This is a genomic window from Lysinibacillus sp. NPDC096212 (assembly GCF_044763105.1).
Taxonomy (GTDB): Bacteria; Bacillota; Bacilli; order Bacillales_A; family Planococcaceae; genus Lysinibacillus.
The window spans coordinates 115,343-173,013 of the sequence record NZ_JBIWFQ010000007.1; the positions used below are offsets into that span (position 1 = coordinate 115,343).

The 57,671-nt window shown below is 39.1% G+C and carries 58 protein-coding genes and 2 other annotated features (2 of these 60 running past the window's edge); of the genes, 52 read left to right on the plus strand and 6 right to left on the minus strand.

The features are described 5' to 3' along the window. A protein-coding gene (locus ACIQ7T_RS09470; RefSeq protein ID WP_370077786.1) for a cupin domain-containing protein crosses the window boundary here: on the plus strand, positions 1-120 show its end. 375 nt of this gene lie to the left of the window's left edge; only the last 120 of its 495 coding nucleotides appear in the window; its start codon lies beyond the left edge, outside the window; its stop codon occupies positions 118-120. A gap of 112 nt (positions 121-232) precedes the next feature. On the opposite strand, the gene ACIQ7T_RS09475 is transcribed toward ACIQ7T_RS09470, so the two are convergent. Further along, the gene (locus tag ACIQ7T_RS09475) at positions 233-952 is read right to left on the minus strand and encodes a DUF6904 family protein (protein WP_370077785.1); all 720 of its coding nucleotides are present in this window, start codon (positions 950-952) and stop codon (positions 233-235) included. Positions 953-974: 22 nt separating this feature from the next. After that, positions 975-1,676, minus strand: a complete 702-nt coding sequence (rluF, locus tag ACIQ7T_RS09480; RefSeq protein WP_370077784.1) for a 23S rRNA pseudouridine(2604) synthase RluF — start codon at positions 1,674-1,676, stop codon at positions 975-977. Positions 1,677-2,022: 346 nt separating this feature from the next. Between rluF and adh the strand changes: the two genes are divergently transcribed. The 5 genes from adh (at position 2,023) to ACIQ7T_RS09505 (ending at position 7,546) form a co-directional block, all read left to right on the plus strand. Further along, positions 2,023-3,543, plus strand: coding sequence for an aldehyde dehydrogenase (gene adh / locus ACIQ7T_RS09485; protein WP_370077783.1), 1,521 nt, complete (start codon positions 2,023-2,025; stop codon positions 3,541-3,543). A 21-nt stretch (positions 3,544-3,564) separates the two neighbouring features. Beyond that, the gene (locus ACIQ7T_RS09490; protein ID WP_370077782.1) at positions 3,565-3,924 is read left to right on the plus strand and encodes a DUF779 domain-containing protein; all 360 of its coding nucleotides are present in this window, start codon (positions 3,565-3,567) and stop codon (positions 3,922-3,924) included. 642 nt (positions 3,925-4,566) lie between these two features. Next, positions 4,567-5,529, plus strand: a complete 963-nt coding sequence (locus ACIQ7T_RS09495; protein ID WP_370077781.1) for a DUF4003 family protein — start codon at positions 4,567-4,569, stop codon at positions 5,527-5,529. Positions 5,530-5,571: 42 nt separating this feature from the next. Then, a complete protein-coding gene (locus ACIQ7T_RS09500; protein ID WP_370077779.1) occupies positions 5,572-6,999 on the plus strand; it encodes an aldehyde dehydrogenase family protein in 1,428 nt (475 codons plus the stop codon). A 67-nt stretch (positions 7,000-7,066) separates the two neighbouring features. After that, entirely contained in the window at positions 7,067-7,546 is a 480-nt protein-coding gene (locus ACIQ7T_RS09505; RefSeq protein ID WP_053482846.1) for an acyl-CoA thioesterase, read from the plus strand. A 48-nt stretch (positions 7,547-7,594) separates the two neighbouring features. On the opposite strand, the gene ACIQ7T_RS09510 is transcribed toward ACIQ7T_RS09505, so the two are convergent. Further along, positions 7,595-8,905 (minus strand): protoglobin domain-containing protein, encoded by a 1,311-nt coding sequence (locus ACIQ7T_RS09510; RefSeq protein WP_370077777.1) that lies wholly within the window; start codon positions 8,903-8,905, stop codon positions 7,595-7,597. Between the two features lie 296 nt (positions 8,906-9,201). On the opposite strand from ACIQ7T_RS09510, the gene ACIQ7T_RS09515 reads away from it, so the two are divergent. Continuing rightward, on the plus strand, positions 9,202-9,411 hold the full coding sequence (locus tag ACIQ7T_RS09515; RefSeq protein WP_370077775.1) for a hypothetical protein: 210 nt from the start codon (positions 9,202-9,204) through the stop codon (positions 9,409-9,411). A gap of 129 nt (positions 9,412-9,540) precedes the next feature. Here ACIQ7T_RS09515 and corA read toward each other — a convergent pair whose 3' ends face one another. Together corA and ACIQ7T_RS09525 are read right to left on the minus strand one after the other, a co-directional pair. Beyond that, positions 9,541-10,500 (minus strand): magnesium/cobalt transporter CorA, encoded by a 960-nt coding sequence (gene corA / locus ACIQ7T_RS09520; RefSeq protein WP_370077773.1) that lies wholly within the window; start codon positions 10,498-10,500, stop codon positions 9,541-9,543. Positions 10,501-10,549: 49 nt separating this feature from the next. Beyond that, entirely contained in the window at positions 10,550-11,236 is a 687-nt protein-coding gene (locus tag ACIQ7T_RS09525) for a class I SAM-dependent methyltransferase (RefSeq protein ID WP_370077771.1), read from the minus strand. A gap of 121 nt (positions 11,237-11,357) precedes the next feature. Here ACIQ7T_RS09525 and ACIQ7T_RS09530 point away from each other — a divergent pair, with 121 nt between their 5' ends. The 8 genes from ACIQ7T_RS09530 to ispD all read left to right on the plus strand — a co-directional run bounded on the left by ACIQ7T_RS09530 (position 11,358) and on the right by ispD (position 20,207). Next, on the plus strand, positions 11,358-11,663 hold the full coding sequence (locus tag ACIQ7T_RS09530) for a magnetosome magnetite crystal formation protein family (protein WP_370077769.1): 306 nt from the start codon (positions 11,358-11,360) through the stop codon (positions 11,661-11,663). 203 nt (positions 11,664-11,866) lie between these two features. Beyond that, positions 11,867-12,337, plus strand: coding sequence for a CtsR family transcriptional regulator (locus ACIQ7T_RS09535; RefSeq protein WP_049662772.1), 471 nt, complete (start codon positions 11,867-11,869; stop codon positions 12,335-12,337). Between the two features lie 14 nt (positions 12,338-12,351). Next, entirely contained in the window at positions 12,352-12,900 is a 549-nt protein-coding gene (locus tag ACIQ7T_RS09540) for a UvrB/UvrC motif-containing protein (protein WP_370077767.1), read from the plus strand. Next, positions 12,897-14,006: a protein-arginine kinase McsB gene (gene mcsB / locus ACIQ7T_RS09545; RefSeq protein ID WP_370077765.1), complete on the plus strand. Its 1,110-nt coding sequence runs from the start codon at positions 12,897-12,899 to the stop codon at positions 14,004-14,006. The genes ACIQ7T_RS09540 and mcsB overlap by 4 nt, the downstream gene beginning before the upstream one ends. Further along, positions 13,996-16,440 carry an ATP-dependent Clp protease ATP-binding subunit gene (locus ACIQ7T_RS09550; RefSeq protein ID WP_370077763.1) on the plus strand — a complete coding sequence of 815 codons (2,445 nt, stop codon included), beginning with the start codon at positions 13,996-13,998 and terminating at the stop codon, positions 16,438-16,440. Before mcsB ends, ACIQ7T_RS09550 begins: the two co-directional genes overlap by 11 nt. A gap of 142 nt (positions 16,441-16,582) precedes the next feature. Then, positions 16,583-17,959 (plus strand): DNA repair protein RadA, encoded by a 1,377-nt coding sequence (radA, locus tag ACIQ7T_RS09555; protein ID WP_370077761.1) that lies wholly within the window; start codon positions 16,583-16,585, stop codon positions 17,957-17,959. A 454-nt stretch (positions 17,960-18,413) separates the two neighbouring features. Next, positions 18,414-19,499, plus strand: coding sequence for a PIN/TRAM domain-containing protein (locus ACIQ7T_RS09560; protein ID WP_370077759.1), 1,086 nt, complete (start codon positions 18,414-18,416; stop codon positions 19,497-19,499). Between the two features lie 12 nt (positions 19,500-19,511). Then, complete coding sequence (gene ispD, locus ACIQ7T_RS09565) at positions 19,512-20,207, plus strand: 2-C-methyl-D-erythritol 4-phosphate cytidylyltransferase (protein WP_370077969.1); 696 nt, start codon at positions 19,512-19,514, stop codon at positions 20,205-20,207. Between the two features lie 182 nt (positions 20,208-20,389). Here the strand turns inward: ispD and ACIQ7T_RS09570 are convergent, their stop codons facing one another. After that, a complete protein-coding gene (locus tag ACIQ7T_RS09570; RefSeq protein ID WP_402869977.1) occupies positions 20,390-22,048 on the minus strand; it encodes an SWIM zinc finger family protein in 1,659 nt (552 codons plus the stop codon). 281 nt (positions 22,049-22,329) lie between these two features. On the opposite strand from ACIQ7T_RS09570, the gene ispF reads away from it, so the two are divergent. The 37 genes from ispF to rplP all read left to right on the plus strand — a co-directional run. Continuing rightward, entirely contained in the window at positions 22,330-22,806 is a 477-nt protein-coding gene (gene ispF, locus ACIQ7T_RS09575) for a 2-C-methyl-D-erythritol 2,4-cyclodiphosphate synthase (RefSeq protein WP_370044013.1), read from the plus strand. Positions 22,807-22,897: 91 nt separating this feature from the next. Continuing rightward, positions 22,898-24,358 carry a glutamate--tRNA ligase gene (gene gltX / locus ACIQ7T_RS09580; protein WP_370077755.1) on the plus strand — a complete coding sequence of 487 codons (1,461 nt, stop codon included), beginning with the start codon at positions 22,898-22,900 and terminating at the stop codon, positions 24,356-24,358. A 50-nt stretch (positions 24,359-24,408) separates the two neighbouring features. Further along, positions 24,409-24,627: a binding site (T-box leader), on the plus strand. A gap of 186 nt (positions 24,628-24,813) precedes the next feature. Next, positions 24,814-25,464 carry a serine O-acetyltransferase EpsC gene (gene epsC, locus ACIQ7T_RS09585; protein ID WP_323648541.1) on the plus strand — a complete coding sequence of 217 codons (651 nt, stop codon included), beginning with the start codon at positions 24,814-24,816 and terminating at the stop codon, positions 25,462-25,464. Then, entirely contained in the window at positions 25,461-26,861 is a 1,401-nt protein-coding gene (cysS, locus tag ACIQ7T_RS09590; protein ID WP_370077753.1) for a cysteine--tRNA ligase, read from the plus strand. The genes epsC and cysS overlap by 4 nt, the downstream gene beginning before the upstream one ends. Positions 26,862-26,866: 5 nt before the next feature. Further along, positions 26,867-27,286, plus strand: coding sequence for a Mini-ribonuclease 3 (locus tag ACIQ7T_RS09595; RefSeq protein ID WP_053482829.1), 420 nt, complete (start codon positions 26,867-26,869; stop codon positions 27,284-27,286). Then, positions 27,286-28,038, plus strand: a complete 753-nt coding sequence (gene rlmB, locus ACIQ7T_RS09600; protein ID WP_370077750.1) for a 23S rRNA (guanosine(2251)-2'-O)-methyltransferase RlmB — start codon at positions 27,286-27,288, stop codon at positions 28,036-28,038. Before ACIQ7T_RS09595 ends, rlmB begins: the two co-directional genes overlap by 1 nt. Positions 28,039-28,040: 2 nt before the next feature. Further along, positions 28,041-28,553, plus strand: coding sequence for an NYN domain-containing protein (locus ACIQ7T_RS09605; RefSeq protein ID WP_370077967.1), 513 nt, complete (start codon positions 28,041-28,043; stop codon positions 28,551-28,553). 67 nt (positions 28,554-28,620) lie between these two features. Further along, positions 28,621-29,268: an RNA polymerase sporulation sigma factor SigH gene (sigH, locus tag ACIQ7T_RS09610; RefSeq protein ID WP_370077748.1), complete on the plus strand. Its 648-nt coding sequence runs from the start codon at positions 28,621-28,623 to the stop codon at positions 29,266-29,268. 76 nt (positions 29,269-29,344) lie between these two features. Next, positions 29,345-29,491, plus strand: coding sequence for a 50S ribosomal protein L33 (gene rpmG, locus ACIQ7T_RS09615; protein WP_132362667.1), 147 nt, complete (start codon positions 29,345-29,347; stop codon positions 29,489-29,491). 48 nt (positions 29,492-29,539) lie between these two features. Next, positions 29,540-29,725 (plus strand): preprotein translocase subunit SecE, encoded by a 186-nt coding sequence (gene secE / locus ACIQ7T_RS09620; RefSeq protein WP_053596042.1) that lies wholly within the window; start codon positions 29,540-29,542, stop codon positions 29,723-29,725. A gap of 388 nt (positions 29,726-30,113) precedes the next feature. After that, positions 30,114-30,647, plus strand: a complete 534-nt coding sequence (gene nusG / locus ACIQ7T_RS09625; protein ID WP_049662801.1) for a transcription termination/antitermination protein NusG — start codon at positions 30,114-30,116, stop codon at positions 30,645-30,647. Between the two features lie 225 nt (positions 30,648-30,872). Beyond that, positions 30,873-31,298 carry a 50S ribosomal protein L11 gene (rplK, locus tag ACIQ7T_RS09630; RefSeq protein ID WP_004233593.1) on the plus strand — a complete coding sequence of 142 codons (426 nt, stop codon included), beginning with the start codon at positions 30,873-30,875 and terminating at the stop codon, positions 31,296-31,298. Between the two features lie 119 nt (positions 31,299-31,417). Beyond that, positions 31,418-32,116 (plus strand): 50S ribosomal protein L1, encoded by a 699-nt coding sequence (gene rplA / locus ACIQ7T_RS09635; RefSeq protein ID WP_370077746.1) that lies wholly within the window; start codon positions 31,418-31,420, stop codon positions 32,114-32,116. Between the two features lie 61 nt (positions 32,117-32,177). Then, positions 32,178-32,324, plus strand: a sequence feature (ribosomal protein L10 leader region). Between the two features lie 32 nt (positions 32,325-32,356). Continuing rightward, entirely contained in the window at positions 32,357-32,857 is a 501-nt protein-coding gene (rplJ, locus tag ACIQ7T_RS09640; RefSeq protein WP_370077744.1) for a 50S ribosomal protein L10, read from the plus strand. A 68-nt stretch (positions 32,858-32,925) separates the two neighbouring features. Next, positions 32,926-33,285 (plus strand): 50S ribosomal protein L7/L12, encoded by a 360-nt coding sequence (gene rplL, locus ACIQ7T_RS09645; RefSeq protein WP_049662812.1) that lies wholly within the window; start codon positions 32,926-32,928, stop codon positions 33,283-33,285. A gap of 76 nt (positions 33,286-33,361) precedes the next feature. After that, on the plus strand, positions 33,362-33,964 hold the full coding sequence (locus ACIQ7T_RS09650) for a class I SAM-dependent methyltransferase (RefSeq protein ID WP_370077741.1): 603 nt from the start codon (positions 33,362-33,364) through the stop codon (positions 33,962-33,964). Between the two features lie 242 nt (positions 33,965-34,206). Then, positions 34,207-37,782 carry a DNA-directed RNA polymerase subunit beta gene (gene rpoB, locus ACIQ7T_RS09655; RefSeq protein WP_370077739.1) on the plus strand — a complete coding sequence of 1,192 codons (3,576 nt, stop codon included), beginning with the start codon at positions 34,207-34,209 and terminating at the stop codon, positions 37,780-37,782. 207 nt (positions 37,783-37,989) lie between these two features. After that, positions 37,990-41,676, plus strand: a complete 3,687-nt coding sequence (rpoC, locus tag ACIQ7T_RS09660) for a DNA-directed RNA polymerase subunit beta' (RefSeq protein WP_402869988.1) — start codon at positions 37,990-37,992, stop codon at positions 41,674-41,676. A 138-nt stretch (positions 41,677-41,814) separates the two neighbouring features. After that, positions 41,815-42,063, plus strand: a complete 249-nt coding sequence (locus ACIQ7T_RS09665) for a ribosomal L7Ae/L30e/S12e/Gadd45 family protein (protein ID WP_402869990.1) — start codon at positions 41,815-41,817, stop codon at positions 42,061-42,063. 98 nt (positions 42,064-42,161) lie between these two features. Next, positions 42,162-42,581 (plus strand): 30S ribosomal protein S12, encoded by a 420-nt coding sequence (gene rpsL / locus ACIQ7T_RS09670; RefSeq protein ID WP_010860613.1) that lies wholly within the window; start codon positions 42,162-42,164, stop codon positions 42,579-42,581. Positions 42,582-42,730: 149 nt separating this feature from the next. After that, positions 42,731-43,201: a 30S ribosomal protein S7 gene (gene rpsG, locus ACIQ7T_RS09675; protein ID WP_100542814.1), complete on the plus strand. Its 471-nt coding sequence runs from the start codon at positions 42,731-42,733 to the stop codon at positions 43,199-43,201. 42 nt (positions 43,202-43,243) lie between these two features. After that, positions 43,244-45,322, plus strand: coding sequence for an elongation factor G (fusA, locus tag ACIQ7T_RS09680; RefSeq protein ID WP_370077734.1), 2,079 nt, complete (start codon positions 43,244-43,246; stop codon positions 45,320-45,322). A 136-nt stretch (positions 45,323-45,458) separates the two neighbouring features. Continuing rightward, positions 45,459-46,646, plus strand: a complete 1,188-nt coding sequence (gene tuf, locus ACIQ7T_RS09685) for an elongation factor Tu (protein ID WP_370077732.1) — start codon at positions 45,459-45,461, stop codon at positions 46,644-46,646. A gap of 288 nt (positions 46,647-46,934) precedes the next feature. Next, positions 46,935-47,618, plus strand: a complete 684-nt coding sequence (locus ACIQ7T_RS09690) for a response regulator transcription factor (RefSeq protein ID WP_370077965.1) — start codon at positions 46,935-46,937, stop codon at positions 47,616-47,618. A gap of 6 nt (positions 47,619-47,624) precedes the next feature. Further along, the gene (locus ACIQ7T_RS09695; protein ID WP_370077730.1) at positions 47,625-48,641 is read left to right on the plus strand and encodes a sensor histidine kinase; all 1,017 of its coding nucleotides are present in this window, start codon (positions 47,625-47,627) and stop codon (positions 48,639-48,641) included. A gap of 96 nt (positions 48,642-48,737) precedes the next feature. After that, entirely contained in the window at positions 48,738-49,499 is a 762-nt protein-coding gene (locus ACIQ7T_RS09700; RefSeq protein ID WP_370077728.1) for an ABC transporter ATP-binding protein, read from the plus strand. After that, complete coding sequence (locus tag ACIQ7T_RS09705) at positions 49,489-51,447, plus strand: FtsX-like permease family protein (protein WP_402869995.1); 1,959 nt, start codon at positions 49,489-49,491, stop codon at positions 51,445-51,447. Before ACIQ7T_RS09700 ends, ACIQ7T_RS09705 begins: the two co-directional genes overlap by 11 nt. A 165-nt stretch (positions 51,448-51,612) precedes the next feature. After that, positions 51,613-52,929: a Na+/H+ antiporter family protein gene (locus ACIQ7T_RS09710; RefSeq protein WP_402869998.1), complete on the plus strand. Its 1,317-nt coding sequence runs from the start codon at positions 51,613-51,615 to the stop codon at positions 52,927-52,929. 479 nt (positions 52,930-53,408) lie between these two features. Further along, positions 53,409-53,717, plus strand: coding sequence for a 30S ribosomal protein S10 (rpsJ, locus tag ACIQ7T_RS09715; protein ID WP_004233624.1), 309 nt, complete (start codon positions 53,409-53,411; stop codon positions 53,715-53,717). A gap of 45 nt (positions 53,718-53,762) precedes the next feature. Beyond that, positions 53,763-54,392, plus strand: coding sequence for a 50S ribosomal protein L3 (gene rplC, locus ACIQ7T_RS09720; RefSeq protein ID WP_370077722.1), 630 nt, complete (start codon positions 53,763-53,765; stop codon positions 54,390-54,392). A gap of 26 nt (positions 54,393-54,418) precedes the next feature. Beyond that, positions 54,419-55,042, plus strand: coding sequence for a 50S ribosomal protein L4 (rplD, locus tag ACIQ7T_RS09725; protein WP_012296062.1), 624 nt, complete (start codon positions 54,419-54,421; stop codon positions 55,040-55,042). Beyond that, positions 55,042-55,326, plus strand: a complete 285-nt coding sequence (gene rplW, locus ACIQ7T_RS09730) for a 50S ribosomal protein L23 (protein WP_053482811.1) — start codon at positions 55,042-55,044, stop codon at positions 55,324-55,326. Before rplD ends, rplW begins: the two co-directional genes overlap by 1 nt. Positions 55,327-55,373: 47 nt before the next feature. Continuing rightward, on the plus strand, positions 55,374-56,204 hold the full coding sequence (gene rplB / locus ACIQ7T_RS09735) for a 50S ribosomal protein L2 (protein ID WP_009373990.1): 831 nt from the start codon (positions 55,374-55,376) through the stop codon (positions 56,202-56,204). A 60-nt stretch (positions 56,205-56,264) separates the two neighbouring features. Then, positions 56,265-56,543 carry a 30S ribosomal protein S19 gene (gene rpsS / locus ACIQ7T_RS09740; RefSeq protein WP_049662848.1) on the plus strand — a complete coding sequence of 93 codons (279 nt, stop codon included), beginning with the start codon at positions 56,265-56,267 and terminating at the stop codon, positions 56,541-56,543. 22 nt (positions 56,544-56,565) lie between these two features. After that, positions 56,566-56,910 (plus strand): 50S ribosomal protein L22, encoded by a 345-nt coding sequence (gene rplV / locus ACIQ7T_RS09745; protein WP_004233639.1) that lies wholly within the window; start codon positions 56,566-56,568, stop codon positions 56,908-56,910. A 3-nt stretch (positions 56,911-56,913) separates the two neighbouring features. Continuing rightward, positions 56,914-57,567 carry a 30S ribosomal protein S3 gene (gene rpsC, locus ACIQ7T_RS09750; RefSeq protein ID WP_049662850.1) on the plus strand — a complete coding sequence of 218 codons (654 nt, stop codon included), beginning with the start codon at positions 56,914-56,916 and terminating at the stop codon, positions 57,565-57,567. A gap of 1 nt (position 57,568) precedes the next feature. Next, positions 57,569-57,671 carry the start of a 50S ribosomal protein L16 gene (rplP, locus tag ACIQ7T_RS09755; RefSeq protein ID WP_010860599.1) on the plus strand. 332 nt of this gene lie beyond the right edge of the window, so the window shows 103 of its 435 coding nt (coding positions 1-103); the start codon lies at positions 57,569-57,571; its stop codon lies beyond the right edge, outside the window.

Sequence of the window (57,671 nt, forward strand, 5' to 3'; positions counted from 1 at the left end):
TGTATGGTTGCACCAGGCTTTGATTTTGAAGACTTCGAATTATTTACACAAGAAGAGCTTTTAGCCGACTATCCACAGCACGAGGAAGTTATCCGAAAAATGGCTTACACGAAAATTTAACTTATTTCAGCATGCTGAAATAAGTTAAAGCCTCGGGGTACTATTATGCCAAAGTATAATTGATTAGAATAAAAGTAGCCGTCTCAAAAGTAGTTGAGACGGCGCTTCCTATTTACCACAAAATAGTTTCAGGATATTTAGCTTTAATTTCGATTTCATGTAACGATTTTTTTGTAGTAATCGCCGCTTCCATGAGTTGTGATTTTAGCATTACATATTCATCGTCTTCTAACATTAATCGGAGAGCAAATGCTGCTAAATGAGCTTTACGTTCCTCCAAGCTTAATTGAATATACTCTAAGTTCAAAACATCGACGTACTGTGTTGCATAACGGAATGTTAATGGACTTTTAGTGTGCAGCATTCTTAAAAATACTAAGTATTCTTCTTCATTAAGCTCCTGCTCTAAACAATTAGCAACCGCTGCCTGGAATTTACGAATGGCGGCAACGTCAATACTCCAATCAGAAGAATCAATTAGCTCCTGATGTAGGCGAATGAAATCGTTTAAAGCGATAGCAGTAAAGATCAGCTCTGGCCAAAGAATCTCTGCTGCGAAATAAACATTTTTGTTTGGGAAAATTAGTTCATGCTGTGTCAAAACACTTTTATTGAGTCCGTTGCTAACAAACTCAAGCTGATGCTCCCCCTTGGCGGCTTGGCGTAGATTATAACAAACACTAAGAATGCGAAGGCGCGCTCCTTGATAATCATAATACTTGTTTTCATCACCAGTTATTTTGTAAATAGCATTAATAAGCTCATCTAAATCCCAAAAATCCCCGCTAACACGTGCTCCAGTTAACTGCACAGTACTTTGAATTGACAGCATAGTTCTATCCCCTTAAAGTGCTTTATTTTGGTGTGTATTTAAGTAGTCTGAATAGTTCTGTCCGTTCTTTATCTGTTAAATCACGCCACTGTCCAACTTTTAAATTGCCAAGTTTAATATTCATAATACGAATGCGTTGTAGGCGCTTAACGGAGTAGCCAAGTGCTGAACACATACGACGTATTTGACGATTTAAACCTTGCTCTAAAATGATTTTAAAGACTTTATCAGATATTTTTTCAACATAACAAGGTAGGGTTGTAGTATCTAAAATATCTACACCTGCTCCCATTTTTTTGATGAATTGCTCCGTAATAGGTTGATCGACTTGTACGATATATTCTTTTTCGTGATGGTTTTCGGCACGTAAAATTTTATTGACGATGTCACCATCATTTGTCAGTAATAATAGCCCTTCTGACTCTTTATCTAGTCGTCCAATATGGAAAATGCGAAGAGGGTGATTGACAAAATCAACGACATTTCCTTTTATATGACGTTCCGTTGTACTTGTAATTCCTACTGGTTTGTTTAAGGCAATATATACGAGCTGTTCTTCTTTCTTTACCTCTTTTCCATCAACACAAACCAGATCACCAGCTTCTACTTGACTACCGACTGTAGCAAGTTCACCATTAATTGTTACTTTACCTTCTTCTACCCATTTATCCGCACCGCGACGAGATACGATGCCTGTTTCACTCAAATATTTATTAATGCGCATACTGTTCTCCTATACATTTATATTATTTTTAAGTATACATTATAGTTGGTCACACCGTGAATCCTAGAAGCTTTTCTACCAAATATAACTCACTCCAGGAAAACGATTTTCGTGGGCAACCCCGTCGCTCATACTTCGTTCCTTATGCTTTCATACCAGCCTATTTTCTTATTCAATAAAAAGATTTTAATATTAATCTAAAAAAATTTGAAAAAGTTGAAATTATTTTTCGTTTCTGACAATATATTGTGTAAGAGGGTATCTATGAAAATATTGTTATTTCGATAAAAAATGACGATATTTGTAGATTATTTTCTCATTATTTTGTGTAAAGGGGAGAAGTAAAATGGTTTATGCATTTCCAAACACTGAAGGATCGGTAGTTCAATTCAAAGAGAAATATGATAATTACATTGGTGGAGAATGGACACCCCCAGTGAAAGGACAATACTTTGACAATGTTACACCTGTTACTGGACAAGTTTTTACACAAGTAGCTCGTTCTACTGCTGAGGATATTGAACTTGCACTTGATGCAGCACATGCCGCAAAAGATGCATGGGGGAAAACATCCGCAACAGAGCGTGCAAACATTTTACTTAAAATTGCGGACCGCATAGAACAAAACTTAGAAAAGCTAGCCGTTGCCGAAACATGGGATAACGGAAAAGCGGTACGTGAAACATTAAATGCAGATATCCCTCTTGCAATTGATCATTTCCGTTATTTTGCGGGAGCTTTACGTGCACAAGAAGGCGCAGTAAGCCAAATCGATAATGATACTGTCGCTTATCATTTCCATGAGCCAATTGGGGTAGTAGGTCAAATTATCCCTTGGAACTTCCCGTTATTAATGGCTGTTTGGAAGCTAGCACCTGCACTTGCAGCTGGAAACTGTGTAGTGTTAAAACCTGCAGAGCAAACACCAACTTCGATTATGGTGCTCGTTGAATTAATAGAAGATTTATTGCCATCAGGTGTACTAAATGTTGTCAATGGCTTTGGCTTAGAGGCAGGGAAGCCGCTGGCATCGAATCCACGCATCGGTAAAATTGCCTTTACTGGTGAGACAACGACAGGTCGCTTAATTATGCAATATGCTTCACAAAATCTTATTCCCGTTACATTAGAATTGGGCGGCAAATCGCCAAACATCTTCTTTGAGGATATTATGGACGAAGATGATGCCTTTTTAGATAAAGCAGTTGAAGGCTTTGTATTATTCGCATTAAACCAAGGTGAAGTATGTACATGTCCTTCTCGTGCATTAATACAAGAATCTATTTACGATAAATTTATGGAGCGTGTTCTACAGCGTGTTGAAGCGATTAAAGTTGGGAATCCACTTGATCCGAATACGATGATGGGTGCGCAAGCTTCAAGTGAGCAAATGGAAAAAATCCTTTCTTACTTAGATATTGGTAAGCAAGAAGGTGCCGAATGTCTAATTGGAGGAGAGAAAAATAATGTAGGATCAGGCTTTGAAAATGGTTACTACATTAAGCCAACTGTCTTCAAAGGACACAATAAAATGCGTATTTTCCAAGAAGAAATTTTCGGACCAGTTGTTGCTGTAACAACATTCAAAACAAAAGAAGAAGCGTTAGAAATTGCGAATGACACATTATATGGTTTAGGTGCAGGTGTATGGACACGTGATATGAATACAGCTTATCGCTTCGGTCGAGGTATTCAAGCAGGACGTGTTTGGACAAACTGCTACCATGCTTACCCTGCACATGCAGCGTTCGGTGGCTATAAAATGTCGGGTGTTGGTCGTGAAAACCATAAGATGATGTTAGCTCACTACCAACAAACGAAAAACCTATTAGTTAGCTATAGTGAAAACAAACTTGGTTTCTTCTAATCAATAAGGAGGTGCATGAGCGTGGTTGAGCGTGTTATAGCAACAGAAGAAGCGCTAGCACTAATCGAATTATTGAAAGAAAAGCATGGTCCCGTTATATTTCATCAATCAGGTGGATGCTGCGACGGCTCTTCGCCAATGTGTTATCCAGAGGGCGACTTACTATTAGGTGATCAAGATGTTTGCCTAGGAGAGATTAGTGGTGCTCCCTTCTATATGCATAAAAATCAATATGACTATTGGAAGCATACACAAATAATCTTGGACGTTGTCGATGGTAGAGGCGGTATGTTTTCACTTGAAGGCGTTGAAGGTAAACGATTCTTAACAAGATCAAGAGCCTTTTCAACAGAGGAGTTAAAGGAATTAGGGTTAATTTAAAGCTTTAGTGACAGCGGCAAAAAGTATTGCCGCTGTTTTTTTATGTTAATTTTTCTGGGAGAATGTGTGTAAGGCTATATTTCTTGGAGAGTTGCGTAATCTCAAAAATAATCGTAATCGATCTACTTTCTATTGGTCATTTCAAACAGTGTCAGCCCCTCCATTCAATTTTAATTATTTCCATTAAACTACTCGTATTGAGTAACACATAAATTCCGTTAACGCTTTATAGGTTAATTGTTGCAAAATGGGGATTCGCTACTAAAAGGTGGGTATGACATTTGTAAAAACGTATACCATGTATAAATGTTGATCTTCGTTACGGCTGGGCGACTCCTTGGGGATCAGCAATAGAGGAACGAAGGCTAAAACCATCACGTCCTGTGATAACGCCCTCGTGACCAGCATCGGTGCTGTTGCCGCTGCCGCTACGCTTTCGCGCAAAAAACATCTGCTGGCCGGGACCCTGGAGCGAAGCGACAGCAACAAATGTTTTATCTGCGCGAAAACGAAGCGACAGCAACAAATGTTTTTTGTAGCGAAAGCAAAGCGGCAGCTACAAAGCTCGTTATGACGATGAGCCAAAATGGATGAATCCTTTTTTGTTTAATTACGTAAATATGGAAAAGGAGCGTGTTAAACATGGATTTTGTTATGATTGAAAATCAGTTTACAAATATGGTGGAGGATGTCTCAAAGGCTGTTGGACGGACAGTGGATCGTAAAATTGTGTTAGCCATAGCTAGCAAATATGTGGCATCTGGAAAACCTTTTGATTCTGTTAAATATAAAGAAGTATTACAAGAAATGAAAAAGCAAACTTCATGGACATCTCCGTTAAGAACAACGGTAGGTTATAGTATTGCTGCAAATTTATTGGAGCAAGAAGATACAGAACAAGCAGTAAAAAGTTTACTGAATAACGTTAATATAATGAAGGAAGCAAAATTTAGAAGTGGGAACTTTAGTTTTATTGGTGCACAGTTTTTAACTGAAGAGGACAGTGAGAAGCGTGCACATGCACAGGCAGCACGTGCATTATTTGATGCAATCCGTAAACATCATAAGTTTTTAACGTCATACGATGATATTCCTTATGCAGTATTGTTAAGCAGCCCCTCTGATGATGTTGAGCTACGTGCGGAAACAATGAATCGTTATTATAAAGAATTACGTACGTATAATTTTAATGCGGGTAATGAGCTTCAATGGCTATCGCAAGTACTGACTTTCTTATCAGCTCAATATGATAAGAAACTAGTGCCAAGTGTTGTGACAATCCGTGACACACTAAAGAATCAGGATGTAAAGGTCAAGACGATGCACTATCCTTTACTTGGCTTTTTAGCAATCCTTGAAGTGAATCAAGCACAGCTTCAACAGATTGTTGATTTATATCATGAGTTAAAGGGTATGAAACTTCTAAAATGGCATCGTGAATTTGTGTTATTTATGGCCATTCAAATTGCTATTTATGATATGGCGCAGGTGCAACAATCCTTATCAATGACGATCATGTCATCTATTGAATTATTGATTCAAGCACAGCAAGCAGCGATGTTCGCGGCAGTGGGTGCAGCAGCTGTAGCATCAAGTTCTTCGTGATAAAATAAAGAAGAACTTGATTTTTGGAGGTGCATTTGAAGGATGAAGGAAACAAAGCTTTGGATGAATGGCCAGTGGCAGAACGCAAAGGAAACATATGAGTTGAGATCGCCCTATAGTGGTGAGGTTATTGCAAAGGTAGCTAAGGCGTCGATTTCTGACGTTGAGCAAGCAATAGAAGGTGCACAGGAGGCATTCCAAACGTTTAAAAAGACAACAGCCTACGAACGTGCCGAAATATTATATAAAGTGGTCGACATCATGCGCCAGCGGAAAGAGGAGTTAGCGGAAATTTTGGCCTTAGAGGCAGGTAAGCCAATATCGGCAGGTTTAACTGAAATAGAACGTACAATAGCAACCTATCAATTTGCAGCGGAGGGTGCTAAGCAAGCAAAGGGTGAAACGGTACCGATGGATGCTGCACCCGGGGCAGGAGATCGTATCGGCTGGACAAAACGAGAACCTCTAGGTGTAATTTCAGCCATTACACCATTTAACTTTCCATTTAATTTAGTGGCACATAAATTAGGTCCTGCTTTTGCAGTTGGAAATACGGTTGTCTTAAAGCCAGCTACGCAAACACCATTAAGTTCTATCGTGATGGCGGAAATTTTCCAGCAAGCGGGTCTACCTAATGGTGCGCTTCAAATTATTACAGGTAGCGGAGGGGAGCTAAGTGATACACTTGTGACCCACCCACTTGTGAAAAAGGTGACATTCACGGGAAGTGGTAAGGTTGGATTGGGCATTAAAGAAAAAGTAGGCTTGCGTAAAGTTACTTTAGAGCTTGGTTCCAATGCTGCAGTAATTGTCGAGCCATCGACACCAATTGATAAAATTATTTCGCGTTGTGTCGGCGGTGCCTTTAATTTTGCTGGCCAAGTTTGTATCTCTTTACAACGTATTTATGTACACGCATCTATAATTGATGAATTTACAAAGGCGTTTGTAGCTGAGACAGAAAAATTAGTGGTAGGTGATCCGCTAGATACAAATACTGATGTTAGTGCAATGATTAATCCAAAAGAAGTTGAACGTATTCGTCAGTGGATTGAGGAAGCAAAGTCACAAGGTGCGGTAGTTGCAACAGGAGGGACATTCACAGAACGTGCTTTAACGCCAACTGTTATGACGAATGTGACGGCGGATATGAAAATTGTTTGTCAGGAAACATTCGCGCCAATCGTCTCAATTGTTTCATATGAAACATTAGATGACGCTATTCGACTAGTGAATGAGTCGGAACTTGGCCTAAATGCTGGAATTTACACGAATGTGTTACCTGATGCATTACGTGCAGCTGATGAAATACAGGCAGGTGCTGTTATTATTAATGATATTCCGACATTTAGGGTTGATAATATGCCATACGGTGGCGTAAAAATGAGTGGTTACGGACGCGAAGGTATTAAGTGGGCAATTGAGGAAATGACAGATATGAAATTTATAACGATGAAAAAATCTTTCTAATTTGCATCAACTCTTTTTCTACGATACGATGACGAAAGAACATTCATGAAGGGAAGTTGCAAGAACTATGACAAACAACGCAATACCGATGGGCCAGTCACGTACTGTTCAAACGCGTCTCGTATTACCGCCAGATACAAATAATCACAACTCCATTTTCGGTGGAAGAGTGTTAGCTTATATTGATGAAATTGCTGCTATTACGGCAATGAAGCATGCGAAAGGGCATGTAGTTACAGCCTCTATTGATTCGGTTGATTTTTTATCGGCAGCACATGTAGGGGATATTTTAGAAATTGAAAGTATTGTTTCGTCAACTGGACGTTCTTCAATGGAAGTTTACGTTCGAGTTATTTCACGAAACATTGAAACTCGTGAGGAAAAATTAACGACGGAATCTTTTGTAACGATGGTTGCAGTTGATGATGACGGTAAACCTAAGCCAGTTCCTGCAATTTATCCTGAAACAGATGCAGAAAAACGTCTGTTTGAAACCGGCCCTGCAAGACGAGAACATCGTAAACAAAAACGGGAATTACCGCATTAACAGTGAAAAGGGAAATTGACGAATACTGTCAATTTCCCTTTTTCGTGCTTACATTTTTAACTCATTTACCACATTAATAAGTGAATCGGAAGAAGAAGAGACTAGTGTAGCTCCTTGTGACAGTTCAGTAATCAGGTTAGAGATTGCTGAAATATCTCTTGATGTATTTACATACTGCTGTTGAATTCCAGAAACAGCATCGGCGATATCATTAAATGATTTAGATAAACTGTTTTGAGTATCTACGCTATGTTGAATCTTTTGATCAACGTTAATAACTGAATTCGACATTGTTGTAATATTACTTTCTGTTTCTTTAATGAGATGAGAAACATTTTGTACAGCATTTTTTGTTTCTTCTGCAAGCTTCCGGACTTCCTCTGCTACAACAGCAAAACCTTTACCATGCTCACCTGCACGAGCTGCCTCGATAGAAGCGTTCAATGCTAATAAGTTAGTTTGATCGGCAATCCCTGTAACTAGCCCTACAATCTCTGATATTTTTTGAGAAGATGTGCGTAACTGGTTCATCGTAACTTCGAGACTGTTTACACTTTGCAAAATAACCTGTATTAAATCATTTTGATCTTGTAGCTGCTGCTGTCCGCGTCTGGATTTTTCCTGTGTATCAGCAACGAAGGTTAAGCCTTGCTTAGTAGCTACTGCGATATCGTCCGTTTGAGAAGAAATGACTAATAAAGAAGCTGCTGTTTCTTCACTAATCCCATTGAGTTCCTCTGCCGTTTTTTGAATGGTCGTAACAAGTGCATGTTTTGTGTCATCAGCTGCTGCTCGAATGCGTTCCTCTTCTTTTTCATAGGCTTCGATTACAAGCTGCTGCTCGAAGTTAATGATTTTGCAGAAGGCATTGATAGCACGTATGGCATCATGTTTCGATAAATCTAACTCATTTGTAAAGCGTGTAAATGTCGTTGTTAATGACTGGAATGAGGCGATATACCACTTCGATTGTAGACCAATTCGAACATGGACTTCGGCGATTGCCTTCCGTTCATCAATATAAGAGTCATTAATATGACTTTCAAAAATGTCACTCAAGTGCTTATGTAAAGTAACTTTTAAACGATCGATTTGTGACGTTCTGTTTATAATATCTAACAAATCTTGGCTCAAACTAATGGCTGCATAAAATTGATCCACCATTTCAGGAACTAAATCCTTAGCTAAAGGCTGTAGTTGTTTAATGATGGCTAAATCCTCAATTGTTAAATCTAAAAGCTGCAACTGTTTTAGAAGTCTTGGATGATTTGATACATCCAATTGTACATTGTGCTTATAATTTTCAGGTGCTAATGTAATTGAGTAGCTAGAATCGTTCTTTTTTGTAAACCAACTCATTGTCGTTTGCTCCATTCTTTATAAATGCATAGTAAGTATATAAAAAATCGAATTGCTTAGTCTGTTAATTTTTCGAAATATATGGTATTTAGTCTATTCTACTATTTTTTGTAGTAAATTTGGTTAAAATTTTACTTTATTTCTTTATTTTTTTATAGGTATTATAGATGACTGTCGATTAAAAGACATGAAATAGACTATTAAAAAGGTAATAGGTAAATTGAATTTGAAATAGGAAACCTGTAAAATACGAACTGTTTAGGTTGAACGTAACAATAGTTTTGGGGAGGTATTACATGGAAAAGAAACGTTTCAAATTTGTTATTCCGGTTATGGTAATTGTAGCAATTGGATCGGTTTACATGTTACGAAACTACTATGCTGAAGTACCAGACTTAGATCAACTATTAATTACTGTCTGTGCAACATTAGTATCTGGGGTACTCGCTTACTTTTTATTTCCACAGCAAGGCGAAGATAAAATTGATGATCGTGGCCCTTACTGACAGTAAAAAGGCACCTTAGAAAAATCTCTAAGGTGCCTTTAGCTTGTCGACAAAAGAATAGCTGGCTGATTGCTTGGCTTCGATCTGTGATGTTGGTCCCAAAGGAGTTATTAGCAATAAACTATCATTTTAAGATTTAAATAAACCGAACCATCCTTTAAGTTTAAAGACTCCCAACATAAATAAAACGATAAGAATCATAATTCCGAGTACAATAAAGTAGCTAAATTTCCCGTGTAGCTCTGGCATATAGTCAAAATTCATTCCATAAACACCAGCAATAAATGTCAGAGGAATAAAGATTGTTGAAACAATTGTTAAGGTCATCATGATGCCATTCATGCGACTAGAGCTCATCGCCATATAACTATCACGCATATCCGCCGTGAGCTCACGGTTGGATTCGATCATTTCGGTGAGTTTAAGTAGATGATCGTAAATATCTCCGAAATAAGCTCGCTCTGATTTCTTTAGTGAAAATCGGTAAGAGTTAAGGATACGATATAATAGATCGCGCATTGGTAAAATGGTGCGTCGTAGATCAAGCAAATCACTACGGAATTCAAACACAACTTTCATAGCATTGGGGTTACTTTGATAAGTAAGCTCATCTTCTAGTGCATTTAAATGATCCTCAATCTTATAGACAAGCGGGAAATAGCTATCAACGATTTTATCGATTACCTGGTATGTTAAATATACTGTGCCGCGTTCCCAATTCTTTGGCTGTTTTTCTAACATCATTTGTACTCGATCTATTTCCGGAGCTCCGTTTTTATGAAATGTGACAATAAATTTATTAGAAACAAAAATGTTTACTTCCTCAGCTGTTAATTCTTCGTTAACTCTTTGGATAACAAAGAAATGGAAATCATCATAAAAATCGAGCTTTGGCCGCTGTAAACGCATTAAACAATCTTCTATAGCGAGTGGATGAAAGTGGAAAAATGTATCTAACAGTAGTTCTTCCTCATCGGTCGGACAATTAAAGTCGACCCAGTACCATTCAAATTCGTTTTTGTATATATCTTCAAGCGGAAAATCCTTTATAAGCTTTTGATCTTTTGTAATTCCAATTGTGCGTATCACAGCATTCACCTCAATCCTGTTCATTCTATCCTAACAGGTGTATATATCTTCAAAAGAAACTTTCTTTATAACATATCCAACCACCAAATAAAGTCGTAGCAAAGAACCTAGATGGTTTTGTAAAGCCTGCCTGCTGTAATAGTGATAAAATGTCCTCTTCACGCATAAATGAAAGAGAACGTATGGATTTCTCCATTTCCGCTACGTCTGATGGTGATAGCTTTGTATGTTGTAGCCAATAAGCACGCCATAGATCAAATTGTAGCTCAGTTTCTATGGAACCAGGTTGCCCGTATTTTGAGACGAGGACAAATGGAGCACCGGGCTTTAAATTATTCGCTATTTCTTTTAATGTTGCAAGCTTCTCTTGATCATCTTGTATGAAATGAAGCACTAATAAACAGCTTGCTGCATCAAACTTCTCTGTAGGTAGCTGAGTGTCCAGTATAGTTCCTTGATATAAAGAAATATTATTAGGTAGAGATTTTAAACGTTCACTAGCTATTTGCAGCATCGATTCTGACGGATCTAAGCCAACAAATGACCAATGAGGTCTTTTCTCAGCGAGCTGTAAAATTTCATTGCCGCTTCCGGAGCCAACTACTAAAAATTCAGCTTTTTCATGTAACGCAGATTGGTAAAAGGTTTGTGTCAAACGTAGCATTGCATCATAGCTTGGGAGCGTGCGACGAATACCTTTTTCGTATTCGTTTGCAAGTTTGTTATTAAATTCCATCGGGTATCACATGCCTTTCAAAAAAATTTTTAAAATCCAATTTATATTTGAAACTATTTAAGGAGTAGGTCCGTAAATAGTAGTACATAAAATAAAAAATCAAATGGAAGGGTTGATATAAATGGAAACTAAATGGTCTAAGGTAATCATACACGCAAGTGCGTTTTTTGCGCCATGGTTAGTACCAATTATATTTTTCTTAATTGGCTCGGATGAAGAGGTAAAGAGTCTCTCTGTGCAAGCTTTATTGTTCCAAGTTGTGATGATAGTGTTACTTACAATTTCGGGTATTTTCAGCGTCCTACTCATTGGGATACCGTTCTTGATTGTATTTGGTATTATGTATTTTATTGCGCCAATTATTGGTATTGTGAAGGCTTTATCTGATGAGCCTTGGCGTTATCCAATTGTTGGTCGATGGGTATAATTTTTATAGACGCAAGTATATGCTAGTTGCATATGCTTGCGTTTTTTCTATTGCTGAAACGGGTATCTTATAACTAAGGACAGGGCACTTTAATTTTTCTATGTGCGAATTAATTGCAATTATTTTCAAGCGTTTTGTATAATATACTCAAAGAAAGTCAAAGATAGTCAAAGTCAGTGGAGTAAGCGAGGTGTATTCCTAAAATGCGTAATATATCAGACATCATAGAAGGCTACTTAAAGCAAGTACTTGAATTAGGTGGAGAAGGGCATATTGAAATAAAACGTAGTGAAATCGCAGATAAATTTCAATGCGTGCCCTCACAAATAAATTATGTAATCAATACAAGATTTACTGCCGAACGAGGTTACCTTGTTGAAAGCAAACGTGGTGGTGGTGGATACATTCGAATTTTACGTGTCCGCGCGAATTCACAAATTGATTTAATCGATGATGTCCTCAGGCAAATAGAAGGTGGGGCATCGCAAATAATGGCAGAAGATTTAGTGTATCGACTAATTGATGAGCAGGTAATTTCAAAGCGAGAAGCGAAAATAATGTTAGCAGCAGTTGATCGCTCAACTATCGATTTGCAACTCCCGTTACGGGATAACATTCGAGCAAAAATTTTACGAGCGATGCTAACAACGATTAAATATGAACAGCAAAAATAAAAGAGGTGATGGAAATGATATGCGAACATTGCAAGCAGCGTAATGCGACAGTTACCGTAACACAAGTTCAAAGTGGCCAAAAAGTGGAGCATCATTATTGTGACGTCTGCGCCTCGCAGTTCCATCCATTTCATGCTGAATTTAAGCAAGAGCCAGTATCTATTCAACAGCTATTATCTAATTGGTTTGGCTCCCCTACATGGCAGCAACAACAAGTGGGTGAAAAACAGCAGGCACCACCACAACCGCAAACTTGCCCACAATGTGGATTTACCTATAAACAATTTTTAAAAGAAGGTAAATTTGGATGCCCTAGCTGCTATGACACCTTTAGCGAGCATTTGCCGAAGCTCTTTAACCGTATTCAGGCTGGCCCTCAACATATAGGGAAAATGCCCGGTGCTCGAAACAATGTTCATGTCATCAAAAAGCAAATTGAAGATATTCGTAAACGTATGAAAATTGCTGTAGATGAAGAACAATTTGAAGATGCAGCAAAGCTTCGTGATGAAGCGAAGGAACTTGAGAAACAGCTACAATTTGAAGGTGGTGATGTGTCGTGATGATTGAGTCGTTTTTAGAGCGTGCTACACCAATATGGATGAGTGTAGAGGACGATTATTCAGATATTGTCATAAGTACACGCATCCGCCTTGCGCGAAATTTAGATGGTTATCGTTTTCCATTAGCCTTTACAGAGGATGAAGCATTACAGGTGGAACAGGCAGTTACACATGCAATTAAGGATAGTACAGAACTTCGAGAAAATTATTCATATTTTGCTATTAAAGACTTAACGTCTTTACAGCGTCAAATACTTGTGGAAAAGCACTTGATTAGTCCTCAGCTTGTAAAAAAAGAGCGAGTTGGCTCCATGCTCTTATCTGATGACGAATCAACTAGCATTATGGTGAACGAAGAAGACCATTTACGCATTCAATGTATGACAGCGAGTTTTCAACTTCAAAAGGCATACGAGCAAGCTAATAAAATTGATCGTACCCTAGAGAAAGCATTGCCTTACGCATTTCGAGATACATTTGGTTATTTAACAAGTTGTCCAACAAATATTGGTACTGGTTTACGAGCATCTGTCATGATGCACCTGCCGGCCCTTACACTTACGGGTCAGATGAATCAAATCATTAATGCAATGACACGATTAGGAATGACCGTAAGAGGAATATATGGGGAGGGTAGCGAAAATATAGGGAATGTTTACCAAGTGTCAAATCAGATTACACTAGGAAAAACAGAGGATGATATTTTAGCCGATATCCAAAGTGTCGCTGAAAAAATAATTCAAAAAGAACGGCATGCAAGAGGTAAGTTAATGGAAAAAGCAGAGCTTGCCTTAGAAGACCGTGTATACCGTGCTTTAGGGACATTAACTCATGCTCGAATTTTAACGAGTGAGGAGGCTGCTACCTGTTTATCTAATGTTCGTTTAGGGGTAGATTTACAGTTAATTGAAGGTATTAAAGCGACTAAATTAAACGAATGTGTAGTTAGTATGCAACCTGGATTTTTACAGAATTACGCAGGTGACGTTTTGCCACCTACTGAGCGAGATCGCGTACGAGCGGAAATGCTTCGTGAGGCACTATCTCGAGAAAATATGAGTAAGCCTATTATTCGGGGAAAAGGAGAGGATTCATTTGATGTTTAATCGTTTTACACAACGCGCGCAAAAAGTATTACAGCTTGCACAAGAAGAGGCAATTCATTGGAAACACGAATCAATTGGAACAGAGCATATTCTATTAGGCCTTATCCGTGAAGGTGGCGGTATTGCTGCAAAAGCATTAGAAGCCATTGATATTAGTCCTCAAATGATTGAAGCAGGTATTGAAGAGCTTGTAGGGAAAGGTAAAGAGGATGTTGGTCCGATTGTCCACTACACACCTCGAGCTAAAAAGGTAATAGAACTATCTGTTGATGAATCACGTAAATTAGGTCATTCCTATATCGGCACAGAGCATTTACTATTAGCGCTTATTCGTGAAGGTGAAGGTATAGCGGCCCGTGTATTAAATAATGCTGGTGTCGGATTGAATAAGGCTCGTCAGCAAGTGCTATTGTTATTAGGCAATAACGATAATGCTCAATCTGGTCAACAAGCTGCACAGGCTGCCAATACGCCAACATTAGATAGCCTTGCGCGTGATTTAACGCAAATTGCTCGTGAAGGCACTTTAGATCCAGTCATTGGTCGAAGCAAAGAAATTACACGTGTTATTGAGGTTCTGTCACGTCGTACAAAAAATAACCCTGTATTAATTGGGGAGCCAGGTGTTGGTAAAACAGCTATTGCTGAAGGCTTAGCACAGCAAATCATTAATAATGAAGTGCCAGAAATTCTCCGTGATAAACGTGTTATGACACTTGATATGGGGACAGTTGTTGCTGGAACAAAATATCGTGGTGAATTCGAGGATCGCTTGAAAAAAGTAATGGATGAAATTCGCCAAGCAGGAAATGTTATTTTATTCATCGATGAATTGCATACATTAATCGGTGCAGGTGGTGCGGAAGGTGCCATTGATGCGTCGAATATTTTAAAACCATCTTTAGCCCGTGGCGAGCTTCAATGTATTGGTGCAACAACTTTAGATGAGTATCGCAAATATATTGAGAAGGATGCGGCATTAGAGCGTCGTTTCCAACCAATTCAAGTTGATGAGCCAACTGTAGAAGAAGCGATTCAAATTATTCAAGGTTTACGTGATCGTTATGAAGCACATCACCGTGTGAAAATCACAGATGAAGCAATTGAAGCGGCAGCAAAAATGAGTGATCGATATATTTCTGATCGTTTCTTACCAGATAAGGCGATTGACTTAATCGATGAAGCGGGTTCTAAAGTACGCTTACGTTCATTCGCAGTGCCACCAAACTTAAAGGCACTTGAAGATAAGCTTGAAAATGTGCGCTCTGAAAAGAATGCTGCTGTCTCAGGTCAAGAATTTGAAAAAGCAGCGTCATTAAGAGATACAGAGCAAAAGCTAAAAGATGAAATTGAAACTACGAGAAAAAATTGGAAGGAAGAACAGGGTAAAGCTGAGTCAAAAGTTACAGTAGATGATGTAGCAGCGGTAGTATCTATGTGGACTGGAATTCCAGTTTCAAAAATTGCTTCAGAAGAATCTTCTAAGTTATTACAACTTGAAGAAGAGTTACACAAACGAGTTGTAGGTCAAGGAGAAGCGGTAGAGGCAATTTCTCGCGCAATACGTCGTGCAAGAGCTGGTTTGAAAGATCCGAAACGACCAATTGGCTCATTTATTTTCTTAGGCCCTACAGGGGTTGGTAAAACAGAGCTTGCTAGAGCACTAGCTGAGGTTATGTTTGGTGATGAGGACGCAATGATTCGCGTTGATATGTCTGAGTACATGGAAAAACATTCGACTTCACGTTTAGTTGGTTCACCTCCAGGCTATGTAGGCTTTGATGATGGCGGTCAACTAACAGAAAAGGTTCGTCGTAAACCGTATTCAGTAGTATTACTAGATGAAATTGAGAAGGCTCATCCAGATGTTTTCAATATCTTACTTCAAGTACTTGAAGATGGCCGTTTAACAGATTCTAAAGGTCGAGTAGTAGATTTCCGCAATACAGTTGTTATTATGACATCAAACGTTGGTGCAGATGCTTTAAAATATCGTAAAAACCTTGGTTTCAATGTAGGTAGTACTGATACGAAGTATAAAGATATGAAGGGTACAATGCTTGAGGAATTGAAAAAAGCATTCCGTCCAGAGTTCTTAAACCGTATCGATGAAATGATTGTCTTCCACTCACTAGAAAAAGAACATTTAAAAGAAATCGTAGCAATGATGGCGAATGCTTTAACAAAACGTCTAAAAGAGCAAGACATTTCGTTAGAGTTAACGGATTCGGCACTCGAGAAAATTGCTGAGGAAGGCTACGATCCTCAATACGGTGCTCGTCCACTACGTCGTTCATTGCAAAAACAAGTAGAAGACCGATTATCGGAAGAACTGCTGAAAGGCAATGTAGAGAAGGGCAACCAAGTTATCATTGATTACGTAAATGATGAGTTTGTTGTGAAGAAAAAAGAGGAAGTTTCTACTTCTAAATAATCTTCATCTGTGGGGGGCTTCTCCATCTCCCCTCTGCCCGTTAAATGTTTATTTAAAAAGGACAGCGAGGCTTTAAGTGCCAAGCTGTCTTTTTTTATGTACAATAATAAATATAAGAACAAATATTCGAGGTGGATGCAATTTGGCAAAGAAAAAAACAAAATTTGTATGCTCAAGCTGTGGCTATGAATCTGCAAAATGGATGGGAAGATGTCCAGGGTGTGGGGAATGGAATAAGATGGTTGAAGAGGTGGAGGTCGTCGCGAAAGGGCCACGTGGGGCATTCCAACATTCTGCTACGGTTACCCAAAAGGCTCTCCCTATTATGCAGATTGAAGCTGCTGAGGAATCACGAGTTGCAACAGAAATGGGTGAGCTTAACCGAGTGTTAGGTGGAGGCATCGTGCCGGGTTCTCTTGTGTTAATTGGGGGAGATCCTGGGATTGGGAAGTCGACGTTGTTATTACAAGTATCTGCATTGCTATCGAATAAAGGGCATCGTGTGCTCTATATTTCTGGTGAGGAATCCATCCGTCAAACAAAGCTACGTGCAGAACGTTTAGGAGTGGTATCACAAGAGCTGTATATCTATTCTGAGACGAATTTAGAGTTTTTAAATCAGACCATTGACGATGTGCAGCCAAAGTTTGTTATTGTCGATTCTATTCAAACTGTTTTTCATCCGGAAGTAACGAGTGCACCTGGTAGTGTATCACAAGTGCGTGAATGTACAGCAGAACTTATGCGGATTGCAAAAACGAAAGGAATTGCAATTTTCTTAGTTGGACATGTAACAAAAGAGGGACAAATTGCAGGACCACGTATTTTGGAGCATATGGTTGATACAGTATTGTATTTTGAAGGAGAACGCCATCATAATCACCGTATTTTACGCAGTCAAAAAAACCGTTTTGGCTCTACGAATGAAATTGCTATCTTTGAAATGCTCCAGGGGGGCTTAAAGGAAGTGTTAAACCCGTCTGAGTTGTTCTTACAGGAGCGTTCACAGGGAGCGGCAGGGTCAACAATCGTAGCCTCAATGGAAGGTACACGGCCAATTCTAGTTGAAATTCAGTCACTTGTAACACCAACAAGCTTTAATTATCCGAAACGAATGGCAACAGGTGTCGATCAAAACCGTGTACAACTGCTTATGGCCGTTCTTGAAAAGAGAATGGGCCTCATGCTACAGGCTCAGGATGCATATATTAAAGTTGCTGGCGGCGTGAAGCTTGATGAACCTGCAATTGATTTAGCTGTGTTAACAAGCATCGTTTCAAGTTTTAAGGATCAAGCTGTCAGAGCAACGGACTGCTTGATTGGGGAAGTAGGTTTGACAGGCGAGGTGCGTCGTGTATCTCGTATTGAACAACGTGTGATTGAGGCAGCAAAGCTCGGATTTAAACGGGTCTTCATACCGGCTTCGAATATCGGTGGATGGGATTTCCCGCAAGGTATTGAGGTAGTTGGTGTGGAAACGATAAAGGATGCATTGACTGCTTGCTTTAGAGAGCTATAAAGAAGCTTGTGCATGTTGGACAATGTTCTGACATGCACTTTTAATTTATTTCAGCGGGTGTACAAACACCCGCTGAAATAAATTAAAGCCTAAGGCGGATGTCACGGAAATCGGCAAGGAGTTCTTTGTGAATGCACAAAGCCGATTCCGGACGCAATTATGCCGAGGCATAATTGATTTGCAAACTTTTGTAATTCAGAGATAGAAGGTAGGAAACTCTAAGAGGGGAAACGGCGTCTAAGATAACGTCTGTGAAAAGGCTCCTTTAATGCCCAGCAGATGCTTAAGCATTTCTAATTTGAGTGTGAAGGATTTCGGTAATTGGTTTCCTCTTTCATTAGAATCGAAATGATTGTTCAAAAGAAGAGATATAATGATGCTTTGGTGGGTTCATAAAAGATTTTCTACAGTAAACTATGTATAATTATATATTAAAAATGGGAGGTGACAGTTTATGAAAAAATTTGTTCAAATTGCTTTTTTACTGATTGGAGGAGCATTAGGCCTTGTTTTCTTACCGCCATTATACGAATTGCTTCATTTATCATCTAATCCTTGGCTTGATAATCCCTACGTATCAGTAGCTTTAGGAGCGCTTTTACTGTTTACACTATCGTTTGCCTTTTCGGATTATTTCGTAAGGCTTATTAGTTGGATGGAAGAGGTGCTATTTAAAGTACCTGTTGGAGATTTATTATTTGGTACACTGGGACTTATTATCGGGCTAATCGTTGCTTATTTTTTAGGCTTTGCAATTGATAGTATGGATTTACCGAAATTTACAAAGGTTTTACCAGTTATACTGTCATTTGTGCTTGGCTATTTAGGGTTCCGTGTAGGCTTTAAAAAGCGAGATGAATTAATCCAGCTATTTACGTTACGTGGTAATAATACGAAGAAAAAATTAGCGGAAGGTGTAGAGCCTCAAGAAGTACGAGGCAGCTATAAACTGTTAGATACTAGTGTTATTATTGATGGTCGTATTGCAGATATTTCTGAAACAGGCTTTATAGAAGGTACTCTAGTTGTACCTCAATTTGTCCTTACTGAGCTTCAGCATATTGCTGATTCTTCGGATACATTAAAGCGTACAAGAGGTCGTCGCGGCTTAGATATTTTGAAGAAATTACAAGATGAACGTATGACGAAGGTACAGATTTCGGAAGAGGACTTTGAGGATGTGCAAGAGGTTGACTTAAAACTAGTACGCCTTGCAAAGAAAATGGGGCACGATACACAAATTGTGACGAACGACTTTAACCTGAACAAAGTTTGTGAGCTCCACCACGTTAAAGTGCTGAACATCAATGATTTAGCAAATGCAGTAAAGCCTGTCGTAATTCCAGGTGAGGATATGCAAGTGATGGTCATTAAAGATGGCAAAGAGCATAATCAAGGGGTTGCCTATTTAGATGACGGCACAATGATCGTTGTTGAAGGTGGACGTAGCTATATAGGACAGGCAATTACAGTAACCGTAACAAGTGTTCTTCAAACATCAGCAGGTCGTATGATTTTTGCTAAACCAAAGGATGACTAGGAAGTGGGAAATGTGCAATATGAAGTAGTGTTGCCTGCTGCGGGAAGCGGAAAGCGAATGGGTGCAGGGCAAAATAAGTTGTTTTTAAATCTTTTAGAAAAACCGATCCTCATACACACGCTGGAGGTATTTGAACAGGATAGCCAGTGTACAGGTATTTGGCTTGCAGTGAAGCCTGAAGAGCGTGTATTTATTCAAGAAATGCTAGAGAGGTATGGAATTACTAAAGTTAAAGGTTTACCTGATGGTGGTGCAGAGCGACAGCATTCCGTCCATTCGTGCATGAAAGAAATGAAGCAGGTTGATATTGTGCTTGTGCATGATGCTGCGCGTCCATTTATTACGCATGATATTATTGCGAATCTTGTACAAAGTGCGCATGGATTTGGCGCTGCGATTGCGGGAGTTCGTGCGAAGGATACAATGAAAAAAGTACGCAATGGTATTATTGAAGAGACAATTGATCGAGAAAGCTTATGGATGATTCAAACGCCACAAGCATTTCAATTTGATTTGATTGTCGAGGCGGAGGATGTCGCTGAGAAGGTAGGCTTCCTTGGAACCGATGAAGCAATGCTTGTTGAACGTCTCGGACATGAGGTGCATATTGTAGAAAGCAGCTACGAGAACGTAAAGATGACAACGCAAGAGGATCTAGTTTTCGGTGAAGCGATATTGCGTAAACGTGCTTTGTATGAGAATAGTTGAAGTGAGATATATTAGGTAAATTAAAATGGTAGCGGCTAGAGCAGCTATACAAAATCCCGTAAAGAAGTAGCACTATAACTTCTTATGGGATTTTATTTTAACTTCTTTCAGCTATGTTCTTAAATGCTTCAATTCCTCAAAATGTAAAGCTGTTAAGAAACTCTTTTTGCAGAGAAAATCCACTATTTCATAATACTCTTTAATTCCTCTATAAAAGCAGGGCGCTTTGGGTAAGTTTGCAGTAAATCAGTAATCAACCGTTCAGCTTCTACGGTATAGCCAGCCTTACGCATAATATTGATAGAACGACAGACATCTTTATAATTTTTTCGATTAGCGGAAGATTGAGCATCGATAGTGACGGCGTCAATAAAGAGTGCACAAACTTCTTCATAGTACTGCTCTTTAATGAATTGATAATAGTCCTCTATTCGTGTTGGGTATTCTTTGCAATAGTCTAGAATACGTTTAGATTGCTGTTCCTCTACAATAAGTCTTGCATATAATTGTGAATTGGTAAGGCTGTTTAATAATTCTTCCAGAACCTCCGGCCATTGTTCAGTAGAGTGAAGAGCTTTGAACTCCTTGTAAAAATCATAATCACCCTGTTGTAATAGCGTTAAAGCTAATTCGCGCATCTCTTCTGTATGCCCTAAATGCTGATGAGCTAGAAAGGCATAGCGTTGCCACATGCTCACAATTCCTGGGAGTTGTTGATCTTGCTGGATCCCATCTGCTGTTAATTGTAATATTTTTTCATATTCACCGCGGTTAATGGCAGATTGAATAATTTGTTCACGCATATGGTAGTCCTCAATATGCTTCTCCAAAAATGCCTCTACTTCCTTACTGCTGTATTTATTCTGTAATAAGTGAAGCTCAACTTGATTTAACTCTTTGTTTATATATTGTGCATTCCAATCATCTGATGTACTTTCCATCGAATGAATGAGGGTTTTGAATTGCTCCTCAATCGCATCATCCACACAAAGAGGAACACAGGCATGGAGTAAATGAATTCGACAGTCTACCCAGCCATCTAACTCGTGTTGCATTGCTTTTTGAATAACAAGTTCATAGACTGTTTCATACTGCTCTTTTGACCAAAGACTAGCTCCTTCTTCAATCGCTTGACTAATTAATTCAAGACTTTCATTTATGGCATCACCGAAATGACCATCGGAATCATCACCATATTGTAGTGCCTCTAATGTGTATTGAAGGCACAGAAAACTAAGCTCAATAGCTGTAATATAATTCTCTTCGTCAATATGCTCCTTAGCGTGTTGAAGTGTTGAGTAGACACCTTTTAGTGCTTTCGATGCCCGATGACGTGGGATAAAACCGCTACGCCCCTCCTGCCCGCTTTTTAGATGCTGGACAATCATTTTTTTAGCGGCCTTTACTATATCTGTTGGCTCCATTAGTCGCATTTCTAATTCTTGCAAAAAATTAGGGGAGTTCTCCCCAACTGTTAGAATTAGGCTTATTAAATTTTCTTTTGTTTGTGTTGTTAGCAATTGCTGTAATGTTGATTTTTTGACTTTAGATGATCTAGATACTGGTACAGGAGGATTGTTAAGTTGTTCCTTAATCGCGTATAGCACAGCGGCAATATGCTTGCAATCATCATCGTAAGGGCAGTCACAATTCGCATATGTAATATCGCCATTTGATGTGATGACGACGTCTACAGTATACGGTTCAGTTCCTTCAACCTCTGCCTGCCAATTGCTATTGTCAATTTGCATAATATCAATGACATGATTTTTTACATAATAATCGTGTCCACGCTGTATAATTACTTTTTTAAATTGCTTTTCAAAAGTATTGATGTTCATGTCAGTCCCGCCTTATCGTATTCGTATTAGATTAATGCAAGCATAACAAAAAATACGAGGGAAATGAGAGTCCAATAGTATATAACTTAGTCGAGACACTCATTTCCTAGGAAATATGTTAAAATGTGAGGGTATAATATAGAGTAAATATAAAAGTGAAAGAAGGTGAATGAGACTGCCTTATGAGCTGAATAGACGCTTTTTAAGTCTGCATATTTTTTGAAGTAAATAGGCTTCATGTGGTGGATTTTATTTATCTTATTAGACAGTCTCAAAATCATATGTTTCGAGTGGGACAAGGATTTGACGTGCATGCATTTGAAGAAGGGCGTCCATTAATTATTGGTGGTATAACAATTCCTCATGAAAAAGGGTTAGTAGGGCATTCGGATGCAGATGTTTTATTACACACTGTAACAGATGCAGCGTTAGGGGCTATTGGTGAGGGAGATATCGGTCGTCATTTCCCAGACACAGATCCCGCGTTCAAAGATGCTGATTCAGCAAAATTATTAGAGCATATTTGGAAGATTGTTGAGGACAAGGGTTATGTTCTAGGCAATGTGGATTGTACGATTATGGCACAACGTCCGAAAATGGCACCATATATTGAACAAATGCAAAATCGTATTGCTGAATTACTTCATGCAGAGCCTTCTCAAGTGAATGTTAAAGCAACAACAACTGAACGTTTAGGTTTTACAGGTCGCGAGGAAGGGATTGCGGCTATGGCGACAATCCTATTGATTAAGAAGTAAAAGCAGGCTCTCAGCGCTTTTATTTCCTGTAACAGAGTGGTAAAATGAACAAAGTCAATTTTTTGAACGAAAATTTAGGAGGCTTTTAATTATGGCGAAAGAAGTTCGTGTTCGTTACGCGCCATCCCCTACTGGTTTCTTACATATCGGTGGAGCGCGTACAGCGTTATTTAACTATTTATATGCAAAACATCATGACGGTAAATTCATCGTACGTATTGAGGATACAGATATTGAGCGTAATGTAGAGGGCGGAGAAGCATCTCAGCTAGATAATTTAAAATGGTTAGGCATTGAGTATGATGAGTCGATCGATATTGGTGGACCATATGCACCTTATCGCCAAATGGAGCGTCTTGATATTTATAAAGAGCACGCTGAAAAGCTACTAGAACAAGGTTTAGCTTACAAATGCTTCTGTTCTTCTGAGAAATTAGAAGCGTCTCGTGAAGAACAAAAAGCACGAGGTGTTGCAGCTCCAACTTATGATGGCACTTGTCGTCATTTATCAGCAGAGGAAGTTGCGGCTAAAGAAGCTGCTGGTGAACAATATACAATTCGTATGCGCGTACCTGAAAATGTAACATATGAATTTGAAGATTTAGTACGTGGACAAGTAGCATTTGAGTCAAAAGATATTGGTGATTGGGTTCTTGTTAAAGCAAACGGTATCCCAACGTATAACTACGCGGTAGTGCTAGATGATCACTTTATGGAAATTTCACATGTATTCCGTGGTGAAGAGCATTTATCGAATACACCAAAACAAATGATGATTTTTGATGCATTTGGCTGGGAATATCCACGCTTTGGTCATATGACATTAATCATTAATGAAAACCGCAAAAAATTATCAAAACGTGACGAATCAATTATTCAATTCGTCACGCAATATAAAGATTTAGGCTACCTACCTGAAGCGATGTTTAACTTCTTCGCATTACTTGGTTGGTCTCCTGAAGGGGAAGAAGAAATTTTCTCAAAAGAAGAATTTATTAAACTTTTTGATGAAAAACGTCTTTCAAAATCACCATCTATGTTTGATAAACAAAAGCTTACTTGGATGAATAACCAATACATTAAAAAACTATCTTTAGAAGAAGTGGTAGCATTATCTTTACCGCACTTACAAAAAGCTGGTTTATTACCAGAAGAGTTAACAGAAGAAGAACGTGCATGGGCTACAGATTTAATCGCACTTTATCATGAACAAATGAGCTTTGGTGCTGAAATTGTAGAACTATCTCGCCTATTCTTTAACGATCATATTGAATATGATGAAGAAGCAAAAGCAGTTTTAGCAGGGGAGCAAGTACCTGAGGTAATGGCTGCATTTAAAGCACAGCTTGAAGGTTTAGAGGAATTTACACCTGATACTGTCAAAGCGGCTATTAAAGCTGTTCAAAAAGAAACAGGTCACAAAGGTAAAAATCTATTTATGCCAATCCGCGTCGTAACGACAGGTGAAACGCATGGTCCAGAACTTCCTAACGCGATTTGCTTAATTGGTAAACAGAAAACAATTGACCGTGTAGAAAAATTTGCACAATAAGTAGAAATTGATTGACAATTTATTAGTTCGTTGTAAAATGTATTTACATTGAGAAAGCGTTGATAAGGAGAAGTAAGTGGCGCATGCTCCAAAGAGAGGACCATCACCGGCTGAAAGTGGTCTGAGCCTAGGCAAAACTGAAATGCACCTTTGAGTATAAAGCTGAACAACTAGTAGGCTTTATCGATTCGTTCCCGTTACAGAACGTCCAGAGTGGAAGGCTTTCGCCTTCAATCAGAGTGGAACCGCGCAAATTTAGCGTCTCTGTCATTCCTTTTTGGGATGATAGGGGCGCTTTTTTATTTTCTGGACAGTGAATTGAAGCGATGGATGCGCCGGATTCTACTCCATTAACTCTGTGATGAAATCAACGTCAGCTATAGTATTTCAATGGCCAGGGATGCAAGTGGTTGTGTGGAATTAAAGCAGGTCAAAATGAAAAGGGGGAGCTTTTTGTGTTTAAAAGAATGAAGGAAGATGTAGAAACAATTTTTGAGAATGATCCAGCAGCGCGTAGTGTATTCGAAGTTATACTAACATACTCAGGTTTGCACGCTACTTGGTCACACCGAGTTGCCCATTGGTTCTTTAAAAAGCGTTTTTATTTTATAGCCCGTACCATTTCACAAATTAGTCGCTTCTTTACTGGAATTGAAATTCATCCTGGAGCGAAAATTGGTCGACGTTTCTTTATTGACCATGGGATGGGCGTTGTAATTGGTGAAACATGTGAGATTGGTGATAATGTAACGTTGTATCAAGGTGTAACTTTAGGTGGTACAGGAAAAGAAAAGGGGAAACGCCACCCAACATTAGAGGATAATGTACTAGTTGCGACAGGTGCAAAAGTTTTAGGTTCTATTACAATTGGTGAAAATAGTAAAATTGGTGCAGGTTCAGTTGTCTTAAAAGAAGTGCCACCAAATGCTACAGTTGTCGGTATTCCTGGTAAAATAGTGATTAAGGATGGGGTTCGTCTAGAGAAAAAACTAGACCACCAAAATATACCTGACCCTGTAGAAGAACGTTGTCAAGCTTTCGAGAAGCAGATTGCAGCATTGAATCAGGAAATCGAGCGCTTACAAAAGGAGAGAGAAACACAATGAGTATTCAAATTTTCAACTCATTAACACGACAAAAAGAAACTTTCGTACCGCTGGAAGAAGGCAAAATAAAAATGTACGTTTGCGGTCCAACAGTTTATAACTACATTCATATTGGGAATTCACGTCCTGTAATTGTCTACGATACAGTGCGTCGTTATTTCCAATACAAAGGCTATGATGTGAAATTTGTTTCAAATTTCACAGATGTGGACGACAAAATTATTAAGGCTGCAAATGAGCTTGGAGAAGAAGTTCATGAATTAACGGAGCGCTTTATTGCCGCATACTTTGAAGATGTTTCAGCGCTAGGTTGCAAGAAAGCAGATGTACATCCGCGTGTAACAGAGCATATGGATGATATCATTCAATTCATTCAAGTTTTAGTCGATAAGGGCTATGCTTATGAGTCAGCTGGTGATGTCTATTACCGAACTCGTAAATTTAATGGTTACGGTAAATTATCTCACCAATCGGTGGATGATTTAAAAATTGGTGCTCGTATAGAAGCAGGCGAGAAAAAAGATGATGCGTTAGATTTCGCTCTATGGAAAGCTGTAAAGCCAGGTGAAATTTACTGGGAAAGTCCTTGGGGCAAAGGACGTCCGGGTTGGCATATTGAGTGCTCTGTAATGGCACGTGAGCATTTAGGAGATACTATTGATATTCATGCAGGTGGGCAAGATTTAACATTCCCGCATCATGAAAATGAAATTGCGCAATCTGAAGCTCATAATGATAAAACATTTGCGCGTTATTGGATGCACAATGGGTATATTAATATTGATAATGAAAAAATGTCCAAATCCCTTGGTAATTTTATACTCGTTAATGATATTCGTAAACAAATTGACCCACAAGTTTTACGCTTCTTTATGCTCTCTGTGCATTACCGTCATCCGATTAACTTTGCGAAGGATTTAGTAGATGCAGCCGCAAATGGGTTAGAACGAATTCGTACTGCCTACAACAATGTGAAACACCGTTTAACAGCAACTGCGAGCTTAGGTGATCACTCAGAAGAATGGCTTGAAAAAATTGCTGAACAAAAAGCTTACTTTGAAGAAGCGATGGATGATGACTTTAATACAGCCAATGCCATTTCTGTATTATTCGAATTAGCGCGCATCGCAAATATTTATCTAAATGAAACGAATACTGATGAAAAAGTATTAGTAAGTTTTACTGAAACTTTTGAGGTGTTAGGTGACGTCTTAGGTATTGAATTTGCAAAAGAAGAAGAGCTATTAGACGAAGAAATTGAAGCACTGTTACAGGAACGTGTAGATGCACGTAAAAATCGTGATTTTGCTCGTTCGGATGAAATTCGTGACCATTTGCAAGCGCAAGGTATCATTTTAGAAGATACGCGACAAGGAACTAGATGGAAACGAGGGTAAGCAACTTGGATAAACTCCGCAACGAAGATGTTAAGCAATTGAATGCATTAGCGTTAGCCTATATGGGAGACGCAGTTTTAGAACAAAAGATACGAGAGCATTTATTACGTGCCGGCCGTGTCAAACCTAACACACTTCATAGAGAAGCGACGCGTTACGTATCAGCTAAAGCTCAATCTATGATTGTACATCGAATGATGGATGAAGGCTTTTTAACAGAGGAGGAGTTGGCTGTGTTCCGTCGTGGACGCAATGCCAAATCCGGCTCTGTGCCCAAAAATACAGATGTTCAAACATACCGTAATAGCTCAGGTTTTGAGGCTGTGCTCGGTAGTTTATATTTATTAAATGAATTAGAACGCGTCTATGCAATCATTGCATACGCTATTCAAATCATCGAGGAATCAAAAGGAGTGTCGAATTAATGGCAGAGCAAAATGGTGAAATTATTGCCGGTAAAAACCCAGTGTTAGAAGCACTTCGTTCAGGCCGCGATATGAATAAAGTATGGATTGCAGAAGGTGTGAAAAAATCAGGGGTTAATGAACTCCTAGATTTAGCACGAGAACGTGGCGTCATCGTTCAATTTGTCCCGAAAAAAAAGGTGGATCAATTATCAGATGCCAACCACCAAGGAATAGTTGCCTCTGTTGCAGCATATAGATATGCAGAGCTAGAGGACTTATTTGCTGTAGCGGCAAAAAAACAAGAAGATCCATTCTTCTTAATTTTAGATGAGCTAGAGGACCCTCATAATCTGGGCTCTATTATGCGAACTGCTGATGCGATAGGTGCGCATGGTATTATTATTCCGAAGCGCCGTTCTGTGAGTTTGACAGCTGTAGTGGCAAAGGCATCAACTGGAGCAATTGAGCATGTACCTGTTGTGCGTGTTAATAATCTAGCGCAGACAGTAGATGAGCTAAAAGAACGAGGGGTATGGATTGCAGGTACAGATGCCAAAGGTTCTGCAGACTATCGTAAAATGGATGCAACATTGCCGCTTGCGATTATTATTGGTAGTGAAGGCAAAGGAATGGGCCGCTTATTAAAAGAGAAATGTGACTTTTTATATCATCTACCGATGGTTGGGCATGTCACATCACTAAATGCATCGGTAGCTGCTGCACTTTTAATGTACGAAGTGTATCGTAAACGTCAAGAAGCGAATGATTGACAATGAACAATATTTTGCTTGTTGACGGCTATAATATGATAGGAGCTTGGAAAGAGCTACGACCATTACGTGATACTAATTTTGAAGATGCCCGTAAGAGGTTGATTGAGCTTATGGCTGAGTATAAGGCAGCTATGGGGTGGCGCGTAATTATAGTTTTTGACGCGCATCTTGTACCGGGTGTGGAGCAAACTTATTTAGAAAACGATGTCGAAATCATTTATACACGGAAAAACGAAACAGCAGATGAACGTATTGAAAAAATGACACATGAACTAAAAGCTAGAAATGTACAGATTCACGTAGCAACCTCTGATATGGCAGAGCAAAATGTTATTTTTGGTAATGGTGCTCTGCGAAAATCGGCAAGAGAGCTAGAAATTGAGATGGGTATTATCCAACATAAAATTTCTCATGATGTGAAACAAAAGCATGATAGCAAACCGCCATCTCGCATGGAGCTTAAGCCGGATGTTGCTTTAGCCTTTGAAAAGTGGCGGCGTGGTTTGAAATGATTGATTGACTCATATTTTCCAATTCCGTTATACTGTTCCTATTATCTGTTGTGGCTGAGGTGATACCATGTTTAAAAATAATATTGTACAAGTGACACAAGATTTTGAACGATTCAATGATGAAGAACTTATTGAAATGGTGCATCAAGGTAATACAGATGCGTTGGATTATTTAATTACGAAATACCGTTTGTTAGTGAGAGCGAAGGCTAGATCTTATTTTTTAATTGGTGCAGATAAAGAAGACATTGTGCAAGAAGGCATGATTGGTTTGTATAAAGCCATTCGTGATTTTAAGGGAGATAAACTTGCTTCTTTTCGAGCTTTTGCTGAATTATGTATTACAAGACAAATTATTACGGCTATTAAAACAGCTACAAGACAAAAGCATATACCACTAAATTCTTATGTTTCTTTGGACAAGCCTATTTTTGATGAAGAGTCAGACCGTACATTAATGGATGTGTTAACCGGTGCTATTATGGATGATCCGGAAGAATTAATGATTCATAGAGAAGAGTTTGGCTACTTAGAAGAAAAGATGGGTGAGATTTTAAGTGAATTAGAGCTACAAGTGTTAGCGCTTTACTTAGATGGACAGTCTTATCATGAAATTTCTGAGAAATTAAATCGTCATGTGAAGTCTATTGACAATGCTTTGCAACGAGTAAAGCGTAAATTAGAGCGACATTTAGTTCTTGAAGAAATGTCTTAGCGGTTGTATGCCTTTGTTGACATTGACAAATATAGGTGTTAGTCTTGAAAAGACAAAGTGCCGAAAAGGTGATTATATGGCAAAAAAAGTCGTTCTAAATTGCGAAAAATGCGGATCGAGAAATTATACGTTTCCAGCTAAGGAAGATACAACTGTACGCCTCGAATTAAAGAAATTTTGCTCGCATTGCAATGAACATACAGTGCATAAACAAACGCTATAAAATAATTTGTAAATAGACAGATATGATTGATTCGGAGGTTAGGCTAGAATGGGCAAGATTAAAGGCTTTTTCAGCAATGTAATGTCGGAAATGCGCAAAACAAGCTGGCCAAAAAGTAAAGAACTGACGAAATATACAGTCGTTGTAATTTCAACTGTTGTAATTATGGCTTTATTTTTTGTGTTAGTAGACTTAGGTATTTCATCATTATTCCGCTGGTACTTAGAGTTATAATTTAGTAAATAGCATGTTAATACTTCTGAAATAGCCCGTCATTACAATAAACGGGTTTTTTCGTTTGTTTTATCTTCGTTGAAGATAAAGCCTCCGAACGCATTGTTTATCTGCGCGTCAGCGGCAATTACGCCAAGGCGAAATTGAAGAAGTGGACAGCAGTAAAATATTCTCAATATGATAAGTAAGCTACTAGGGATAGTATGAGGGTAGCGATAGATGACTATGCTAGATTTGGTATATATCATCAGGCTTTCGCTAGCTATTAGCGAAAGCTATGTTTTTCTAATGAGCAGTTTGTGAAAAGAGTAAAGAATGCACTTAGCATATCGTGAATCATTTTCACTCTTATTTGTAAGGGAGGGACGGACGAGGAGTCCTAGTAGTTATGGAGAAAAATTGGTATGTTGTTCATACGTATTCAGGGTATGAAAACCGTGTAAAAGCAAACCTAGAGAAACGTGTAGAAACAATGGGTATGCAGGATAAGATTTTCCGTGTTATTGTACCTGAACATGAAGAAACAGAAATGAAGGATGGGAAAAAGCGTACTATGATGCGCAAAGTTTTCCCTGGTTATGTTTTAGTAGAGCTAATTATGACAGATGATTCATGGTATGTTGTACGCAATACGCCAGGTGTAACTGGCTTTATCGGTTCATCTGGTGGTGGTGCAAAACCGACACCTTTATTACCTGAAGAAGCGGATCGTCTACTTCAACAAATGGGAATGACTGACAAAATTGTCGAGATTGATATTTCTGTTGGAGAAGCAGTAGAAGTATTGGAAGGGCCTTTTGCTCACTTCCAAGGACGTGTTGAAGAAATTGACACTGAAAAAGGAAAAGTGAAAGTTTCTGTCGATATGTTTGGTCGCGAAACAATTATGGAACTAGATTTTGAGCAAATACAAAAAATGTAGTTCTAGTAACTAAAGTACATATGTCTAAGACGTATGTCGCAGATTTTGTTAATTACTACTTGCTTAAAAAAATTAAAAGTGGTATCATTTCTAGGTCAGATTGTCATACTTTGGTTTGACGTCTGCAATGATAATTTTAATGTTATCGGCAATTAGCTGACAGACAGATATTGAGTGGGAGGGGCAACCCAATTACCACATCACGGACTTAAGGAGGTGTGTCTCGTGGCTAAAAAAGTTATTAAAGTTGTTAAACTTCAAATCCCTGCTGGTAAAGCAAACCCAGCTCCACCGGTTGGTCCTGCATTAGGTCAAGCAGGTGTGAACATCATGGGATTCTGTAAAGAATTCAACGCGCGTACTGCAGATCAAGCTGGTCTTATCATTCCAGTTGAAATTTCAGTATTCGAGGACCGTTCATTCACTTTCATTACAAAAACTCCACCCGCAGCAGTACTACTTAAAGTAGCAGCTGGTATCCAATCTGGATCTGGTGAACCAAATCGTAAAAAAGTGGCAACGGTTAAACGTGATAAAGTTCGCGAAATCGCTGAAACTAAAATGCCAGACCTTAACGCTGCTTCAGTAGAAGCTGCAATGTTAATGGTTGAAGGTACTGCACGAAGCATGGGTATTGTTATCGAAGACTAATCCCATTACTTGATGATGTATTTGTTTTTTGGAAGGTTGCGGAGTTTCTTTGTGAACGCGCAACCTTTATTCGTGGGAGGTAAAATCCGCTATAACCACAATCAAGGAGGAATTATATAATGGCTAAAAAAGGTAAAAAACTGCAAGATGCAGCAAAATTAATCGACCGTAACGCATTATACGGCGCTCAAGAAGCAATCGAACTTGCTCAAAAAACTAGCTCAGTGAACTTCGACGCTACTGTAGAAGTTGCTTTCCGTCTAGGAATCGATACTCGTAAAAACGACCAACAAATCCGTGGTGCAGTAGTGTTACCAAACGGTACTGGTAAAACTCAACGCGTATTAGTATTCGCTAAAGGTGAAAAACTTAAAGAAGCTGAAGCTGCTGGTGCTGACTATGTAGGCGATGCAGAATACATCCAAAAAATCCAACAAGGTTGGTTTGATTTCGATGTAATCGTTGCAACTCCTGACATGATGGGTGAAGTTGGTAAACTTGGTCGCGTATTAGGACCTAAAGGTTTAATGCCAAACCCTAAAACTGGTACAGTTACTTTCGATGTAACAAAAGCTATCGCAGAAATTAAAGCTGGTAAAGTAGAATACCGTGCTGATAAAGCTGGTATCATCCACGCACCTATCGGTAAAGTTTCTTTCTCTACAGAAAAATTAGTTGAAAACTTCTTAACTGTATTCGATGTAGTGCAAAAAGCGAAACCTGCTGCAGCTAAAGGTACTTACATGAAATCTGTAAACGTTACAACTACAATGGGTCCAGCTCTTAAAGTTGATGCTTCAAGCGTAGTAGTAAAATAATTTAAGTTTTTATGTAAATCTGTTGACGGCGCTGTCTATCTATGATAAGATGGTTGCTGTTGTGAATCATCCATTTGTACCGTAGACAGTAGGAGTGACTTGTCACTTAATGATCCTACCGAGGACAGCGGAATTCGGAATCTTATTTTAAAGATGATGACTTTCAGCCTCTGTGTCTATTTGACCCAGAGGCTTTTCTTTTGTCGGTATAAATGACCCATTCTAATAGGAGGTGTCATCATGAGCAAAGTTATCGAAAACAAACAAGCACAAGTTCAAGAGATTACTGAGAAATTTCAAAATGCTGCTTCTGTAGTAATTGTGGATTACCGTGGTCTTAACGTTACGCAAGTAACTGAACTTCGTAAACAACTTCGTGAAGCTGGCGTTGAGTTCAAAGTTTACAAAAACACTTTAACACGTCGTGCTACTGAAGCTGTTGGTCTTGAAGGAATCAATGACGTATTAGTTGGTCCTAACGCAATTGCGTTCTCAAATGAAGATGTTGTAGCTCCTGCTAAAATCATCAACGAGTTCGCTAAGAAAAACGAAGCTTTAGAAATTAAAGCGGGTATTATTGAAGGTACAATCTCATCTGTTGAAGATGTTAAAGCACTTGCAGAACTTCCATCACGCGAAGGTCTTCTTTCTATGCTTTTATCTGTACTTCAAGCTCCAGTGCGCAACTTCGCACTTGCAACAAAAGCTGTTGCAGAACAAAAAGAAGAACAAGGCGCGTAATATACGCACTATAACTTCCGCGGCCTGACCGCAACAATAAAACATTATCCAATTAGGAGGAAATTATAATGAATAAAGAGCAAATCTTAGAAGCTATCAAAGCTATGACAGTTCTTGAATTAAACGATTTAGTAAAAGCTATCGAAGAAGAATTCGGTGTAACAGCTGCTGCTCCTGTAGCAGTAGTAGGTGCTGCTGCTGGCGCTGCTGAAGAAAAAACTGAGTTTGACGTAGTATTAGCATCTGCTGGTGCTGAAAAAATCAAAGTAATCAAAGCGGTTCGTGAAATCACTGGTTTAGGTCTTAAAGAAGCTAAAGAAGTAGTAGATAACGCTCCTAAAGCTCTTAAAGAAGGCGTTTCTAAAGATGAAGCTGAACAAATCAAAGCTAAACTTGAAGAAGTTGGCGCATCTGTAGAAGTTAAGTAATCTCGCGTTACTTTTAAACAAAAGGAAAGCTCGTCATTGTGGCGGGCTTTTTTCTTCATTTTGAGGAGGCGTGGAAATGTCAGATCACTATTATACGAGTAAGCCTCAAACCGAGAGTAAACCTCGTCACTGGACATTCAAGTTGTTAGGGCATACGTTTTCCTTTGAAACGGATGCAGGTGTATTTAGTAAAAGCGAAGTAGATTTTGGATCCCGTGTTTTAATAGATGCTTTTCAAATGCCTGATATTGATGGTGCGATTTTTGATGTGGGGTGCGGGTACGGACCGATTGGATTATCGATTGCCAAAACAAACCCAGACCGTACCGTTCTTATGATGGATATCAATGAACGTGCTGTTGCACTCTCGCAAAAAAATGCGCAAGTAAACGGTGTTCAAAATGTACGGATATTTGTGAGTGACGGACTATCGATGGTTGACAATGATGTAAACGCCGCAGCTATTTTAACCAATCCTCCAATTCGCGCAGGAAAGGAAACAATTTTCCGCTTTTACGATGGAGCTTATGATAAGCTAGTGTCATCTGGTGAGCTGTGGGTAGTAATACAGAAGAAGCAAGGTGCGCCATCAACGGTAAGTTACTTAGAAGAAAAATTTTCTGAAGTCGATGTTGTGGAGAAGAAAAAAGGGTACTGGATAGTACGCGCGAAAAAATAAGTGAAATATGCATAAATTATTGACTTGACAAATCGGCTATGATAACATGATACAATGCAAAAATATTATTTTGAGGTCGTATGCCCTTTTTGAATATGATTGTTATAATGTGGGTATACTTGCCAAGATAAGTTTAGTTAACCGAAAATGAGATCTTTTTGAAGACTCGTTTTCTTTTTGTCTTTCGAAATCATACACTATTTGTATGATTTTGCAAAGACCTAATATCGCTTTATTGAGGGGTGAATGAGTTGACAGGTCAACTAGTTCAGTATGGACAACACCGCCAGCGTAGAAGCTTTGCGCGTATTAACGAGGTGCTTGAGCTTCCAAATCTGATTGAGATTCAAACGGCGTCTTACGAGTGGTTCCTTGAAGAAGGTTTACGTGAAATGTTCCGTGACATTTCGCCGATCGAGGACTTTACAGGCAATCTTTCATTAGAATTCATCGATTATTCATTAGGAGATCCTAAATATGATGTTGATGAGTGTAAAGAGCGAGATGTTACTTACGCAGCTCCATTACGTGTGAAAGTACGTCTTTACAACAAAGAAACAGACGAAGTGAAAGAACAGGATGTCTTCATGGGTGACTTCCCATTAATGACAGAGACAGGTACGTTCATTATCAATGGTGCTGAACGTGTTATCGTTTCACAATTAGTTCGTTCACCAAGTGTGTATTTCCATGATAAAACTGATAAAAACGGTAAGAAAGGTTTCGGAGCGACAGTTATTCCGAACCGTGGTGCTTGGTTAGAATATGAAACTGACGCGAAAGATGTAGTATACGTGCGTATTGATCGTACTCGTAAGCTACCAGTAACAGTGTTACTTCGTGCATTAGGCTTCGGTTCAGACCAAGAAATTATCGATATTATCGGTGATAACGAATATTTACGTAATACGTTAGAAAAAGATAACTCTGAAAGTACTGAAAAAGCACTTTTAGAAATCTATGAACGTTTACGTCCAGGTGAGCCACCAACAGTTGAAAGTGCGAAGAGTTTATTATACTCTCGTTTCTTCGATGCAAAACGCTATGATTTAGCGAATGTTGGTCGCTACAAAATGAATAAAAAGCTTCATATTAAAAATCGTTTATTTAACCAAACGATTGCTGAAACGCTTGTAGACCCAGAAACAGGCGAAATTTTAGTAGAGAAGGGTACAGTTCTTGATCGTCGTACTTTAGATAAAATCTTACCGTATTTAGAAGATTCATCAAAAGGGATCGGTTACCGCACTTTATCACAAGTTGGCGGAGTACTTGAAGACGATGTAACAATCCAGTCTATTAAAATTTATGCACCAAAAGATGAAGCGCAAAAAGAAATCAATATTATTAGTAATGCGTACATCGATGAAGAAGTGAAGAATATTACGCCTGCTGACGTATTATCTTCAGTAAGTTATTTCTTCAACTTACTTTACCAAGTAGGGGCAACAGATGATATCGACCACTTAGGTAACCGTCGTCTACGCTCTGTTGGTGAGCTTTTACAAAACCAATTCCGTATCGGTTTATCCCGTATGGAACGTGTAGTACGTGAGCGTATGTCTATTAACGATACAGCTGCGATTGTACCACAGCAATTAATTAATATTCGTCCGGTAATTGCGTCAATTAAAGAGTTCTTTGGTAGCTCTCAATTATCACAATTCATGGACCAAACAAACCCATTGGCAGAGTTAACGCATAAGCGTCGTCTATCTGCATTAGGACCTGGTGGTTTAACACGTGAGCGTGCTGGTTTCGAAGTACGTGACGTTCACTATTCTCACTATGGTCGTATGTGTCCAATCGAGACACCAGAGGGTCCAAACATTGGTTTAATCAACTCTTTATCTTCATTTGCCAAAGTAAATAAATTTGGATTCATTGAAACACCTTATCGTCGTATTGACCATGAAACAGGTCAAGTAACGGATCAAATTGATTACTTAACAGCAGATGAAGAAGATAACTACTATGTAGCACAAGCGAACTCACTATTAAATCCTGATGGCACATTTGCTAAAGACGAAGTAGTAGGTCGTTTCCGTGGGGACAATACAGTATTTAACAAATCGCAAATGGACTACATGGATGTATCTCCTAAACAAGTAGTGTCAGCTGCGACTGCATGTATCCCGTTCTTAGAAAACGATGACTCGAACCGTGCACTTATGGGTGCCAACATGCAACGTCAAGCAGTTCCTCTTCTTAACCCAGAAGCACCATTCGTTGGTACTGGTATGGAACACGTTGATGCGCGTGACTCAGGTGCGGCTGTAGTAGCGAAATATGATGGTATTGTTGAGCACGTTGAAGCTCGCTCTATCCGTGTTCGCCGCATTGAAGTCGTTGACGGTAAAGAGGTAAAAGGCGATTTAACAAAATATAAATTACAAAAATTCATTCGTTCTAACCAAGGTACTTCATACAACCAACGTCCACTTGTAAAAGTTGGCGAACGTGTGAAACCTCGTGACATTTTAGCAGACGGTCCATCTATGGAAAATGGTGAACTTGCTCTTGGTCGTAACGTACTTGTTGCGTTCATGACTTGGAACGGCTATAACTATGAGGATGCTGTTATCATGAGCGAACGCCTTGTAAAAGACGATGTTTATACATCTGTTCATATTGAAGAATATGAATCAGAGTCTCGTGATACAAAATTAGGACCTGAAGAAATCACTCGTGATATTCCAAACGTTGGGGAAGATGCGCTTCGTAACTTAGACGAACGCGGTATTATCCGCATCGGTGCAGAAGTACGTGATGGTGACATTCTTGTAGGAAAAGTAACACCTAAAGGGGTTACAGAATTAACTGCTGAAGAACGTTTATTACATGCTATCTTCGGTGAAAAAGCTCGTGAAGTTCGTGATACTTCATTACGTGTACCACATGGTGCTGGCGGTATTATTCTTGACGTTAAAGTATTTAACCGTGAAGATGGCGATGAATTACCACCGGGTGTTAACCAATTAGTTCGTGCTTACATTGTTCAAAAACGTAAAATTCGCGTAGGGGACAAAATGGCCGGACGTCACGGTAACAAAGGGGTTATCTCTCGTATCTTACCGGAAGAGGATATGCCATTCATGCCAGACGGTACTCCTGTTGATATCATGTTAAACCCACTTGGCGTACCTTCTCGTATGAACATCGGACAAGTTTTAGAGCTACACTTAGGTATGGCTTCTCGTTACTTAGGCGTTCATATGGCAACTCCAGTATTTGATGGTGCCAACGAGGAAGATGTTTGGGAAACGATGGAAGAAGCAGGTATGAACCGCGATGGTAAAACAATCCTGTATGATGGACGTTCAGGTGAACCATTCGATAACCGTGTATCAGTTGGTGTCATGTACATGATCAAACTTGCTCACATGGTTGATGATAAACTTCACGCACGTTCAACTGGTCCTTATTCACTTGTTACTCAACAGCCACTTGGTGGTAAAGCACAGTTCGGTGGACAACGCTTTGGTGAGATGGAAGTATGGGCACTTGAAGCATACGGTGCTGCTTACACACTTCAAGAAATCTTAACAGTTAAATCCGATGATGTTGTTGGTCGTGTGAAAACATACGAAGCAATCGTTAAAGGTGAAAGTGTACCAGAGCCAGGCGTTCCTGAATCATTCAAAGTATTGATTAAAGAACTTCAATCTCTTGGTATGGATGTGAAAATGTTAACAGTTAATGATGAAGAGGTAGAGCTTCGCGACTTAGACGAAGAAGAAGATCTTCAACCAGCTGACGCACTTAACATTGCACCACAGCAAGAAAAAGAAGAAGAGCCAGTAGAGTCTTTTGAATAATGGAAAACGTTAGTTCACACCTTTGTGAACACGGTCAAAGTTATTTTTCAAATTAGTCGGGCAGGATTTAATGCCCTGCCCGGCTTTTTCTTTCAATAAATCATTCTATTTTTAATCTTTTGCCAAAGAGACATGATTCTTGCAAACGATTATCGAGCTGCGTAAAAGAGTCTTTATAAAGACCTATACTAGAGGGAGGTAGGCTCCTTGATAGACGTTAATGAATTTGAATATATGAAAATCGGTTTAGCTTCTCCTGACAAGATCCGTTCTTGGTCATACGGTGAAGTCAAAAAACCTGAAACAATCAACTATCGTACTTTAAAACCAGAAAAAGATGGTTTATTCTGTGAGCGTATTTTCGGTCCAACTAAGGACTGGGAGTGTCATTGTGGTAAATACAAACGTGTACGCTATAAAGGCGTAGTTTGTGATCGTTGTGGAGTAGAAGTAACACGCGCCAAAGTTCGTCGTGAACGTATGGGCCACATCGAATTAGCAGCACCAGTATCTCATATCTGGTACTTCAAAGGTATTCCTAGCCGTATGGGTCTTATTTTAGATATGTCCCCACGTGCACTAGAAGAAGTAATTTACTTTGCTTCTTACGTTGTTATCGAACCAGGTGCTACAAACTTAGAAAGTAAGCAACTACTTTCTGAAAAAGAGTACCGTGCATATCGCGAAAAATTCGGCAACACATTCGAAGCATCTATGGGTGCGGAAGCAATTAAAAAATTATTAGGCAAAATTGATCTTGAAGATGAAACTCATTCTTTAAAAGAAGAGTTAAAATCAGCACAAGGCCAACGCCGTACACGTGCAATTAAACGTCTTGAAGTTGTTGAATCATTCCGTAACTCAGGTAACTCTCCTGAATGGATGATTTTAGATGTATTACCGGTTATTCCGCCAGAGCTTCGTCCGATGGTGCAATTAGATGGTGGTCGTTTTGCAACTTCTGACTTAAATGATTTATATCGTCGTGTAATCAACCGTAATAACCGTTTAAAACGTTTACTAGACCTTGGTGCTCCAAGCATCATCGTACAAAACGAAAAACGTATGTTACAAGAAGCTGTTGATGCATTAATCGATAATGGTCGTCGTGGTCGTCCTGTAACAGGTCCTGGTAACCGTCCATTAAAATCACTTTCACATATGCTGAAAGGTAAACAAGGTCGTTTCCGTCAAAACTTACTTGGTAAACGTGTTGACTACTCTGGTCGTTCGGTTATCGTAGTAGGTCCAAACTTAAAAATGTATCAATGCGGTCTACCGAAAGAAATGGCAATTGAGCTATTTAAGCCTTTCGTAATGAAAGAGTTAGTAGAACGTGGTCTTGCTCATAATATTAAATCTGCTAAACGTAAAATCGAGCGTTTAAACAACGATGTATGGGACGTTTTAGAAGATGTAATTCGTGAGCATCCAGTATTACTAAACCGTGCACCTACGCTTCACCGTCTAGGTATTCAAGCGTTTGAACCAACACTAGTTGAGGGTCGTGCTATTCGTCTTCACCCATTAGTATGTACAGCTTATAACGCTGACTTCGATGGTGACCAAATGGCGGTTCACGTACCGTTATCAGCAGAAGCACAAGCAGAAGCTCGTCTTCTAATGCTTGCTGCACAAAACATCCTGAACCCGAAAGACGGGAAACCGGTTGTAACACCATCTCAAGATATGGTATTAGGTAACTACTACTTAACACTTGAGCGTGAAACAGCTCGCGGCGAAGGAACAACTTTCTATGGACCAAACGAAGTATTAATTGCATATGATACAGGTCATGTTCATTTGCATACTCGTATTGCGATTAAAGCAAGCTCGTTAAATAACCCAACATTTACTGAGGAACAAAATAATATGTTCCTATTAACGACTGTTGGTAAAGTAATCTTTAACGAAATCTTGCCTAAATCATTCCCATACATTAATGAGCCAACTGAATTCAACTTAGAACAAGAAACACCAGACAAATACTTTGTTAATTTAACAATTGATGAAGAAACGTTAAAAGAACTTGAAGCAGATGCTACTTATAATGGGCTTGATGAAAAAGGTAAAGTTGATGCACAACGCACAGCTGTACTGCGTAAACACTTTGCATCAGTACCAGTTGTAAATCCATTCCGCAAAAAATTCTTAGGTAATATCATTGCTGAAGTATTTAAACGTTTCCACATCACTGAAACATCTAAAATGCTTGACCGCATGAAGAACTTAGGATTCAAATATTCAACACGTGCTGGTATCACTGTAGGTGTATCTGACATCGTTGTATTACCAGACAAAGGTGAAATTTTAGCGGTAGCTCAAGAAAAAGTAGATAAAGTTCAAGCGCAATTCCGTCGTGGTTTCATCACGGAAGAGGAGCGTTATGATCGCGTTATCTCAAGCTGGAGTGCTGCGAAAGATGAAATTCAATCAAAGCTGATGAAGTCGCTTGAGAAAACAAACCCAATCTTTATGATGTCTGACTCAGGTGCCCGTGGTAACGCATCTAACTTTACACAGTTAGCTGGTATGCGTGGTCTGATGGCCAACCCGGCTGGTCGTATCATCGAACTTCCAATTAAATCTTCATTCCGTGAAGGTTTAACGGTATTAGAGTACTTCATCTCAACTCACGGTGCTCGTAAAGGTCTTGCCGATACAGCCCTAAAAACTGCCGATTCAGGTTACTTAACACGTCGTCTTGTTGACGTAGCACAAGATGTTATCGTTCGTGAGGATGACTGTGGAACTGACCGTGGTTTAACAATTGGTGCGTTAATGGAAGGCACAGAGTTAATTGAAGCGTTAGATGAACGTATTATCGGTCGTCATACGAAGAAAACAATCATGCATCCAGAAACAGGTGAAGTTATCTTAGAAAAAGATGGCTTAATCGATCAAGATATCGCGCGTGCGGTTATCGAGATTGGTATCGAGGAAGTAACAATCCGTTCAGCATTCACATGTAATACAAAACATGGTGTATGTAAAAAATGTTACGGCATGAACTTAGCAACAGGTGAAGAGGTTGAAGTTGGAGAAGCAGTTGGTATTATTGCGGCTCAATCAATCGGTGAACCAGGTACACAATTAACAATGCGTACATTCCATACAGGTGGGGTTGCCGGGGATGATATTACACAAGGTCTTCCACGTATCCAAGAGATTTTTGAAGCACGTAATCCTAAAGGTCAATCAGTTATTTCTGATATCGCGGGTACTGTTTCAGACATCACTGAAATCCGCGAAGGTCTAAAAGAGATTACAATTGAAGGTGAAGTAGAAACACGTAAATACGCAGCACCTTACAATGCTCGTCTAAAAGTACAAGAAGGCGACTTTGTAGAACGTGGTCAAGTATTAACAGAAGGTTCTATTGATCCAAAACAATTATTAAAAGTTAAAGACGTTTCAACAGTTCAAGAATACCTGTTAAAAGAAGTACAAAAAGTATACCGTATGCAAGGGGTAGAAATTGGAGACAAACATATCGAGGTAATGGTTCGCCAAATGCTTCGTAAAGTTCGTGTAATCGAAGCTGGTGATACAGAATTATTACCAGGCTCATTACTAGATATTCACCAATTCTCAGAAGCAAATGCAGATGCTGTGCTAAAAGGCAAAAACCCTGCAACTTGTCGTCCTGTTATCCTAGGTATTACAAAAGCGTCTCTTGAAACAGAATCATTCTTATCCGCTGCATCATTCCAAGAAACAACTCGTGTGTTAACGGATGCTGCTATTAAAGGAAAACGTGATGAACTTCTTGGTCTGAAGGAAAACGTAATTATCGGTAAACTTGTTCCTGCAGGTACTGGTATGCAACGTTACCGTCAAATCCGTATTGAAAAAGATGAGCTTGACACAGAAGACCTAATTTCTGCTGAATAATCATTAAAATAAGTGCCGAAGAGATGTATTTTAATCATCTCTTCGGGCTTTTTAAAGATATTAGTTGACAGTCGAAATTGGTAATGATAATATATTGAAGGTTGATAGTTAACTGTCTGTACTTCGGAGGATATGAAAATGTCTTATGATAGAGTAAGGGATAGTCAAACAATCATAGGTACAAAGCAAGCAGTAAAAGCAATGCAAGCTGGTTCAGTGAAAGAACTTATTGTGGCACTTGATGCAGACAATTGGGTAACCGATTCGGCCATATCTTTCGCGAGAGAAATCGGTATACCAGTTATTCTTGTTGAGTCCAAAAAGGAACTGGGCAAGGCCTGTGGAATCCACGTTGGAGCTGCGGTAGTTGCGATCACTGTAGAGTAGTTTTTGTGTATTGAACACAAAGACTTTGTTTTTACCCAAAAAATGAACCACCTGGATGTGTGGTATTAACAAGGAATAAATGAAGGGAGGAAATACCGATGCCTACAATTAACCAATTAGTACGTAAGCCTCGTCAATCTAAAATCACGAAATCAAAATCACCAGCGTTAAACAAAGGATATAACTCATTTAAAAAATCTTTAACTGATGTTAAATCTCCACAAAAACGCGGTGTTTGTACTCGTGTAGGTACAATGACACCTCGTAAACCAAACTCAGCGTTACGTAAATACGCTCGTGTACGTTTAACTAACCAAATTGAGGTTACAGCTTATATCCCAGGTGAAGGCCACAACTTACAAGAGCACAGTGTTGTTCTTATCCGTGGCGGACGCGTAAAAGACTTAGCGGGTGTTCGTTACCATATTGTACGTGGTGCTCTTGATACAGCTGGTGTAAACGGTCGTTTACAATCACGTTCTAAATACGGAACAAAACGCCCTAAAGAAAAAAAATAATTTAACATTATTGAGCGTTGCTTAATAATGGACTTGAAGTAGTAGTCGCAAATTTCCAACCTTGCTAGCAGATTGGAAATTTGCCTGGCAACTATGACAAGGTAATTCTTATAAAATAAATCGATAATTATTCGAAAGGAGGAAAACACATGCCTCGTAAAGGTCCTGTTTCCAAACGTGACGTGTTACCAGATCCAATTTATAGTTCAAAACTAGTAACTCGTTTAATTAATAAAATGATGGTTGATGGTAAAAGAGGTACTTCTCAAAAGATTTTATACGGTGCGTTCGATCTAGTTAAAGAACGTTCTGGTGAAAATCCAATTGAAGTATTCGAAGCTGCTCTAAACAACGTAATGCCAGTTCTTGAAGTTCGTGCTCGCCGTGTTGGTGGTTCTAACTACCAAGTGCCAGTAGAAGTACGTCCAGAACGTCGTACAACTTTAGGTCTTCGTTACCTAGTTAACTACGCTCGTCTTCGTGGTGAAAAAACAATGGAAGAGCGTTTAGCTAACGAAATCCTTGATGCTTCTAACAACACTGGTGCATCAGTTAAAAAGCGTGAAGATATGCACAAAATGGCAGAAGCGAACAAAGCATTCGCTCACTACCGTTGGTAATCTAAACATCGCATAAGCCCAATATGGAAGGAGAAATACCTTATGAAACGCGAATTCTCTCTTGAGAATACTCGTAATATTGGGATCATGGCTCACATTGATGCTGGTAAAACAACAACTACTGAGCGTATCCTTTATTACACAGGTAAGATTCACAAAATCGGTGAAACTCACGAAGGCGCTTCTCAAATGGACTGGATGGAGCAAGAGCAAGAACGTGGTATCACAATCACTTCTGCTGCAACAACAGCTCAATGGGACGGCCACCGTGTAAACATCATCGATACTCCTGGACACGTAGACTTCACTGTAGAAGTTGAACGTTCATTACGCGTACTTGATGGTGCTGTAACAGTTCTTGATGCTCAATCTGGTGTTGAACCTCAAACTGAAACAGTATGGCGTCAAGCTACAACTTACGGCGTTCCACGTATCGTGTTCATTAACAAAATGGATAAAACAGGAGCAGATTTCCTATATTCTGTAGGAACTCTACACGAACGTTTACAAGCAAACGCTCATCCTATCCAATTACCTATCGGAGCTGAAGATCAGTTCTCAGCAATCATTGACTTAGTTGAAATGAAAGCTACTTTCTACGGTGACGAAAAAGGTACAGCAGTAACTGAAGGTGAAATTCCTGAAGAACACCGCGCACAAGCTGAAGAATACCGTGAAAAATTAATCGATGCTGTTGCAAGTGTTGATGAAGAAATCATGGAAAAATATTTAGAAGGTGAAGAAATTTCTGTTGCTGAACTTAAAGCGGCTATCCGTCGTGCTACGATCGCAGTAGAATTTTACCCAGTAATCTGTGGTACAGCATTCAAACACAAAGGCGTACGCCCAATGTTAGATGCAGTTATCGATTACTTACCATCTCCATTAGATGTACCAGCAATCAAAGGTACTGATGTTGATGGTGACGAGGAATTAGAACGTCATTCTTCAGATGAGGAGCCATTCTCAGCTCTTGCATTTAAAGTTATGACTGACCCATTCGTAGGTAAATTAACTTTCTTCCGTGTGTATTCTGGAACTTTAGAATCAGGTTCATACGTACAAAACTCTTCTAAAGGTAAACGTGAACGCGTAGGCCGTATCCTACAAATGCACGCAAACTCTCGTGAAGAGATTTCTAAAGTATTCGCTGGGGACATCGCAGCAGCAGTAGGTCTTAAAGATACTACTACTGGTGATACTCTATGTGACGAGAAAAACCTAGTTATTCTTGAATCAATGGAATTCCCTGAGCCAGTAATTTCTCTTTCTGTAGAACCAAAATCAAAAGCTGACCAAGATAAAATGGGTCAAGCTTTACAAAAACTTCAAGAAGAGGATCCAACTTTCCGTGCTCATACTGACACAGAAACTGGTCAAACAATCATCTCAGGTATGGGTGAGCTTCACCTTGATATCTTAGTTGACCGTATGCGCCGTGAATTTAAAGTAGAAGCTAACGTAGGTGCTCCAATGGTATCTTACCGTGAAACATTCCGTAGCTCTGCAAAAGTTCAAGGTAAATTCACTCGCCAATCTGGTGGTCGTGGACAATACGGAGACGTAACGATTGAGTTCTCTCCAAATGAAGAAGGTAAAGGCTTTGAATTCGAAAACGCTATCGTTGGTGGTGTAGTACCTCGTGAATACATTCCTGCAGTAGAAGCTGGTCTTCGTGACTCTCTTGACCGCGGTGTAGTAGCTGGTTACCCACTTATCGACATTAAAGCGAAATTAGTATTCGGTTCTTACCATGACGTTGACTCGAATGAGATGGCGTTCAAAATCGCTGCATCTATGGCTCTTAAAGAAGCTTCGAAGCAATGTGATGCAGTTATTTTAGAACCAATGATGAAAGTAGAAGTTGTAATTCCAGAAGAATACCTTGGTGATATCATGGGTAACATTACTTCTCGTCGCGGACGCGTAGAGGGTATGGAAGCTCGCGGTAACTCTCAAGTTGTTCGTGCAATGGTTCCTTTAGCGGAAATGTTTGGTTATGCAACAACTCTTCGTTCAGCAACGCAAGGTCGTGGTGTATTCTCAATGACATTCGATCATTATGAAGAAGTACCAAAATCAATCGCTGCTGAAATCATCAAAAAAAATAAAGGTGAATAATTGAATTTTCATCTTGCATAAAGTATAACTAATTTGTAAGCTATGATTGTGGGATAGAGGATGGGCCCGTTCTCTATCAGCATTCATTCTATAAATTTTAAAATTAAAACATATAATTTTGAGGAGGCAATCTCTAATGGCTAAAGAAAAATTCGACCGTTCAAAAACGCATGCTAACATTGGTACAATCGGACACGTTGACCATGGTAAAACTACTTTAACTGCTGCTATCGCAACAGTTCTTTCTAAAAAAATGGGTGGGGAAGCTAAATCATACGCTGATATCGATAACGCTCCAGAAGAAAAAGAACGTGGTATTACAATCAATACTTCTCACGTAGAATATGAAACTGATACTCGTCACTATGCACACGTTGACTGCCCAGGACACGCTGACTATGTTAAAAACATGATCACTGGTGCTGCACAAATGGACGGCGGTATCTTAGTAGTATCTGCTGCTGATGGCCCAATGCCACAAACTCGTGAACACATCCTTTTATCTCGTCAAGTAGGTGTTCCTTACTTAGTAGTATTCATGAACAAATGTGATATGGTAGACGACGAAGAATTATTAGAATTAGTAGAAATGGAAATCCGTGACCTACTTTCTGAATATGACTTCCCAGGTGACGATCTTCCTGTAATCAAAGGTTCTGCTCTTAAAGCTCTTGAAGGCGAAGCAGAATGGGAAGAAAAAATCGTTGAATTAATGGACGCTGTAGATTCTTACATCCCAACTCCAGAACGTCAAACTGACAAACCATTCATGATGCCAGTAGAGGACGTATTCTCTATCACTGGTCGTGGTACAGTTGCAACTGGCCGTGTTGAACGTGGTCAAGTTAAAGTTGGTGACGTAATTGAAATCATCGGTATCACTGAAGAAGCTAAATCTACTACTGTAACTGGTGTAGAAATGTTCCGTAAATTATTAGACTACGCTGAAGCTGGTGACAACATCGGTGCTTTACTTCGTGGTGTAGCTCGTGAAGAAATCCAACGTGGTCAAGTATTAGCTAAACCAGGCTCAATCACTCCACACACTAACTTCAAAGCTGAAGTTTATGTTTTATCAAAAGAAGAGGGTGGCCGTCATACTCCATTCTTCTCTAACTACCGTCCTCAGTTCTACTTCCGTACAACTGACGTAACAGGTATCTGTAACTTACCAGAAGGCGTTGAAATGGTAATGCCTGGCGATAACATCGAAATGACAGTAGAACTTATCGCTCCAATCGCTCTTGAAGAAGGTACTAAATTCTCTATCCGTGAGGGTGGCCGTACTGTAGGCGCTGGCGTAGTTGCTTCTATCCAAAAATAATTTTAGCGCAAGCTAATTTTCAAACCAATCTGTAGGGACGCTTACAGATTGGTTTTTTTGTGTTAAAATATGTAAAGAATATTTGGTAATCTTAGTTGAATTAGATTATTTTATGTATACATAATGGGTGAAATACCGAAAAAATACAAATAGCGTTTTTTACACCGCTAGAGATGAAAGCTAATACCATCGGACGCCCCAGTCGGAACGGAAATCAGCCTCAGGTTATGACGATGAGCTTATTTAATACATATAAACATTTCATGAAAGGAGAATTTGCAAATGGAGATGAAAATATTGCTGATTGAAGACGATCCATCAATTTTCGAAATGATTCAGACACGTTTTGCACAATGGTCACTCCAAGTTGTAGGTCCTAAAGACTTTCAAAAGGTAATGGATGATTTTATTGAACAAAAGCCGCAGCTTGTATTGATTGACATTCAGCTTCCAGCCTATGATGGCTTTCATTGGTGTCGTGAAATACGTCATATCTCAAAGGTGCCAATTCTCTTTTTATCTTCACGAGACCACCCAATGGATATGGTTATGGCAATGCAAATGGGTGCGGATGACTTTGTACAAAAGCCTTTCCATATGGAAGTATTACTAGCAAAGGTACAAGCTATTTTACGCCGTACATATGATTATATAGAAGAATCCATGGATGTCACACGGTTTAATGGTGCAGTTATTGACTATGCACGCAGTGAAATTATGTATGGAGGTAACCTTGCTTCGCTAACAAAAAATGAACTCTTTATTTTACGCATTTTAGTGGAGAAGGCCGATCAAATAGTTTCTAGAGATGATTTAATGAGAAAGTTATGGGATGATGAGCGCTTTGTCAATGATAATACATTGTCGGTAAATGTTAATCGATTACGCACTAAGCTAGAGGATATAGGTTTACAAGAAGCGATTTTAACTAAAAAGGGACTTGGTTATATGGCTGTAACACAAGGGACGTGAGTGACAATGCTAATTCTATTTTTAAGAGAACGGCTCGCTTGGATAGGCTTTTTCGCTTTTATCATCGTTATGATCAATGTTTTATTTTCTTTAGACGCTGGATTAGAGGGAATATCTATTTGGTATATGAATGTTAGTGTGCTTATTAGTTTTATGGTCTTTCTTATTTGGCGATATATACTAGAAGTAAGGCAGCTAAAGGATTTCCTGGGAAATGTGGAAAGTCAACTCGATGATGTGCATAGCAATAGTATGTCGTTATCACCTTTTCAAACAGCATACCTGACGAAAATTGAAGATGTTTTTTACGACAAGAACACAGAGTTAAATCAAGCGAAGGTACAGCTGCAGGAATATTCGGATGAACTCCTAGCGTGGGTTCATGAAGTAAAGGCACCTTTGACTTCAATTAATTTAATGCTGGATCACGTAGAAGATTTGACACTACGTCGTAAATTGGAGACTGAGTGGTTAAGACTACATTTATTAGTTGATCAGCAGCTGCACCAAACACGTTTAGCTTCTATTGAAAAAGATAATTATATGTCAGAGGTCGAGTTAAGAACTGTGGTCTATAAGGAAATAAGAGCTATGCAGGCATGGTGTATTGAAAAAGGTATTGGTTTCGATGTTGCAGAGTTAACAGAGGCAGTGATGACGGATGGTAAATGGTTAGCCTTTATAATCCGACAAATTCTGTCTAATGCCATTAAATATAGTCCTACAAACTCAGAGGTATCGATTTTTACGGAAGTAGATGTAACTGGAGCAACACTACTACATATAAAAGATGCAGGTGTTGGCATTCGTAAGGAGGATCTACCTCGAATTTTTTATAAATCGTATACTGGGACAGCCGGAAGAGAATCAGCACAATCGACAGGTATGGGCTTATATTTAGCCTATAATGTGGCGCAGAAAATCGGTGTTCGTATTACTGTTCAATCCAGTGTTGGTGAAGGCTCGATATTTACATTGCGTTTTCCATTGCAAAATGAATATGTCAAACTAACAGGTAGATGACGAAATTGTCACCTACCTTTTTATATTGTCATGTAAAACGCACGAATTAACGACATAGACAGGGTACACTTGAACTATAGAAAGGGGCGTTTACAAGTGGCGGTTTTAATTGGTCGTAAAGTAAAAAAAGTATATGGTAAAAAATCAACAGCCCAAGAGGTGTTAAAGGGTATTGATGTAGAAGTGAATCAAGGTGAATTTGTTGGCATTATGGGACCTTCAGGCTCTGGGAAGACAACACTCTTAAATGTTCTGTGTTCAATTGACTTTGCAACTGAAGGTGTTATTGAAATAAATGGTCAAAACTTACGTGGTATGAAGGAGAAGGCGTTAGCTAATTTCCGTCGTGAACAATTGGGATTCATTTTCCAAGATTATAATTTATTAGATACACTAACGGTGAAAGAAAATATTTTACTACCATTAGCTATTGGGAGGCTACCAAAGGCTGTTGCAGAGAGCCGTGTAAAGGAGCTTACACATTTATTAGGTATTGCTGAGATTTTAAATAAATATCCAAACGAAATATCAGGTGGTCAAAAGCAACGTACATCAGCGGCTCGGGCACTAATTACAAATCCTTCGCTTGTATTTGCTGATGAACCTACAGGCGCACTTGATTCAAAATCAGCTACTGCACTTTTAAAAAATCTACAAAGTATTAATGAGTCAAAAAAAGCAACGATTATGATGGTTACGCATGATGCAGTAGCAGCGAGTTTTTGTACACGTGTTTTATTTTTGAAGGACGGGCTTATTTATAGTGAGCTATATAAAGGAGATAAAACGAGACAAGCATTTTTTCAAGAGATCATGCATACGCAAAGTGTGCTAGGCGGTGACGGCTATGAGTCTTAGTAAACTCGTACTACGCAGTATGAAGAAAAATATGAAGCATTATTATTTATATTTTTTCGCACTTATTTTTAGTGTTACTTTATATTTTTCTTTTGTGACATTGCAAAATAATGCTGAAGTGTTGGCTACAGTAGACAAGAGCGGTACCGCCAAAGCGGGATTTGCTGCGGCAACCTATATGCTGTACTTTATTGTCTTGTTTTTCGTCCTATATGCCAACCATCTATTTATGAAGCGTCGCAGTAAGGAAATAGGCTTGTATCAGCTAATAGGGATGACAAAGGGGCTCATCGTACGCTTATTAGCGGTAGAAAGTATCCTCTTATTTGTAGGAGCAATCGTTTTAGGGATGCTTGCAGGGTTCTTTAGTTCGCGCTTATTTGCAATGATATTACTGCGGGTACTCGAAAAAGAGGCGCTTGTGACGATGACATTTAGTACAGAGGCATTACAGCAGTCTATCGTAGTATTTGCCATTCTGCTAGTAATTGTACTTGTGCAAATGGCTTGGATGATTTATCGCGTATCATTACTATCATTATTCAGTGCTTCCAAGCAAGCCGATGAGCGCGTAAAGCGTTTCAACCCATTACAAATGGTTATTGGTTTTTTAGGACTTGTATTTATTGCATATGGCTACTATGCATCAACGAAGCTTTTCGATATTAACTCTCAGGGTAATTTAACGCTTAATATGATTATTATTTTAACAACTACCATTGGTGGAACATTCCTTGTTTTCCGTTTCTCTGTAGCATTTATTATAAATTCAATTCGTCTTAAGAAAAATGGACATTTAACTGTCCGTGATGTATTAGCATTAACACCGATTATGCATCGTATGAAAGGCAATGCGAAATCCTTAACGCTTATTACGGTTTTAACGGGTTTTTCACTTGGGCTTACAACTTTAGCATATATTTCGTATTATTCATCAGAATCGTCGGCATATAGCCAAGTGCCTGGTGATTATGTATTACTTGAAGATAAGGGCCAGGAATTTTTAAAGAAGCTAGAAGAAAATAATATTGCTTTTGATAAAAGAGATTACCGATTACAGAGCGTTTCAGCTTCGTTTACACAATTATTATCTGATAGTCAGCAAAATGAGGATAATCCCCTTTTTGGTTTAGATGGAATCATTTATACAATTCCACTTTCTGATTATCAACAATTAGTTCCTGAAGCTTCCGTTTCGGATAATGATGTTATATTAACAAACTATGGTGGTTATATGGCAGAGATGTTTCCGCTTGAAAAGGATCGTGATGTAGTTGTCACACCAAGAGGTCCAGAGGGGACTAAGGAAGAAACGCTTCATGTTATAGAGGTTCGAGATGAAAGTATTATAAGTGGTACTGTGACTTCTGGGCCGGGGGGGCCAATTTTTGTAGTTCCAGATGCACTGTTTGAAAAGTTAGCTGCTCATGATGTACCTGATATGTGGCAAAATCAAACTACTATAAATCTAAAGAATAAAAGTGATTTAGCTCTAGCAGAGAAATTATATATGCAATCAAATGGCGAAAACTTTATACAATCCTATGAAGAAGAGCGTAAGGTGAATATCGAAACGTTAGGAATAACGATATTTACAGTAGCATTTTTAGGCTTAGCGTTTTTAATGACAACAGGTAGTATTTTATACTTTAAACAAATGTCTGAGGCTGAAGAGGAGCGAGGTTCTTATACGATATTAAGAAAGATTGGCTTTGCTGAAAAAGATATTATGAAAGGCATATATATGAAACAAGCTTTTAATTTTGGTGTTCCATTAATAATAGGGCTGCTCCATAGTTACTTTGCTGTAAAGTCGGGCTGGTTTTTATTCGGCTCAGAGTTAACTGCGCCATTGTGGATTGCTATGAGCTGCTATATAGCGTTATACGCTATCTTCGCTATACTTTCCGTTGGCTATTATAAAAAAGTCATTCGTGAATCATTATAATAGGAAGAAACCTAAAAGCAGTATGATTATTTAAGATCATACTGTTTTTTTGTCGTTTAAATTAGGAAGATTATTATAGGGGCATAAAAATATCTTGACTTTCAATTATTAGACGGTTAAAGTTTAACGTATTAGTAATCTAGTGTACGAAAGTGAAGTGTTGAAATGAACGCAGTAATTGTGGCAGTAGCTGTCATGTTAATATTAAGCTTGCTCCGTATCAATGTTGTTCTTTCTCTTGTGTTGGGGGCCTTTGCGGGAGGTCTAACAAGTGGCATGGGCATTGAAGCAACTGTAAAATCATTTACAGAAGGATTAGGAGCAGGGGCAACTATTGCTTTAAGCTATGGGTTGCTTGGTGGTTTTGCTATCGCCATTTCAAAAACAGGAATTCCTGAATTAATGATTGCAGGGATTTTAAAGATATTAAATAAAAACGGTACAAGTAATCGAAAAGGTTTAATGAAGGTTTTAATTTTCCTACTGATCTTTATGATGTCTATTTTCTCACAAAACGCAATTCCAATTCATATAGCCTTTATCCCACTATTGATCCCTCCGATTTTAAAGGTATTAAATATGCTAGAGGTAGACCGACGAATTATCGCTACATTAATTGCTGTTGGTTTAATAGGGACGTATAGTTTCGTACCTGCTGGCTTCGGAGCTATTTTCCAAGATATCGTTTCTACTCAAGTAACCAAGGCAGGTATGGAAGCATCTTCACGTGATGTACCAGTAGCGATGGCTATACCCGTTCTGGGGATGTTAATTGGATTATGTGTAGCCTTTTTCGTATATCGAAAACCTCGACAATATCAAAACAATGATATTGAGACAGAATCTTTAAATGTTCATGTCAGTAAGTTCGTTATTTTTTCTACGACTGTGGCTTTAATTGTCTCTCTAGGTGCACAAATTTATACAGGTTCGATGATTGTAGGTGCTTTTGCAGGAATTATGATGATGTATTTTACTGGTGCCCTTAAATGGAAAGAGGCAGATGAGATTCTTTCAGAGGGAATGAAGATGATGGCCTTTATTGGTTTTGTTATGATCGCTGCAAATGGTTTTGCATCTGTTATTAACGCTACGGGTCATGTAGATAGCTTAATTTTAAACTCTTTAACAATTCTTCAAGGAAATAAGAGTCTAGCTATATTGATTATGTTGGTCATTGGTTTAATAGTGACGATGGGGATTGGTTCATCCTTTGCAACAGTACCTATCATTGCAACTTTATTTGTTCCTCTTGCACAAGGGTTAGGAATGAGTCCTTTGGCGATTATCTGTCTTATAGGTACAGCAGGTGCTTTAGGTGATGCCGGTTCTCCTGCTTCAGATTCTACTCTTGGACCAACGGCAGGTTTAAATGTAGATGGACAACATAATCACATTTGGGATACATGTGTGCCAACGTTTATTTTTATAAACATCCCACTCATTATATTTGGCTGGGTTGCATGTGTGTTTTTCTTATAAGTAATAGAAAGAGCAGTTTCTAACTATTAGAGGCTGCTTTTTTTATTGTCATTATGAAATTATAGATTCTTAATGGTGGGATAATTAAGTGCATCGTTTTCGTCTAGGATAAAGTGCATCATCTACAAATTGAGTTCACCAGTGCTTTAGCGAACACGTTCTTGCAGCTGATTATTGTTAGAAATATTCGAAAACGTTGATATAACAACCTTATGTGTTGCAATGTTCATGGGAATTTTATATACTAGTAAACGGCTTAGATAAGCGAGAAATATTAGTAGTAAGAATATCTGCAACATTTAAAAGAATTTAGCGAAAAGCCTTGCTTATTCTTTTTTTATTGTGTATAATGTTGAATGTTGGTCTTTGACTGCGATGAAACGAGAGGTTGCCGACACACCCGGCCGCTTTGCCATGGCGGTGTGTGGGAAAATTTTCGTGGAGAATGTCTAGAAAATAGGCGAGAAGGAGGGAAAATAATGGCAAAACAAAAGATTCGTATTCGTTTAAAAGCGTATGATCACCGTATTTTAGATCAATCTGCTGAGAAAATTGTGGAAACTGCAAAACGTTCAGGTGCAAGTGTATCAGGTCCGATTCCACTTCCAACTGAGAAGTCTGTGTACACAATTCTTCGTGCTGTTCACAAGTATAAAGATTCTCGTGAACAATTCGAAATGCGTACGCATAAACGTCTGATCGATATCGTTAACCCAACACCACAAACTGTTGATGCGTTAATGAAACTTGATTTACCATCTGGCGTTGATATCGAAATCAAACTTTAATGGTAAAAAATATAACTTTTTTAAAACTTACAGGAGGTGTGACAAATGACTAAAGGAATCTTAGGTAGAAAAATTGGTATGACACAAGTTTTCGCTGAAAACGGCGATTTAATCCCGGTAACAGTTATCGAGGCTGCTCCAAACGTAGTACTTCAAAAGAAAACTGTTGAAACAGACGGCTACGAAGCTATCCAAGTTGGTTTTGAAGACAAGCGTGTTAAGCTTTCTAACAAACCAGAACAAGGTCACGTAGCAAAAGCGAACACTGCTCCTAAGCGCTTCATCCGTGAATTCCGCAACGTAAACGTTGGAGAATACGAAGTTGGTCAAGAAGTCAAAGTAGAAATTTTCGCAGAAGGCGATGTAATTGATGTAACAGGTGTTACTAAAGGTAAAGGTTTCCAAGGTGTAATTAAACGCCATGGTCAATCTCGTGGTCCTATGGCCCACGGTTCTCGTTACCACCGTCGTCCTGGTTCAATGGGTCCAGTTGCTCCGAACCGCGTATTCAAACAAAAGAAATTACCTGGTCAAATGGGTGGCACTGTAGTTACAATCCAAAACTTAGAAATCGTGAAAGTTGATGCGGAACGTAACTTACTACTTGTTAAAGGTAATGTTCCTGGTTCTAAAAAAGCTCTAGTTACAGTTAAAACTGCAATTAAAGCTAAGTAATCACCTAAGGAAAGGAGGAAACAGGAATGACAAAAGTATCTGTACTTAGTCAAACAGGTGCTTCAGTTGGTGAAATCGAATTAAACGATGCGATTTTTGGAATCGAGCCAAATGAAGCAGTATTATTCGACGCTGTAGTAGCTCAACGTGCTTCTCTTCGTCAAGGTAATCACAAGGTTAAAAACCGTTCTGAAGTTGCTGGTGGTGGTCGTAAACCATGGCGTCAAAAAGGAACTGGTCGTGCTCGTCAAGGTTCTATCCGTTCTCCACAATGGCGCGGTGGTGGTATCGTATTCGGTCCAACTCCACGTAGCTACTCTTATAAATTACCGAAAAAAGTTCGCCGCTTAGCTCTTAAATCAGCTTTATCAGCTAAAGTAGTAGAACAAAACTTCTTAGTTCTTGATGCTCTTACATTAGCAGCACCAAAAACAAAAGAATTCACAAAAATTCTTAAAGATCTTTCTTTAGAGAAAAAATCTTTATTCGTAACTGCTGACCTAGATGAAAACGTAGCATTATCTGCTCGTAACATCCCTGGTGTAACAGTTTTAACTGCAAATGGAATCAACGTTCTTGATCTATTAGGTCATGAAAAAGTTGTATTCACAAAATCTGCAGTAGAAAAAGTTGAGGAGGTGCTTGGATAATGGAAGCACGTGATATTTTAAAACGTCCGGTCATTACTGAGCGTTCTTCAGAACTTATGGCAGAGAAAAAGTATACTTTCGAAGTAGACACTCGCGCTAACAAAACTCAAGTAAAAGACGCTGTAGAAGAAATCTTTGGTGTAACAGTTGAGAAAGTAAACGTTCTTAACTACAAAGGTAAATTCAAACGCGTAGGCCGTTACGGTGGTTACACTAACAAACGTCGTAAAGCGATTGTTAAATTAACTGCTGATAGCAAAGAAATCGAATTATTCGAAATGTAATCCTTTATGGATTTATGATTTGAACAATCAAGAAGGAGGGAAACACAATGGCGATTAAAAAGTATAAACCTACCTCTAATGGTCGTCGTAATATGACGTCTTTAGACTTTGCGGAAATTACAACTAACAAGCCTGAGAAATCATTGCTTGAACCAACTAAACGCAAAGCTGGTCGTAACAACCAAGGTAAAATCACTGTTCGTCATCATGGCGGTGGACATAAGAAGCAATACCGTGTTATCGATTTCAAACGTGTAAAAGATGGCATTCCGGCTAAAGTTGCTACTATTGAATATGATCCAAACCGTTCTGCGAATATCGCATTAATCAACTACGCTGATGGAGCAAAAGCTTACATCTTAGCACCAAAAGGTCTAGAGGTTGGTCAAACAATCGTATCTGGTCCAGATGCTGATATTAAAGTAGGTAACACATTACCATTAGCAAACATTCCAATGGGTACTACAATCCATAACATCGAGTTAAAACCTGGTAAAGGTGGACAATTAGTACGTTCTGCAGGTACTTCTGCTCAAGTACTTGGTCGTGAAGACAAATACGTAATCGTTCGTCTACAATCTGGTGAAGTACGTTTAGTGTTAGCTACTTGCCGCGCTACAATCGGTCAAGTTGGTAACGAACAACACGAACTAGTACACATCGGTAAAGCAGGTCGTAGCCGTTGGTTAGGTAAACGCCCAGAAGTTCGTGGTTCTGTAATGAACCCTAACGATCACCCACACGGCGGTGGTGAAGGACGTTCTCCAATCGGACGTAAATCACCAATGACTCCTTGGGGTAAACCAGCACTTGGTTACAAAACTCGCAAGAAGAAAAACAAATCGGATAAATTCATCATCCGTAGTCGTAAAAAATAAAGTGGTTAAACTACGGTTCTATGTGAGAGCCGTGGTGGAATCACGGAGGGAGGTTCCTACATGGGTCGCAGCTTGAAAAAAGGACCTTTTGTCGATGACCACTTAATGAAAAAAGTGGAAGCGCAAGAGGCTTCTGAGAAAAAACAAGTTATTAAAACTTGGTCTCGCCGTTCTACAATTTTCCCGACATTCATCGGTTTAACTATTGCTGTTTATGATGGACGTAAACACGTTCCTGTATACGTAACAGAAGATATGGTAGGCCATAAACTTGGTGAGTTCGCACCGACACGCGCTTACAAAGGTCACGGTGCAGACGACAAGAAAACAAGACGCTAATTTTGAGAGGAGGTAAATCCTAATGACACAAGCTAAAGCTATCGCTCGTACTGTTCGCATTGCTCCTCGTAAAGTCCGTCTAGTTGTAGACTTAATCCGAGGCAAGCAAGTTGGTGAGGCAGTTGCAATTTTACGTCATACTCCAAAAGCGGCGTCTCCAGTCGTTGAAAAAGTATTAAAATCTGCAGTTGCTAACGCTGAACACAACTACGATCTTGACATCAACTCTTTAGTAGTTTCTGAAGTTTTCGTTGATGAAGGTCCAACATTAAAACGTTTCCGTCCACGTGCACAAGGACGTGCAAGCGCAATTAACAAACGCACAAGCCACATCACGCTAGTGGTATCTGAGAAGAAGGAGGGTTAATCCGTGGGTCAAAAAGTACATCCAATAGGACTACGCGTTGGTATTATTCGTGACTGGGAGTCAAAATGGTACGCTGAAAAAGACTATGCAACTCTACTTCACGAAGACATCAAAGTGCGTAAATATATTGAAACGGCTCTTAAAGACGCTTCTGTTTCTAAAGTAGAAATCGAACGCGCTGCAAACCGTGTAAACATTACAATTCACACTGCGAAACCAGGTATGGTAATCGGTAAAGGTGGTTCTGAAGTTGAAAATCTTCGTAAATACCTTAGCGATTTAACTGGTAAACGTGTACACATCAACATTATCGAAATCAAACGTGCTGATCTTGACGCTCGTCTAGTAGCTGAAAACATCGCTCGTCAATTAGAAAACCGTGTATCATTCCGTCGTGCGCAAAAGCAAGCGATCCAACGCACAATTCGTGCTGGTGCAAAAGGAATTAAAACACAAGTATCTGGTCGTTTAGGTGGCGCTGATATCGCGCGTGCTGAACACTATAGTGAAGGAACTGTTCCACTTCATACTCTACGTGCTGACATCGACTATGCACACGCAGAAGCTGACACTACTTACGGTAAATTAGGCGTTAAAGTATGGATCTACCGTGGTGAAGTTCTTCCTACGAAGAAATCTGTGGAAGGAGGCAAATAATATGTTATTGCCTAAACGCGTAAAATACCGTCGTGAACACCGCGGAAACATGCGTGGCGAAGCGAAAGGCGGTAAAGAAGTATCTTTCGGCGAATGGGGCTTAC

Coding starts and splice junctions, on each gene's coding strand:
- ACIQ7T_RS09475 (WP_370077785.1), bottom strand. CDS start 952: ATGCTGTCAATTCAAAGTACTGTGCAGTTAACTGGAGCACGTGTTAGC.
- rluF (WP_370077784.1), bottom strand. CDS start 1,676: ATGCGCATTAATAAATATTTGAGTGAAACAGGCATCGTATCTCGTCGC.
- adh (WP_370077783.1), top strand. CDS start 2,023: ATGGTTTATGCATTTCCAAACACTGAAGGATCGGTAGTTCAATTCAAA.
- ACIQ7T_RS09495 (WP_370077781.1), top strand. CDS start 4,567: ATGGATTTTGTTATGATTGAAAATCAGTTTACAAATATGGTGGAGGAT.
- ACIQ7T_RS09500 (WP_370077779.1), top strand. CDS start 5,572: ATGAAGGAAACAAAGCTTTGGATGAATGGCCAGTGGCAGAACGCAAAG.
- ACIQ7T_RS09505 (WP_053482846.1), top strand. CDS start 7,067: ATGACAAACAACGCAATACCGATGGGCCAGTCACGTACTGTTCAAACG.
- ACIQ7T_RS09510 (WP_370077777.1), bottom strand. CDS start 8,905: ATGAGTTGGTTTACAAAAAAGAACGATTCTAGCTACTCAATTACATTA.
- ACIQ7T_RS09515 (WP_370077775.1), top strand. CDS start 9,202: ATGGAAAAGAAACGTTTCAAATTTGTTATTCCGGTTATGGTAATTGTA.
- ACIQ7T_RS09525 (WP_370077771.1), bottom strand. CDS start 11,236: ATGGAATTTAATAACAAACTTGCAAACGAATACGAAAAAGGTATTCGT.
- ACIQ7T_RS09530 (WP_370077769.1), top strand. CDS start 11,358: ATGGAAACTAAATGGTCTAAGGTAATCATACACGCAAGTGCGTTTTTT.
- ACIQ7T_RS09535 (WP_049662772.1), top strand. CDS start 11,867: ATGCGTAATATATCAGACATCATAGAAGGCTACTTAAAGCAAGTACTT.
- ACIQ7T_RS09540 (WP_370077767.1), top strand. CDS start 12,352: ATGATATGCGAACATTGCAAGCAGCGTAATGCGACAGTTACCGTAACA.
- ACIQ7T_RS09560 (WP_370077759.1), top strand. CDS start 18,414: ATGAAAAAATTTGTTCAAATTGCTTTTTTACTGATTGGAGGAGCATTA.
- ACIQ7T_RS09570 (WP_402869977.1), bottom strand. CDS start 22,048: ATGAACATCAATACTTTTGAAAAGCAATTTAAAAAAGTAATTATACAG.
- ispF (WP_370044013.1), top strand. CDS start 22,330: ATGTTTCGAGTGGGACAAGGATTTGACGTGCATGCATTTGAAGAAGGG.
- gltX (WP_370077755.1), top strand. CDS start 22,898: ATGGCGAAAGAAGTTCGTGTTCGTTACGCGCCATCCCCTACTGGTTTC.
- cysS (WP_370077753.1), top strand. CDS start 25,461: ATGAGTATTCAAATTTTCAACTCATTAACACGACAAAAAGAAACTTTC.
- rlmB (WP_370077750.1), top strand. CDS start 27,286: ATGGCAGAGCAAAATGGTGAAATTATTGCCGGTAAAAACCCAGTGTTA.
- ACIQ7T_RS09605 (WP_370077967.1), top strand. CDS start 28,041: ATGAACAATATTTTGCTTGTTGACGGCTATAATATGATAGGAGCTTGG.
- sigH (WP_370077748.1), top strand. CDS start 28,621: ATGTTTAAAAATAATATTGTACAAGTGACACAAGATTTTGAACGATTC.
- rpmG (WP_132362667.1), top strand. CDS start 29,345: ATGGCAAAAAAAGTCGTTCTAAATTGCGAAAAATGCGGATCGAGAAAT.
- secE (WP_053596042.1), top strand. CDS start 29,540: ATGGGCAAGATTAAAGGCTTTTTCAGCAATGTAATGTCGGAAATGCGC.
- nusG (WP_049662801.1), top strand. CDS start 30,114: ATGGAGAAAAATTGGTATGTTGTTCATACGTATTCAGGGTATGAAAAC.
- rplA (WP_370077746.1), top strand. CDS start 31,418: ATGGCTAAAAAAGGTAAAAAACTGCAAGATGCAGCAAAATTAATCGAC.
- rplJ (WP_370077744.1), top strand. CDS start 32,357: ATGAGCAAAGTTATCGAAAACAAACAAGCACAAGTTCAAGAGATTACT.
- rplL (WP_049662812.1), top strand. CDS start 32,926: ATGAATAAAGAGCAAATCTTAGAAGCTATCAAAGCTATGACAGTTCTT.
- ACIQ7T_RS09650 (WP_370077741.1), top strand. CDS start 33,362: ATGTCAGATCACTATTATACGAGTAAGCCTCAAACCGAGAGTAAACCT.
- ACIQ7T_RS09665 (WP_402869990.1), top strand. CDS start 41,815: ATGTCTTATGATAGAGTAAGGGATAGTCAAACAATCATAGGTACAAAG.
- rpsL (WP_010860613.1), top strand. CDS start 42,162: ATGCCTACAATTAACCAATTAGTACGTAAGCCTCGTCAATCTAAAATC.
- rpsG (WP_100542814.1), top strand. CDS start 42,731: ATGCCTCGTAAAGGTCCTGTTTCCAAACGTGACGTGTTACCAGATCCA.
- fusA (WP_370077734.1), top strand. CDS start 43,244: ATGAAACGCGAATTCTCTCTTGAGAATACTCGTAATATTGGGATCATG.
- tuf (WP_370077732.1), top strand. CDS start 45,459: ATGGCTAAAGAAAAATTCGACCGTTCAAAAACGCATGCTAACATTGGT.
- ACIQ7T_RS09690 (WP_370077965.1), top strand. CDS start 46,935: ATGAAAATATTGCTGATTGAAGACGATCCATCAATTTTCGAAATGATT.
- ACIQ7T_RS09695 (WP_370077730.1), top strand. CDS start 47,625: ATGCTAATTCTATTTTTAAGAGAACGGCTCGCTTGGATAGGCTTTTTC.
- ACIQ7T_RS09705 (WP_402869995.1), top strand. CDS start 49,489: ATGAGTCTTAGTAAACTCGTACTACGCAGTATGAAGAAAAATATGAAG.
- ACIQ7T_RS09710 (WP_402869998.1), top strand. CDS start 51,613: ATGAACGCAGTAATTGTGGCAGTAGCTGTCATGTTAATATTAAGCTTG.
- rpsJ (WP_004233624.1), top strand. CDS start 53,409: ATGGCAAAACAAAAGATTCGTATTCGTTTAAAAGCGTATGATCACCGT.
- rplC (WP_370077722.1), top strand. CDS start 53,763: ATGACTAAAGGAATCTTAGGTAGAAAAATTGGTATGACACAAGTTTTC.
- rplD (WP_012296062.1), top strand. CDS start 54,419: ATGACAAAAGTATCTGTACTTAGTCAAACAGGTGCTTCAGTTGGTGAA.
- rplW (WP_053482811.1), top strand. CDS start 55,042: ATGGAAGCACGTGATATTTTAAAACGTCCGGTCATTACTGAGCGTTCT.
- rplB (WP_009373990.1), top strand. CDS start 55,374: ATGGCGATTAAAAAGTATAAACCTACCTCTAATGGTCGTCGTAATATG.
- rpsS (WP_049662848.1), top strand. CDS start 56,265: ATGGGTCGCAGCTTGAAAAAAGGACCTTTTGTCGATGACCACTTAATG.
- rplV (WP_004233639.1), top strand. CDS start 56,566: ATGACACAAGCTAAAGCTATCGCTCGTACTGTTCGCATTGCTCCTCGT.